This window comes from uncultured Roseobacter sp. (assembly GCF_947495025.1).
In the GTDB taxonomy this organism is placed as follows: domain Bacteria; phylum Pseudomonadota; class Alphaproteobacteria; order Rhodobacterales; family Rhodobacteraceae; genus Roseobacter.
Genome location: NZ_CANLXG010000003.1, coordinates 112498 through 170168 on the forward strand (window position 1 = coordinate 112498; position 57671 = coordinate 170168).

The following is a 57671-nucleotide window of genomic DNA, read 5'->3' on the forward strand; positions in this document are numbered from 1 at the left end:
CGGTCAATGATCAGCATATCCGAAATATCAAGTCCGCGCAGCATCGGCTTTATCCCGTATCCCGGCGCATCCCCGTCAGAGCCAGTCGCCCTTGACAGTCTGGCGATACACCTGGCGCAGCCAGCCGTCTCCGGCCGCCTCAAGTGTCAGCCCCTGACCGGTCAGAAGCGCAAAGCTGTCCTCGTACCAGTCAGTCGAGCGATAGTTAAATCCGAGTATGGCGCCTGCGGTCCGGGCTTCGTCAACAAGCCCGAGTGACAGATAGGCCTCCACAAGACGGTGCAGCGCTTCCGGAGTCTGCGCCGTGGTCTGAAAATCTTCGACAACCACACGGAACCTGTTGATGGCAGCTGTGTAGTGATTCCGGCGCAGGTAGTACCGCCCGATTTCCATTTCCTTGGCCGCAAGGTGGTCAAAGGCGAGGTCAAACTTCAACACCGACGAGCGTGCGTATTCGCTGTCAGGATACCGCTCTATGACCTCGCGCAAGGCCTGAAGCGCCTGGAATGTCAGCCCCTGGTCCCGGCCAACCTCGTCAATCTGGTCATAGTAGCTCAGTGCCAGCAGATACTGTGCATAGGCGGCGTCGTCGTCATCGGGATAGAAATCGATAAACCGCTGCGCGGCCGACCTGCTGTTCGGATAGTCTTCGTCAGAGTGATAGGCAAATGCCTGCATGATCAGTGCGCGGCGCGCCCAGTCCGAATAAGGATAGAGGCGTTCGATCTCGGCAAAGTAAAACGCAGCTTCTTCAGGGTCCGAATTGCTCAGTTCGAACTCGCCGCGTTCAAATATCTGCTCGGCGCTGTAGGTCTCCAGCGGAATTTCCTGAGGGTTGAAAAAGCTTCCGGTCGTACGCCCGCCATCACTGCCGCCGCATCCCGCCAGAAACACGCTCAGAAACACCGCGCCGCATTTTTGCCTATGTGCGCTGAACATACCCATGCCAGACACCCTTTTCGTTACCCCGTGCACCGGTTCTTCCCCGCTACCCGATGGTCCTAGCACAGAAAATTGCCATGCAAAACGCCCTTTGCACAACATCCTTCGTTTGTGATGGAGAGTTGCAGGAGCCGCTCAGGCAACTGCGGGAATCTCATCCCAGACAAGGCCGTAACCTGGCAGTCGGGAGACCTGATCCTTATCGCAGACAAGCATCCGGAAGGCACCCGGGGTGACAAACAGTTCACGCAGCAGTGTGTTGGTCAGCGAATGACCCGCGCGGACACCGGTGTAATGCCCCAGAAGCGGCGCTCCGGCCAGCGCCAGATCGCCCAGAGCATCCAGCATTTTGTGGCGGACGGGCTCATCGCTGTGGCGCAGGCCACCTGGGCTCAGCACCCGGTCGCCGTCGAAGACAACCGCGTTCTCACCGGCGTTGCCACCCAGCGCCAGACCGTTGGCACGCATGACGTCTACATCCGCCTGACGGCAGAACGTGCGGCTGTCGCACAGTTCGCGCGCAAAGCTGCCGTTATTCATCACCAAAGATTTATGCTGGCGACCGATCGCCCTGTCAGCAAAATCAATTTCGAAGTCGATGCGCAGCGTCCCGGAAGGTGCAAGTGTTGCTGATGCGTCGCCATCACGCACTGTCACCTCTTTGAGAACCTCGAACGCCCGGACGGGTGCTGGCAGCGTCCGCAGACCACGCTGCATGATGCCACGCACGAAAGGAGCGGCCGAGCCGTCGAGGATGGGAACTTCGGGACCGTCGATCTCAACCAGCGCATTGTGCACGCCGCAACCCGCCAGAGCGGCCATGACGTGCTCGATCGTAGAAACCTGAAGCCCCGAGCTGTTTTCGATCCGGGTGCACAGCGGTGACCGCAGCACAGCATCCCAGCGGGCCGGGATCAGCCGGTCGCCTGTCGCGATGTCAGTGCGTGAGAACCAGATGCCATGTTCTGCACCTGCAGGACGGATCGTCAGAACAGCCTTCTTGCCCGAGTGTAACCCGGTGCCGGAAAAGCTCACTGGTGTTTTGATCGTTGTCTGCACGTCGCCCTCAATTAATACGGATTAACTCCGGTTGACCGGTAACTATGCGCACTGCCCACGGGTCTCAACTCAATCTTTGCAACGGACTGAAACACTCCTGTTACAATTCGGCAAGAACACGCCGCGACACGTCTAATTTACTGTAAACAAAAGAAAACGGGCCGCCAAACAGCAGCCCGTTTCTGTAGTATTGTGATGAGATCAGTTCGCCTGACGACGCAGGAAAGCCGGAATTTCTATCCGCTCCTGGTCCGGATCGGCCTGCTCCTGCGGCATTGGCGCCGGTGTCGCGCTGCGCTGCTGGACCTGCGGCTGTTGCCGCGGTGCGGCGGGCGCAGCGCCCTCGCCCTGCCCTGTCATACGGTTGATCAGCGAATTGATGCCGAACCGCGGACGTTCGCCCTGTGCATCTGCCTCGGGTGCAGTTGCCTGCCGGCGCTCCGGATAAGGTGCCGCCTTCTCAGCAGCCGCGCGCAGACGCGCCATCGCTTCGGGTGACGGCGTACCGGGTGCAGGCGCGCGCGGTGCCACAAAGCTTTCAGCGGCCGGCTCTTCGTCACGCGCCGGCTCGAAAGCAGCAACCTGTGGCTGATAGGCCGGTGCCGGAAGATCATCGTCAGCGGCAACCGTTTGTGCCTGCGCAAATACATCTTCGCCTGTGTCCGCAACCGCCTGAACTTCTGCGTCCAGTTCGCGGAAGAGAGATGGTTCTTCTGCGGCTTCGGCAACCTGCGCTTCACCGGCTTCGGCATATTCCGGTGCCACAACCGCTGCAGAGGCAGCAACGGGGGCAACCTCTTCAACCGCCTCAGCAGCGGGGCGCAGGGGCTGGGACATGGAGCGGCGCGGAACCGGCATGTCGGTATTGACCTCCGTTGCATCAATACCTGTTGCGACCACACTGACCCGCATCAGACCGCCCATGTCCGTATCCAGAGTGGAGCCTACAATGATATTTGCTTCCGGGTCCACTTCCTCGCGGATACGGTTCGCAGCTTCGTCGAGTTCAAACAGTGTCAGGTCATGGCCACCGGTGATGTTTATGAGAACACCTTTGGCACCGCGCAGGCTGATTTCGTCGAGCAGCGGGTTGGCGATTGCCTTCTCCGCGGCCTGGATCGCGCGATCCTCGCCATCGGACTCGCCCGTGCCCATCATTGCCTTGCCCATTTCATCCATCACGGCGCGCACATCCGCAAAATCAAGGTTGATCAGACCAGGACGGACCATCAGATCAGTCACACCCTTGACCCCCTGATACAGAACGTCATCTGCCATCGAGAACGCTTCGGTAAATGTTGTTTTTTCGTTCGCCAGCCGGAACAGGTTCTGGTTCGGAATAATGATCAGCGTATCAACGACTTTCTGCAGGGCTTCGACACCGTCCTCAGCCTGACGCATCCGCTTGGCGCCCTCGAACTGAAACGGCTTGGTCACAACACCGACGGTCAGAACACCCAGTTCCCGGGCTGCCTGCGCGATGATCGGCGCAGCACCTGTGCCTGTGCCGCCGCCCATTCCCGCGGTGATAAAGCACATATGCGCCCCGGCCAGGTGATCGACGATTTCCTCGATGCTCTCTTCGGCGGCTGCCGCACCGACGCTGGCGCGTGCACCGGCGCCAAGACCCTCGGTGACTTTCACGCCCAGCTGAACCCGGTTTTCAGATTTCGCCTGCTGCAGCGCCTGCGCATCAGTATTGGCCACAACGAATTCGACACCGTCGAGCTCTTTCTCGATCATGTTGTTGACGGCGTTGCCGCCGGCACCCCCGACACCGAAAACGGTGATCCTGGGTTTCAGATCGCCCTGACCGGGCATCGTGAGAGTAAGAGCCATTGTGTAATCCGCCTGTGCTGAAAGCCCGCATTCGCGGGTGGTTTTTTTCATGCTGTTCCGCGCCAACAATACCCGGACGTAAAGAAAGCGTCACGCAAAAAACGCAAATTTGCCACAAAATGTGGGGTTTCAGCGCTCTCCGGCCGCTTCAGACAGGTGGTTCAGGCAAGATGTTGCGTAGACGGCATCCGATACGCCTGGGATTGCACAAACGGGAGTTGTGCGCGCCGCAATGGTTGCGCGCGTGCCGCTAGTGATTCACCGATGTGTGACGCCTGCTCGATCGCCATCGGGCCTCTGTCGGGCCTTGCCCGAACGGTACCACACTGTGCCTTCGGGGTCACCCGATTCTTTGTGTGCAGGCATGTTCCGGCGCATCAGCTAACCGGCACATCACCGCAGTAAAACGGTTCATCCGAGATGTCTGAGACAACCTGTATCTCACCATCGCTCAGACGCGCGACACGCACCATCAGGCGGCCTTCGTGGCGAAACGGCCACCAGCACACAGGTTCACGGTCTTGCTGGTGATCATAGAGAAAGCAGATCCTGTCGTCGGGGGTGGTTATTCTGCCGCGCACGCAGATCCCGTCCGCCTGCTCCCAGACGGATTCCGTGCGCGAGATGAAAAACTCCGTTCCGACAATTTGGTTTGTCGTGAGATCACTGAACGTCAGGGTTTTGCCAACAGCCTCATCCAGAAATGCCTGCGGTGAAATCAGCGTTTGCGCCGGCGCAGCAGCAGCCCAAGTCAGCGCTGCCAGCGCAGAAAGCCACGCCCGCACTTTACCAGTTATCCCGGAACCACTTGACCGCACGACGCAACGAACGATTGGGGTAGCTTTCTGCCGGAATGTCGAAATCCCACCATTCATCCTGCGGATGCGCAGCAAACAGCGACAGCCCGACCACCGACGAAAAGGCCGGCCCGGTGGCGGCCTGCGGCAGGCCATGCACGCGCAGCGGCCTGCCAAGTCTGACCTGCTGGCCGAGTATCTTGCTTGCCAGCCCGTCAAGCCCCGGTATCTGACTGCCACCGCCTGTCAGTACGATCTGCTGGCTGGGAAGATGGTCAAAACCGGCGGCATCAAGCCGCGCGCGCACCTCTTCGAGGATCTCTTCGACGCGCGGGCGCATGATGCCGATCACCTCAGCCCGGCTGGCGGTCCGGCGGTCATGTTCAAAGTCTCCGGTGTCGCCGCCGATTTCAATCATCTCACGATCATCCACGCCCGTTGCGTGCACGCCGCCATAGAATGTTTTGATCCGCTCCGCGTTCGACGTTGGAATCTGCAAACCCATCGAGATGTCGGACGTCACGTGATCACCACCCATGCGCACCGTATCGGCAAAGATCATGTGCTTTTTGATGAAGATGGAAACCCCTGTGCTGCCACCGCCGAGGTCAATACAGGCGGCCCCCAGCTCCTGTTCATCCTCAACGAGCGATGAATACCCGCTGACATAGGCAGAGGAGGCAATCCCGGCGAGCTCAAGGTCACACCGCTTGATGCAATGCGCGAGGTGCTGAACCGCCTGCCCGTCGACGGTGAGCATGTGCATATCCACTGAAAGTGCATTGCCCATCTGCCCCCGCGGATCAACCAGCCCGGACCGGTGATCAATGGCAAAGTTCACCGGTTGCGCATGCAGCACTTCGCGGCCTGCGCCATAATCCGGCACATCACAGGCCGCCATGACACGTGCTACGTCCTCTTCTGTGACTTCCCGCCCATCAAGCGGGACCTGTGCATCAAGGCCATAGGACCGGGGCCCTGCTCCGGCAAAACAGGCAATCACATGATCCACGCGGATCCCGGCCATCTTCTGAGCGCCCTGTAAAGCAGTCCGAATAGCCCGCTCCGTCTCCTGCATCGCGCAGATTTCACCAAATTTCACGCCCCGCGACCGGGTTGTGGCCGCCCCGATCACCCGGAATGCAGACTGACCAGCCAGTGATCCTATTTCGCCTTCTTCGCCGACCGGACCAGCGCCATCAAACCGCAGTACGAGACAGGAAATCTTTGAGCTGCCCACATCCAGAATGGCCACCACACCGCGCTGCATCGCAGCTTTGCGCATCTGGCGCATCTGGCGCTGGTTTTCATACAAATCGTTCATCGTCTACTGCCCTGATACCTGTCGAATTTCCCACCATTCACCGGTGGCGTAATCTGTCATCTGGACGGTTGGTCGTGTGCCCAGGCGCAGATCGATCCGCCGGATGTCCCGTGCCAGCACATCCTGTGCACTGTCCATTGCAATCACCCGGTCCAGCGCTTCGACCGCTCCCTCCTCGGGAAGCAGAATGCGCTGGTCTCTGTCCAGCACGACGTCCCAGCGGCGGTCTCCCATGCGCACAATCCCGCGCAAACGTCCCCCCAGAGGGGCCGCGGCCCGGTAGAGCGACAGTGCCTCCTTCACGTTCTGGTCCGCGCCTTCGCCGGCGATCAGCGGCAGGTCGGGGCGCGCCATACGTTTCGGGATATGCGCCACATGCGCGCCGGTCACATCGATCAGCGCCAGACCGTCAGGTGTGCGCCAGATCACCACAGGCCGGCGCGGCTCTACGTCGACCTGCAGAACACCGCCGGGACGGATCCGAACGGTGGCAGATTTCACCGGACTGAGACCGGAAATCGCAGCACGGATCGCCGGAAGATCAAGATCAAAGGAACTGACCGGAAAATCCTGCGGCACAACTTCACGGATTTCCTCGACCAGAGTGTCCGCGGCACCATCCACGGCCATGAGGTGGACCATAAACTCCGGCCTGGCCTCAAAGCTGGCCCGCGCCTCAAAGACAGTATCGCGCACCATCTGTCGGTTCGTCTCATCTGCAAGCCAGGCGGTCCCCGCCCCGAAAGCCAGCGCCATCGGCAGGCCTGCACGCAGGGTCAGACGAAACGCCGGGGTCAGCATCAGGCGCTGCATCCGCCAGGACCAGCGCGATGGCGCAGGGTCGGAGGCCTGATTGCGGGGACGTCGGATCAGCGATCGCATGAGGCATCCTCCACCATCCAGGCACAGAGCTGACCGAAACTGATCCCCACCGCCTGCGCGTGCTCGGGCGACAGGGACGTCGCCGTCATTCCGGGCTGGGTGTTGGTCTCCAGCAGGATCAGCCCATCTGCTCCCTGCGCCTCATCCCAGCGGAAATCCGTGCGGCTGACACCGCGGCACCCCAGAACCTGATGCGCCCGCAGGGCATACCCGAGGCACAGCTCTGTTATTTCTTCGGGCAGGTCCGCCGGCACAACATGGCGGGACCCACCGGGTTTGTATTTTGCGTCGTAATCATACCAGCCGTCGGTCAGGATATCTGTCACAGCCAGCGGCCGGTCCCCCATTACGGTGACTGTCAGCTCCCGGCCCGGGACGAATTTTTCGACCATGACATGGGCCGGCATGTCATCGCTCAGCTGTGGCGGCCCGTTGGCTTCTTCGTGCACCAGATAGATGCCCACAGACGAACCTTCGTTGTTTGGCTTGACCACATAGGGCGGCTCCATCACATGCGCCGCGCGCACATCATCCGCAGGAGCGATAACGCTGTGTACCGTTGGCAGGCCGGCCGCCTCGAATACCGACTTGCTGCGCTGTTTGTCCATTGCCAGTGCCGAGGCAAGTACACCGGAGTGAGAATACGGGATCCGCATCCACTCCAGCAGCCCCTGTACACAGCCATCCTCGCCCCAGCGGCCGTGCAGACAGTTGAGCACAGCGTCCGGTGCGATACCGGTCAGTACCGCACACAGATCCGCGCCGGCATCGACTTCGATGACGTTATACCCTTCATCCCGCAAAGCGTCAGCGCAGGCTTTCCCGCTGGACAGAGACACTTCGCGCTCTGCCGAAGGTCCGCCCATTAATACTGCCACTCTGGAGGGTGTCCTGCCCGACTGACCCACCTTGGTGCCTCTGCTGGGGCCAACTGACCCCTTTTGTTTGTGTTATGTCCGGCTTTTGCGCCGGTTCACCGTCTTTTGTTCTGCATCCGAGCGTGGCGATTTATGGTTAACCGGGGGTTAATTCCCCTCACTTTTCGCCAACCCGCATGATTTCCCATTCTAGCGTGATACCACTTTGGGCGTAAACCTTTTTTCGCACCTCCTCGCCCAGGCCTTCAAGGTCTGCGGCAGTGGCATTGCCTGTATTGATCAGAAAATTCGGATGTTTTTCGCTCATCTGAGCGCCACCCAGCCGCGCACCGCGCAACCCGGCGTCATCAATTACCTTCCAGGCTTTCAGATCATGCACATCATCTGTCCGGCCCGTCGATGAAAAACCCGCCGGATTGCGGAAGGTCGATCCGGCGCTGCGGTCCTTCGTCGGCTGGGTCGCGTCGCGCTTTGCCAGTTGCTCCTGCATGCGGGCATGCAGTTCCGCCGGCTCTCCCGGCGGCGCTTCGAATACTGCGGCGGTCAGGACAGTGCCCCGGGGAAGATCACTGCTGCGATAGGCAAGCTGCAGATCAGACGCCGGTACCGTTATGATTTCACCGGACCGCGTGACTGCCTGCACCTCGACCAGAACATCCGCCGTATAGCTGCCGTAGCACCCCGCGTTCATCCGCACGGCACCACCGATACTGCCCGGGATCGTGCGCAGAAATGTCAGATCGAGGCCAGCGTCAGCTGCCTTGCGCGCGACATGAGCATCGAGTGCTGCCGCTCCGGCGGTTACGCGCGTGCCTTCACAGGATATCGCGTTAAACCCCCGCCCCAGGCGGATCACTACAGCGTGCAACCCGCCATCCCGAACGATGAGGTTCGACCCTACGCCCATCGGGAAGACGCTGACGTCATCCGGCAGCGTGGAAAGAAACGCGCAAAGGTCTTCGGTATCCGCCGGCTGGAACAACCAGTCAGCCGGTCCGCCCACGCGCAGCCAGGTCAGGTCGCTCAGCGCACGGCCGGCAGTCAGCCGGCCCCGGACGTAGGGCATATCAGTCATGGGCCCCTCTTAGCGCAGAGTAATGCGTCTGATCCAGCGGCCAAGATAAATCACCGGCCAGCGCAGGACAGACATGCCTGCGGCCAGGACCAGCATGCCGATCCACGGGCCGTGCGTCCAGGTGACCAGTCCGACGATCGGTATCCCGGCGGCGATGAGCACATAGGCATTCCGCCAGTGATGATCACGGCTGGGCGTCATGGCCAGAACATTCGCGACCAGCGCCCAGACGGCGGCAAGAACAAGTGAGGTACTCATCGGGGAATCTCCGGTCGCTGGCCCCGGGCGCGGGCCAGAAAATACCGCAGCGGGTTGCGGAACATTGAAACAAACGCAAAAAGCGCCAGCGCCGACACCCACCATCCCCAGGTCAGACCAGCGAGCACGATCAGAACGGGTGCTGCGAGCAGCAGCGCGACGCCAGGTACATACTGAAGCCGCATCGGCAGCATTGCCACCGCCGCAGAGGCAAGCACCCAGAAAATACAGGCCCAGAGCAGCATTACGCCGCCCCCTTCTGCAATCGTTGCGGCAGGCCGTTTGCCCAGGCGCTGATCGTGCCTGCCCCAAGGCAGACCACCATATCACCGGGGCGCGCCTGTTCGCGCACGAGGCGCTCAAGGTCATCCTCACCCACCACAGCGCGGGCATGCCGGTGCCCGTGACGGATCAGGCCGGCCACCAGATCATCGCGCGATGCGCCTTCGACCGGGTCCTCGCCCGCAGCAAAAACCTCGGCAATACCAACCACGTCTGCGTCATTGAAGCAGGCACAGAAATCTTCAAAATGATGGCTCAGACGGCTGTAACGGTGTGGCTGGTGAACGGCAATAACCCGCCCTTCGGTCGCCTGCCGCGCCGCTTTGAGCACCGCGGCGATCTCTACCGGGTGATGTCCGTAATCATCAATAATCGTCACACCATTAACCTCCCCCACACGGGTAAAGCGGCGGTTAACGCCACCGAACGCGGCTAATGCTTTCTTAATCTCTTCGCCTTTCATGCCGAGGTGGCGTGCAACAGCCACAGCAGAGAGTGCATTGGAGACGTTATGATCTCCGGGCATCGGCAGGCTGCAGCCCTCAATCACGATACCTTCGGCCTGCAGCGCGACATCGAAATGCGCGACCCCGCCCCGGTAGGTCAGATTGACCGCACGCACATCCGCCTGAGCGTTGAACCCATAGGTCATGATCCGCCGGTCGCTGATGCGCCCGACCAGAGCCTGCACATCCGGATCATCCGTGCAGCACACCGCCAGACCATAAAACGGGATATTGGACACAAAGTCATAGAACCCCTGGTGAAGCGCTTCTTCGGTGCCCCAGTGCTCCATGTGTTCCGGATCGATATTGGTTACAATGGCAATCGTTGCCGGCAGGCGGTTGAACGTGCCGTCGCTCTCGTCGGCCTCCACCACCATCCATTCGCCCTCCCCAGCGCGTGCGTTCGAGCCGTAAGCGTGGATAATACCGCCATTCACGACTGTCGGATCGAAATCACCCGCATCAAGCAGGGTGGCAACCATCGTGGTGGTCGTGGTTTTGCCGTGCGTTCCCGCGACAGCAATGTTGGATTTGAGGCGCATGAGCTCGGCCAGCATCTCGGCCCGGCGCACAATAGGCAGGCCCTGAAGACGGGCGGCATCCAGTTCAGCATTGCCGGCTTTGATTGCACTGGAAATCACGACCACATCCGCGTTTTCAACATTCGCAGCCTGCTGTCCCTCGAAAACCGTCGCACCCAGCTCCTGCAGGCGCCGGGTAATCGGCGTGGATTTCAGATCAGATCCCTGAACCGTGTAGCCATGGTTCAGCAGCACCTCGGCAATGCCTGACATGCCGATCCCGCCGATGCCCACAAAATGAATCGGGCCCACGTCTCCCGGCAGCTTGGTTGCAGCACTCATGTCTCATATCCCCTCGCGGCGAGCCTTTCGACCATACCGGCCAGCAGCTCTGTCGCCTCCGGCTTGCCAAATCTGGCCGCCGAGCGCGCCATTTGCATTGCCCCATCCGGATTGTCCAGCACCGATGTGATCATGTCTGAAAGGGCGTCAACGCTGGCCATGGATTCCGGCACCATGATCGCGCCACCCGCCTCTACGAGACCGCGGGCATTCGCGGTCTGATGGTCCCCGGTGGCAGCGGCATAGGGGATCAGGATCGACGGCCGCCCGATCACCGAAATATCCGCAACCGACGACGCGCCAGAGCGGCTGATCACCAGCTGGGCTTCGGACATGCGACGGGGGACGTCATCAAAGAATGGCAGCACCTCGGCCCGGATGTTGTTATCCCGGTAGAACCCTTCGACACGTTCCAGATCTTCTTCGCGGGCCTGGTGGCTGACCCGGATGTTTGAAAGAATGTGCATCGGCAGTGCCGCGATCGCGGGCGGCACGACATCGCTGAGAATACGCGCACCCTGGCTGCCACCGATCACCAGAAGCTCCATGGGGTAATCACCGGGCGAGATATATCCGGCTTCGACCCGCTCCAGCACCGCGCCGCGCACCGGATTGCCCGTGTGTTCGCCGGTGACACCCTGCGGCAGGTCCGTGGGCCATGTGCCGCAGGCAATCGCCTCGACGCGGGAGGCAAAAAACGTGTTCACCCGCCCGAGCACCCCGTTCTGCTCATGTATCATACGCGGCAGTTTCATCACAAAGGCCGCCGCCATTGCGGGGATGGTCGGATAGCCGCCAAAGCCCACAACAACCGCCGGCCGGTCGCGGCGCATCTTGAGCAGCGCACCCAGAACGCCTGTACCAATCCGGAAGGGTGCTGCCGCCTTGGCAACAAAACCGCCCCGCGCAAAGGTCGCGCTGCTGATTTCCTCGATCTCTGTGCCGTCCGGAAAACCACCGGTATAGCGAGCGCCGCGCGGATCTGTCGACAGCTTGACCCGCCATCCCCGCGCCAGCATGGCCTCGGCCAGTGCCTGGGCAGGAAACATGTGCCCCCCTGTGCCGCCCGCGGCGATCAGCAACAAAGGTTTGCCCGTCATCGTCCCCGTCCGCGTGTCAGAAGGTCACTGATTTCGCCCTGAGGCCGGGTCCGGGTAAAGGCAAGCAGCATACCAACAGCGATGCCAGAGGCGATTACCGAAGAGCCGCCGTAGCTGACAAAGGGCAGTGTCATGCCCTTGGCTGGCAGCAGACGCACCGCAACGCCCATGTTGATCATGGCCTGAACGCCCAGCGTACAGGCGAGTCCGGTTCCCGCAAGCCGGATGAAAGTGTCGCGTTCCCGCACCAGCCGCATCAGCGAACGGATCACCACTGTGGCATAGAGCGCGATGATGATCAGGACGAGGATCAGCCCGTATTCCTCTGCCGCAACGGCAATAATAAAGTCGGTGTGCGCATCCGGCAAAGACCATTTCACCTGGCCTTCCCCGACGCCAACACCGAAGAGCCCGCCTTCACGAATGGCGTTGGCCGCATATCCGAGCTGGGTTGTCGGATCGATATCTGTACTGAGGAAGCCGTCTATGCGCCGCGCGAAATGCTCAGAGCTGGCATAGGCAAAAGTGCCCCCCGCAACGACCATAAGCGCCATGCCAACCAGCAGGACCATCGGTGCGCCGGCCACAAAGTACATCACGCCCCAGGCGAAGAGAACCAGACACGCCTGTCCGAAGTCCGGCTGCAGCGCCAGCATCAGAACGATGGAGATACACAGCGCAAACGACCAGGTCTTGCCCGGGGGTCCGTTCAGATCAGAAGACGCCGCCATCATCCAGGCCGCGACAACCACAAAACCCGGCTTGAGAAACTCCGAAGGCTGCAGCGACGCAAAGCCGAGCCTGTACCAGCGCACGGCGCCCTTGCCGAAATCTGTTCCGAAAAAGGGCAAAAGCGCCAGCGCCACAAAGGCCACCAGGAATCCCAGCACTGCAAGGCGACGCACCAGCACCGGCGACATCATCGACGTGATCAGCATCGCGATCAGGGCCAGCGTGCCAAACAATGCCTGGCGCTGGACATAGTGAAAGGCCTCAAACCCGTTTTTCTCCGCAAGCGGCGGCGAGGCCGCGAGCCCCAGCAGCAGGCCGATCGCAAAAAGAATGAGAACACAGGACATCGCCCATTTGTCGACTGTCCGCCACCATTTAGGGAGGATCGGTTCGCCATCGCGAACCGGGACCGCACCATAGACCATTTCCGTCATGGAAGCCTGCCTTGATAATTACACTGCCGATACGCCCCTTTTCGGGGTCTGATTTGCCTAGTGTAACCTGAAACCTGCGTTCAGACCAGCCTGAACCCTTGCCTTTATAGGTATTTCACGCCAGTTCGCGGGCATGGACTATGATATTGCGATCATCGGGGCCGGCGCTGCAGGCATGATGTGTGCGGCTCACGCACCAGGTCGGGTGCTCATCGTCGATCACGCGAAAGCGCCGGGTGAGAAAATCCGCATCTCGGGTGGTGGTCGGTGCAACTTTACCAACCTTTATTGCGAACCTGGCGCGTTTCTGTCCGGCAACCCGCATTTCGCCAAATCGGCACTGGCACGCTATACCCAGTGGGATTTTATCGATCTGGTGGATCAGCACGGTATTGCCTGGCACGAAAAAACACTGGGCCAGCTCTTTTGCGACAATTCCGCAAAAGACATCATTTCGATGCTGAGGCGTATGATACAGCAGAATGGCGCTGAACTGCTGTTGCAAACATCCGTCCTGGACTTTGCAAAGACACCTGACGGATTTTCCATGACCCTGGATCAAGACGGAAGCCAACGCGCCGTCTCAGCCCGGAATGTCGTTATCGCGACAGGTGGTAAATCCATCCCCAAAATGGGCGCTACCGGTTTTGCTTATTCGGTCGCGGAAAAATTTGGACTTGCGGTCACGGAAACACGGCCTGCGCTGGTGCCGTTCACGTTCTCTGACAGGCGTTTCGCCGATATCTCGGGTGTTGCGACCCCTGCGCGCGTCAGCGCGGGAGGCACAACATTTGAAGAAGCCGTGCTTTTCACGCACCGTGGCTTGTCCGGACCGGCGGTGCTGCAGGCCTCGAGTTACTGGCGTGAGGGAGAGCCCGTGACGGTCAACCTGACCCCGGACGGGCCCGTCACAGAAGAATTGCGCGCCAGGCGTCAGATTTCCGGCCGCCGCAACCTCACCACAGAGCTGGCGGCCCATCTGCCGGCACGGCTGGTCGACCATCTGGCCGGTGAGATGGATCTGAGCGGCAATCTGGCTGATCAGTCCGATCAGCGCCTTTGCGACATATCCGACACTCTGCAGAACTGGGCGCTGCATCCGTCGGGCACCGAGGGCTATCGCACCGCCGAAGTGACCCTGGGCGGCGTCGATACGGGCGCGCTGTCCTCGCGCACGATGCAGGCCGACGCTGTGCCCGGGCTTTACTTTATCGGCGAGGCTGTGGACGTCACCGGGTGGCTGGGCGGTTACAACTTCCAATGGGCCTGGGCCTCGGGAATGGCGGCGGCCCGCGCTCTGGGCGCGCCCGCGTAAACCTCGGCTCAGAGGTGTTTGCCCACCTCTGCAACAAAGTCATCGCCCCGCTGCTCGAAGTTATCGTACTGATCAAAACTGGCTGCAGCAGGTGCGAGAAGAACCACGTCGCCGTCTTCTGCCTCGGCAACTGCACGCGCGACCGCCTCAGCCATTGTAGTACAGACCTCGGCCTCGACAGGCAGCTGCATCGCAAAACCGGCGGCCTCGCGCCCGATCACATAGGCCTTGCGCACCGTTTTTGCTGCGGCATCCAGCCCGGGAAGACCGCCCTCTTTCGCCAGCCCCCCACAGATCCAGCGGATATTCTGAAAGGCGGACAGCGCCTTGATCGCCGCATCGGCGTTGGTTGCTTTACTGTCATTGACGAAACGCACGCCATTCTTTTCGGCCACCAGCTGACTGCGGTGCGGAAGGCCTGCAAAGGTGTGGAAAGCCGTCTCAATTGCTTTTGGCGCGAGGCCCAGCGCACGGCAGACCGCCCAGGCGGCACAGGCATTCTGGTGGTTGTGAGCCCCCGGCAGGCCAGGCACACCGCGCAGATCGGCAGAAGCCACCTGGCGCTCCTTGCGGTATTCGGACAGAAATCCTTTGCGCACGAATACATGCCAGCCCGGGCCGGTCAGTTTCTGTTCGACCGACATCCGGATCACCCGATCATCGCCTCGCCCCTCTGACAGCTGACCGGCCAGAAAAAGACCCTCATCCTCGTCAATGCCGACCACTGCGCGATCCGGCCCACCCTCGGCGAAAAGGCGACGCTTGGCGGCAAAATATCCGCCCATGCCGCCATGCCGGTCCAGGTGGTCGGGCGACAGGTTGGTGAAAACGGCAATGTCGGGGGTCAGGCTGCGGGCCAGTTCGGTCTGATAGCTGGACAACTCCAGCACAACGACCTCGCCGTCATGGGGCGCGTCGATGTCCAGCACCCCGCGCCCGATGTTTCCGGCCAGCTGACAGGGGCGCCCCGCTTCGGTCAGCACATGGTGGATCAGCGCGGAAGTGGTTGATTTCCCATTCGACCCGGTGACGGCGACGACCCGCGGGGCAGTCTCAAAGCGGTGCCAGTCACCGGTGGCGAAGGACTGGAAAAAGAGGCCGATGTCGTTATCGACGGGCACCCCTGCGGCAAGAGACGCGGCGACAACCGGGTTGGGCGCCGGATAAAGATGTGGGATGCCGGGGCTGACGATCAGCCGGTCAACGCGATCGAAATGCTGGGGTGTTTTCAGCTGCTTGCAGGTGAAGCCTTCGGCCTCTGCACGGGCACGGGCATCGGCATTGTCATCCCAGCAGAGCGGGGTCGCCCCGCCCGCTGCGAGGGCGCGCGCGGCACTGAGCCCGCTGCGGCCCAGCCCCAGCACGGCGATGGTTTGTCCTGTTACCCCTGCGACCGGAATCACGCCTGGCCCCCCCTGTTGATTGCTGGGCGGACAGTGCCGTGCCGGGCGGGCGGGGGCAAGGTGGTTAATGGGCCGTGCGGGCGCGCAGGATGCCTGTGCGGGCGACTCACCCGGTTCGTCATAGTTGACAGGGGGCCGGGGGCGAATTTCCAACGTCGGTATTTTGTCGGTATTCCGTCGGTGCAGGGGTCGGTGCGGGGGTGGGTTAACAGCGCGCGCGGTGGGGTCTGTTAAGGGTTTTGGGGTGGCATGGGATTGATGAGGCCTTGCGTTCGACAGGCAGGCGTTTTTGGTTCTTTCTCAGAGCGCGGAGCCCGGCCGGCATTGTTCGACAGGGCTCCTGCCTGAAGCCCCAGCAGATGAAGGGCAAGTCATCGATGAGCAGGAAGCGGGCGTTGCAAAGTCTGCGCGACTTCCCGACAACAGACCTTCATGCTGATTGCGGGGAAAGACGGCTAAGAGCCAGTTCTACAGATGCTGCTGTTCGCACCAATGTCTGCCGCCGGATCGAAGGTCGTCAAAAAGTATTATCTGGACGCGGTGCAAACAGGTATAATTGTTCCGTCTGAAGCGGTCCGGACCATGTTCAGAACGCAGTGCGTCAAATTGAGCTCTACCAACAGCCAGGCTGCGCACATCGTTGTAGCGAAGGAGCCGAGAAAGAAGACTGCATTTCGGCAAAGCGCCTTTCCAGCATCTCTGTTTCCGGTATGGCTCAGAACACGGAAAAACGAAAAGAAGCCACCCGTTGCATCGTCCCAAGCACTGCGCGCTGTAGCTTGTGACGTAAAGATCAAGTTTGAAAGCGATGCAAAGAGCTTAACGAACCAAAAGACCGCAACCAGAAAACTAAAGACCACAACCATCAATAGAACGTATATGAAAGTGGCCACGTCTGTAGGCTCCTGCAGAACCGCTTGTAAAATCAGCTGAGTCTTTCTGAGACAGGATCGCCCACCTTAGCCAAGTTGGCAACACCGACGCTGAATTTGCGAAGCAGGCGTTGGCGCAATCGCAGCGAAATCTCACTTCGTCCCGCACAGCCGACACTGAGAGGTGCAACTGTTAGGAGCCAGAGATCAAAGAATTCAATCTGTAAAAATCTTTGCTTATCTTTACCCGGTTGGTATCCAGCAGAAGTCACAAAGGATAAAATCAGTGCATGATTGGTTAATAGAAACCATTAAAGTCGATTGGGAAAGCGGAGATGTACGAATCCTTTTGTAGGCGTTTGGTCAGCCGAAAGAAATCCGGGTAAAGGGCTTGTGCTCTCTCGTTGTTCCGCGGCGGTTTGATTGGGGTCCGAGTGAGTACGTGAACGGCACATTTGGACCGGAAGTACTTGAAAACGGACACTCTGTTTTAAAGATTGAAATCTAATCCGGGGATCAGATTCTCGTTGAAGGCAAAAAATATTTCTTCCGAACTGCGACTGAGGTCAGAATACACAAGCCGCTGCATCTCGATAGTGTTCTTTGCACCAAGGGCATCCCCCGGCCCTGGGTGGGGGTAAAGCCCCCTCCCGGGGGGAGGGTCGGGGGCTGCCCGGCGTAGCCGCCGGGTGAGAGGCGGATGTGGGTTTACCGCACTTTGAGCGTCGCCAGCCCGATCATCGCGAGGATCAGCGCAATGATCCAGAAACGGATCACGATGGTGCTCTCGGACCAGCCCTTTTTCTCATAGTGGTGGTGGATCGGTGCCATCAGAAACACGCGCTTGCCGGTGGCTTTGAAATAGGCGACCTGGATGATCACACTGAGCGCCTCGACCACAAAGAGCCCGCCGACGATGGCCAGCACGATCTCGTGTTTGGTGGAGACGGCAATCGCCCCCAGAGCCCCCCCCAGCGCCAGCGATCCGGTGTCGCCCATAAAGACGGCGGCGGGGGGCGCGTTGTACCACAAAAAGCCCAGACCCCCGCCGAAAAGCCCGGCGGTAAAGATCAGGATCTCGCCGGTGCCGGGCACGTAATGCACATCCAGATATTCCGTAAAGTCGACGCGGCCCACCGCATAGGCGATGACACCGAGGGTGCCTGCGGCGATCATCACCGGCATGATGGCCAGCCCGTCGAGCCCGTCTGTCAGGTTGACGGCATTGGCCGCCCCCACGATCACGATCATGCCGAAGGGGATGAAAAACAGGCCCAGATTGAGCAGAACATCCTTGAAAACCGGAAGGGCGAGCCGCGCTGAGAGCGCGTCATAATTGTCAAGTCGGGCCGCAAGCTCGGCGTCGTTGAGGCCATGCACATACATGGCCGCCGCCGTCGCAACGCCCGCAATCACAAAGCCCGCCAGCAGGCGCACACGACCAGGCACGCCCTTGTGGTTGCCTTTGGAAACCTTGGCAAAATCATCCGCAAAACCAATGGCGGCAAATGCCAGCGTGACGCCCAGCACGATCCAGACAAAGGGGTTGTCGAGCCGCGCCCACAGGAGCGTGGAGGTCAGCAGCGCGCCGACGATCAGAAGCCCGCCCATAGTCGGCGTACCAGCCTTGGCAAAATGCCCCTCGGGGCCGTCATCGCGGATCGGCTGACCTTTGCCCTGGCGCCGGCGCAGCACGGCAATGAGCGGTTTGCCAAAGAGAAAACCAAAGACCAGCGCCGTGAGAAAGGCCCCGCCTGCGCGAAAAGTGATGTAGCGAAAGAGGTTGAAAATGTCCCCCCCGTCCGACAGCAGCGTAAGCCAGTAAAGCATGGTTAATCCCTATTCCACGTCCAGCGGGGCATGTCCCATTTTGCGGATGGCGTCAACGATCAGCGCCAGTTTCATGCTCAGTGAGCCTTTGGCGAGTACGACGTCACCACTGTCGAGGTGATGTTTGAGGCGTGGTACGGCCTCGGCTGACGTTTCAAACCAGCCACCGCGCTGCGCCTCGGGCAGCAGGTCGTGCAGGGATTTCATCAGCGGTCCGATGCAATGGACCACGTCGATCTGTTCCATTGAGGTCAGGTGCGCAAGACCGGCGTGCAGCGCAATCTCGTCGCTGCCGAGTTCTTTCATGTCGCCCAGATAGGCAATGCGCCGTCCGCGTGAAACGCGGCCGATATCGTTCGTGACCTCCGCGGATGCAAGCACCTCGAGCGCGGCGGCCATGGATGTCGGATTGGCGTTGTAGCTGTCGTCGATCAGATCAAGTGTCAGGCGGGTGTCGACCGGATCGAGCCAGATGCGTTCGCGCACGCCCCGGCCCCTGTAGGGTGTCCAGCGGCCCAGGGAGCCCACTGCAAGCGCCATATCAAGGCGCAGCGCGGCCATGACGGCCAGCGCTCCCAGCGCATTGACCGCAAAGTGCCGGCCCGGTGTGCTGAGCTTGTAAAGCAGCGGGTCCTGACCCATGGTCGCCTGGACTACCGTGCTGTCGCCCTGAACCGTGGCGCGCAGCAGTCTGAAGTCGAACCCCTGTTCGCCAAAACCGATGTCCCGCAACCTGCAGTCCTGCGCTTTGGCCAAAAGGACCGCAGCCGTTTCGATGTCACTGTTGAGCACGGCAATGCCATTGGGCACGACACCTTCGAGGATTGAGGCTTTTTCAACAGCGATGCCGGTGATGTCTTCAAAGGCTTCCAGGTGTGCGGCAGCGACCGTCGTGATCAGCGCAACATGCGGCCGCGCCATTTTTGACAATGGTGCAATCTCGCCCGGATGGTTCATGCCGATCTCAATCACAGCGAATTCTGTATCCGCTGGCATCCGCGCCAGGGTCAGCGGCACGCCCCAGTGGTTGTTGTAGCTGGCAACAGACGCATGCGCGCGCCCCTGATCCGACAACATGGCCAGCAGCATTTCCTTGGTGGACGTCTTGCCAACACTGCCCGTGATACCGACGACCTTGCCCCGCATGCGGGCGCGCCCTGCCCGCCCAAGGTCTTCAAGCGCGCTCAGAACGTCCCCGACAACCAGAAGTGGCGCATTTTCAGGCAGGCCGTCCGGAATATGAGAAACCATAGCCGCGGCGGCACCCTTCTGCAGCGCCTGTGCCACAAACTCATGGCCGTCGCGCACATCTTTCAGGGCAACAAAAAGATCACCTGCCTCAAGCGTTCGCGTGTCAATCGACACGCCACGCGCCTCCCAGTCAGTCGTCGCACGACCAGCGGTTGCACGGGCAGCCTCTGCCGCTGTCCAGAGTGTCATGCAAACCTCCCGTCAAGAGCGGCGACGGCCACGCTGGCCTGTTCGGCGTCATCAAAAGGCAGGACATCGTCTCCGACGATCTGGCCGGTCTCGTGCCCCTTGCCCGCAATCAGCAGGGCATCGCCCGGCCCAAGCGCGTCAACACCGCGCAGTATTGCTTCGGCACGGTCACCGACCTCCATCGCATCGGACGCGCCCAGAAGAACCTCGGAACGGATCATAGCCGGGTCCTCGCTGCGCGGATTGTCATCGGTCACGATCACCAGATCCGCATTTTCAGCCGCCGCTTGCCCCATAAGCGGACGTTTGGTCGCGTCCCGGTCACCGCCTGCGCCCACGATGGCAATAAGACGCCCCAGCACATGCGGGCGTAAGGCGCGCAGCGCCGTGGCCACTGCATCGGGTGTGTGGGCGTAATCAACAAAGACGGTTGCACCGTTTTCGCGGGTTGCAGCGAGCTGCATCCGACCCCGGACGGTCGACAGATCTCCGAGCGTTTCAAAAACGGCACCCGCATCCTCGCCGCAGGCGATCACCAGAGCCGCCGCCATCATCACGTTTTCCGCCTGGAAATCTCCGATAAGGTTCAGGCGGCGGACATATGTCTTGTCGATATGACGGAAGGCAACCGTCTGGCCTGTCGCATCAACCTGGATATTGCCCAGATGAAAATCGCCGATACGGCGTCCGACGCTGACCACCGGACAGTTTCGCGCCGACGCAATTGCGACCATATCCGTGCCCCTGTCGGCTTCTATGTTGATAACTGCCTTCGCGTCCTCGGGCAGTACACGGGCGAAAAGACCCGCCTTGGCGGCAAAATAATCCTCGAAAGTCTCGTGGTAGTCGAGGTGATCCTGGGTAAAGTTGGTGAACCCCGCAGCCCGGAGCGTAACCCCGTCCAGCCGGCGCTGATCCAGCCCATGGCTGGAGGCTTCCATCGCGCCATGTGTCACGCCGTTTGCCACCGCATCTGCAAGTGCGCGGTGCAGTGTGATCGGATCGGGGGTGGTATGGGCCAGTGGCGCAGCCCAGGCACCTTCCACACCGGTCGTACCGAGGTTGACGGCGCTGTGGCCCAGCAGTGTCCAGATCTGACGCACAAAGCTGGTGACAGAGGTTTTTCCGTTGGTGCCGGTTACAGCGACCAGCGTTTCGGGCTGAGCCCCGAACCAGAGCGCTGCCGTGCGGGCAAGTGTCTCGCGCGGCGCCTGCGTGACGATCAGCGCAGCATCGCTGGCCTGCAGAACCTCAGCGGCCATTTGTGCGCCTTCGGCATCTGTCAGAACTGCCGCCGCGCCGGCGTCGAGGGCGACAGGGATAAACCGTGCCCCATGTACGGCGCTGCCGGGCAAGGCGGCGAAAAGGGTGCCCTCTTCCACCTCACGGCTGTCGGACGCCAGTCCGGAAATGCCGGGATTGCGGCCACGGGCTGCGGTCAGTCCGAGTGCGGAAAGCAGTTTCTGATCGTCGCGCATGGCCCCCACCTCTGCGGTCAGTTTGAGGTGAGCTTTATATCTGTCACAGCACCGGGTTCAACGCCTGGTCTGAGGCCAAGGAGCGGCGCGACGCGGCGGATCATCTCGGCCGCGACCGGAACAGCTGTCCAGCCGGCGGTGCGGCGCGGCTCGTCACCGGTTGTATCGACCGGCTCGTCCAGTGTGACGATAAGCACATATTTCGGATCATGCGCGGGAAAAACCGAAGCAAAGGTCGCCAGCACCTTGTCGTCGTAATACCCACCCTGCGGGCGCGGTTTATCGGCAGTGCCGGTTTTGCCGCCCACCGCATAGCCCTGCACCTCGCCAAAACTTGCGGTGCCTTCGGTGACCACCCGGCGCAGCATCTTCAGTGACTGGCGCGACGCCTCTTCGCTGAAAACACGGTCCCCCAGGCGCGGGCCGTTCTGCTTCAGGATCGTCGGCTCGACCCGGAAGCCGCCATTGGCCAGAGCCGCATAGCCCGCCGCAAGGTGCATCGGTGAGGTGGACAGACCATGGCCGTAAGAAATTGTCATGGCGCTGAGTTCTGACCAGTTTTTCGGCAACAGCGGACGGCCACCGGCGGCCTCGACAATCTCGAAACCTGTGGCCTCGAGCATGCCCAGCTTTTTCATCAGGGCGCGCTGGCGCTCCACACCGATTTCCTGCGCCATACGGGCAGTGCCGATGTTCGAGCTTTTGACGATTACCTTGGAAACCGACATCTCATTGCCGTAGTTGCGGAAATCGCGGATGCGGAATTTGCCCCAGCGCAGCGGACCTTTGGTGTCGATGATCGTGTCTGGGTTTACCAGACCAAGGTCCATCGCCTGAGCGGCGGTGAAAATCTTGAAAACCGATCCCAGCTCATAGACGCCCTGCACAGACCGGTTAAAAAGCGGGCTGTCAGAGGCATCTCCCGACGCCTGCGGACGGGGTCGCCGGTTGGGATCAAACGTTGGCAACGAAACCACACTGATCACCTCGCCGGTGTGCACATCCATCAGCACCGAAGTGGCCCCTTTGGCATTCATCAGCTTCATTCCGCCGTAAAGCACCCGTTCAGCCGCTGCCTGAACGGTCAGATCGAGCGACAGCCGCAGCTCGTCGTTGGCCGGGTCGCGCAGATAGTCGTCAAAGTACTTCTCGACCCCCGCAACACCGATTACTTCGGCCGCGTTTACCCCCTCTTTGCCGTAGCTTGCGCCGCCCAGCACATGTGCGCCAAGTGACCCGTTGGGATACAGACGCATGTCGCGGGCCCCGAAAAGCAGCCCCGGATCACCGATCTCATGCACGGCCTGCAACTGTTCGGGACTGATGCGCCGCTTGATCCAGAGAAACTTGCGCGTGCCAGTGAAATCCGCCAGCAGTTCCTTTTCTTCAAGATCCGGGAAAATCTGCGCCAGCTTCATTGCAGCATGTGCCGGGTCCACCATCTGCGGTGGCTGGGCATAAAGCGCATGCGTCTCGAAATTGGTGGCCAGCAGGTTACCGTGACGGTCCACGATATCCGCGCGCGCAGCATGGATCACCGAACCCGGCGCCTCGGCCCGGGGCTCGCGCGGCTCAGACGTTGCCATCATGCCCATGCGCCCGCCAACGACGAGAAATGCACACAGAAAAAAGACGCCCAGAATGAGCAGGCGGCCCTCGGCCCGCTGACGGGCGGCATCGCGCATCTGTTCGTGGCGAATGCGGATGTTCTCGCGTTCGATCGCATCCGGGTTTTCACCTTTTTCACGGGCGTCGAGGATGCGGGCGAGTGGGCGGAGTGGTGTTCGGATCATTGCACTACCTCACCGGATTGTCCGCCAAGACTTGAGACATCAACCGCATTGTCAAATTCAATAATCGGATCAGGGGGATAGGCGACCTGGTCCACATTTCCGAACTGATCCGGGCGGAGGGGCAACAGACCCAGCCTGTCAAAATTGATGTCTGCCAGATCACGCAGCCGGTCAGGACGGTTCAGATAGGCCCATTCAGCGCGCAGCACCGCCAGACGTTCATGTGCCTGCAGGATATCGTCGCGCAGATCACGGGTTTCAGCAAGGGCGCCCTGGGTGGCGTAGTTTTCACGGTATGCCCAGAAGGCGAGACCAATCACACTGAGCGTGGTGAGAATATAGAGGAACGTACGCATCAGATTACCTCACTGACCATCGGCATACCGATGGATTTTGCATCAATATCACCTGCAGGCGCGTCCGTACGCACCGCGATCCGCAGCCGGGCGGACCGGGCGCGCGGGTTTGCAGCAATCTCGGCTGCATCTGCAGAAATGGCTTTGCGCGACGGCTGCGTGAACTGCGGTTCGGCGCGCTGCACTTCCGGTGCAAAGCGGTTGGCATTTCCACCGCCGCCCGAGCGGGCCGTCAGAAAGCGTTTCACCATTCGGTCCTCGACAGAATGGAACGTCACCACAGCCAGCCAGCCGCCCGGCTTCAGGGCCCGCTCAGCCGCCATAAGGCCATGGAAAAGCTCGCTATATTCGTCGTTCACGGCAATCCGCAGCGCCTGAAAACTGCGCGTGGCCGGGTGGGATTGTCCGGGTTTCGCGCGTGGCAGGCAGCCTTCGATGATGCCAGCAAGACGCAGGGTTGTGGTGATCGGTTCCAGCGCACGCTCGCACACAATGGCTTTGGCAATGCGACGACTGGCCCGCTCTTCGCCGTACTGGAACAGAATGTTCGCAATGGCGTCCCCGGAGGCTTCGTTGACAATATCAGCAGCGGAAAGACCGTCCTGACTCATGCGCATGTCGAGCGGTCCGTCACGCATGAACGAAAAACCGCGCTCTGCCTGATCAAGCTGCATCGACGACACACCCAGATCGAGCACAACACCATCCAGGGCAGTGGCATAGGTGTCCATGGCAGAGAATACGCCGCGTTGCTGAACCAGCCGGTCGCCCCAGGCATCTGCCCACGTGGCGGCCATCTCGAAAGCAAGCGGGTCGCGATCCACGGCAATCACCCGGTCTGCACCCGCTTCGAGCAGACCGCGCGTATAGCCGCCAGCCCCGAAGGTGCCATCCAGCCATGTCCCCCGGAGCGGTGAAACAGCATCCAGAATTGCAGGCAGCAGTACAGGAATGTGCGGAGCAGACGTGTCAGTGGTGGCCGCAGCAGCCATGACCTACTCCCCCTGTTTACCGTCCAGGAACGCCAGCGGATCGAAATCATCCGGCAGGTCGTCCAGCCATGCGTCGGTTTTGGCGGCCTCTTCGGCCTCGTAGGTCTCGGGCTGCCAGATCTGGAAAGTATCACCCGCTGCGATAAAGAAGGCCTCTTTGTCGAGGCCGATCTTCTGGCGCAGCTTTGCAGGCAGCACCAGGCGGCCGGTTTCGTCAACCGACGTGGGAAACGACTGACCATGGAAAAGACGTTGCAGCATTTTACGCTCGATTGAGCCACGCGGGAGGGCGTCGATTTTGTCGTCGACCTCGTTGATGGCCTCCATCGTGTAGCATTCAAGATAGCTGCGGCGGTGATCACCATAGACAATGACCAGTTCGGGCGCGCCGCCGGATGTCCAGTTAGGATCTGCGGCTTCGATCACACGGCGGAAAGAGGCCGGTATCGAGACCCGCCCCTTTGCATCTACCTTGTGATGGCTTTCGCCTCTGAACCTGCGGCTCACTGCCTTATCCCAATCTTTTGCGCGCCCTCGCCTGCGCTTCCCCCGTCCCTGAAATGGAAACGGCGGGTTGATCTGCTGCCACTGATCAACCCGCCGCCCTCGTCCCGACTTTGCGGGGAAGTCCAGTCGCGCGCGCCACCTGGGGGGATGTCTGCTCGCTCGCGCGCCGGATCTCTTGGTCTGATGAAAGCGAGGTGCCTGTATGAAACCTGCTAGAGTTTTTGTTTGCGTGGGGTCGTTTGGTGCCCCGGGCTCGTTCTCATCTGATGTAGAAAGGTATAGCGTGGGAAATCATGGTACAGCAAGGAATTTTTAGTTACCAAATTGCTAAATCTTGCTTTTGGAGATTAAGGAAAGCAAGATTTGGTGCCTGCTGTAGGCAAAAATATCAACAAATTGCCAATGGAAAAAATACCAACACAATATGTAGTATCATTTTAAATCGGTGGTAACTTCCCATATTTTCCCCGATTTTTTGCGAATACTCCGCCTTGAGCGCTGACAGATACAGCTCAGAGGTCAAAAACCGCCGGAAATCCGCCTCGCACATCGCTTCTGGCAACTTTGATTCGCCTCAACTGCACGACAGGAGGAAACGCGTCCCATGATATCCCGTGCGCCTGCCAGGTTTGCAGCTGTTTGCGAAATCCTGCATATTCCGGAACATTCCGGACGCAGGAGCCAGACATGCACCACGCCGACACTATCTCAACAATCGCTGATCACCTTGATAAGGACGCCCGCGTCCGTGCGCTGTTCCTGAGCGGCAGTCACGGCAACGGCATGGCGGATGCCTTCAGCGATATCGACTTTGTGCTGGTCACCGGGGATGGCGCAACTGACGAGATCGCGGAACTCTGGCGGGCGGCCGTCGCCCGGACGGGTGATATTGTTCTGTGGTGGGATCGCCTGACCGTTCCGGTGCTGATCAACGCCATAACGGCCGACTGGACGCGTACCGATGTGATCATTCTCAAACCCGATCAGCTAAGCGGGCATACGAAAGCCGGCCTGAAACCGGTCATTGATCACGACACTATATACAACACTCTGAAAGACGCGCCGCCTGCGCCTGCACCAAACACCAGAAAGCTGGCCTGGCAGTTCGAAGAATTCATCCGCATCCTCGGCCTTTTGCACCTGGTGGACGGGCGCGGTGAATATCTGAATGGCGTGCTGGGCGTGTACCACCTGCGCAACCTGCTGGTCGATCTGATGATCGAGGAGACCGCAGCGCCCGGTCGTGGCGGAGCACTGCACCTGAATCGTCTGATCACAGATGAACAGAAGGCGGCACTCTCAGCCCTGCCCACGCCCGAGCCGACCCGGGATGCGATCATCGCAGCACATATGGCGTATGCCCGGTCCTATCTGCCAGGTGCGCGCGCCCTTGCAGAGCGGCTGGGGCTGAACTGGCCCGAAGCATTCGAGGCCGCGACCTGGGCGAAACTGCAGGACAGCATGAAGCTGAGGCGACCCTATTAGGCCATGCCGCCCTTGATAAGCCCGTCTGCGATGCGCGCATAGGCCTCGGCCATCGGCCCGTCACCGGCGGCAATCGGCGTGCCACCATCGCCGGCAAGCCGGGTATCGAGGTCGATGGGCAGTGCGCCCAGTAACGGCACACCCAGTTTCTCGGCCTCGGCGGCCACACCGCCCTGCCCGAAAATCTGATGCTCGGACCCACAATCGGGGCAGACAAACATGGACATGTTCTCAATCAGCCCCAGCACGGGCGTTTTCAGCGTGTCGAACATGTCGAGCGCCTTGCGGGCATCAATGAGGGCCACGTCCTGCGGAGTGGAGACAACAATCGCGCCTGTCAGCTCTGATTTGGTACAAAGCGTGAGCTGCACGTCGCCGGTGCCGGGCGGCAGATCCACGAGCAGCACGTCCAGCTCGCCCCATTCCACCTGCCCCAGCATCTGCTGCAGCGCGCCCATCAGCATCGGACCACGCCAGACCACTGCCTTGCCGTCCTCGAGCATAAAGCCGATGGACATCAGCGTGACGCCGTGCGCGTGCAGCGGAATGATGGTTTTGCCATCCGGACTGGCCGGGCGTCTGTTGATCCCCATCATACGCGGCTGGCTGGGACCATAGATATCGGCGTCCAGCAGGCCGACCCTGCGCCCCGCCCGTGCTAGGGCCACCGCCAGATTTGATGAGACCGTGGATTTGCCCACCCCGCCCTTGCCAGAGCCGATCGCAAGGATGCGTTTCACACCCGAAGGTTTTGTGGGCCCAGCCTGCGGTTTCGGGTGACCGCCGATCTTCAGACTGGGCGGTTCCGGCTTTTTCTCTGCCGGTCCGTGCGCTGTGAGAGCAACGGTTGCCTGCGACACCCCCGGCAGCTCGGATACAACCTTTTCGGCGGCGTCACGCAGTGGCCCCATCTGGCGCGCAACTTCGGGCGTTGGTGCCTCTATCACAAAGCGCACCACACCGTTATCGACCGTCAGCGCTCGAATCAGATCGTGCTCAATAAGGCTCCTGCCATCCGGCAGAGCGACCCGGCTCAAAGCGGCTTCAATATCGGCCCGTGTTACAGACATGCTCAAAAACTCCTCGTTCCCGCCCGTTCAGATAGCACATGTGCGGCGGAACACCAGCAGCCCCGTAAAAATGCCTAAACCATTAGCACTATGCGAAAATTTACCCTGCGTCGCCCATGCATATGCTGCATAGCAGCATTGAATATCTGACCATTGTGCACCCGCAGCATTTGCCTAAGTATGGGTTACAACAAACAAACACGAAAGACGACAACATGGCCTTTATGGATCAGACATTCGCAAAATCCGACAATCTCGGCGTGCGTGCACTGGCCGCCGCCACAGGTTTTTTCGCAACCGCAACAGCGCGTTACGCGCGCTACAGCCTGTATCGCAATACACTGGCTGAACTGAATACGCTCAGCGACCGGGAAGCAGCCGACCTTGGCATGCACCGCTCCGGTTTCCGCCACCTCGCGTGGGAAACCGCCTGCGAAAAGATCGCTGTATGAGCAACGGAATCGGGTTCTCCACCTCCTCCCGGGGAACCTGAACAAAGGCGGCGGCATCTATCCTCCTCCCGGATGCCGCCGTTTGTGAACACCGCCCGGACATCCGGGCACCGGGGACAGTTCCCGGAACGATCTTCAGCCGCGCCCACCTCCTCCCGGGCAACGCTGGACTAAGGCGGCGGCATTCATCCTCCTCCCGGATGCCGCCGTCCCTTTTACAGGGGCCAGAATGGCCACAGACGACCGGCGGGCATATTTCCTCCCTGAAAAACGTCGCCGGAAAAAGAAAGCGGTCCCCAATCCTCCCGGGGGCCGCTTTTTTGTGCGCGCGAAAGGAAATTCGTCGCGACGGCGGAACTGTGCCACGCATCGCTTGCTGCTTTTTATTTTATAAAGTAACAAACTTCGGAGGTCAGGAGGTCAGCAGATGAGAAAACCCGCGACGGCACGACAGGACGACGTCCTCAGCGTTCTCCGGTCCTGCGACAGGCCCATGACGGCCTATCAGATCCTCGAACAGCTGCAGGCCAGCGAACCGGACATCGCGCCGCCGACGGTGTATCGCACGCTTTCCTCGCTGACTGATCAGGGCCGCGCGCACCGGCTGGAATCGATCAGAGCCTTTGTGCCCTGCACCTGCAGTCACGCGGGCCAGGTGCCGGTTCTGGCGATCTGTGGCGATTGCGGAACAGTAGAAGAACACGACGGTGGCGACCTGCTGCCCCTGCTCAACAGAATGACCAGAACCGGAAACTTTCAGTCAGAACGGCATATCGTTGAAATTCATGGTCGTTGCGGCGGGTGTGCCGCATGATCTTTACAACACCTAAACAGACAGGAAACCTGATGAAACAGACAGTATCGCTGATTGCCTTTTTCGCCGCCCTGCCCGCTCTGGCAGAGGAAACCCGCCAGATGGACGCGCATGAACATGGTGTCGGCGCGCTGAACATCGCAGTGGACGGCACAACGGTGCTGATGGAGCTGACAGCGCCGGGCGCAGACATCGTCGGATTTGAATATGCAGCCTCCAGCGCAGAGGACCGCAGGGCGGTGGATGCGGCGGTTGCCGCACTGGCGACACCGATGGATCTTTTCGTTGTTCCTGCAGCCGCGGGATGTTCCGTGACCGCGGCACGCGCAGCGCTGGAGCTGGAAGAGGCGCATGAGGATCACGATGGCGATGCGCACGGGCATGACGACCATGCACACGACGACGCGCACGGCCATGACGATCATGACGACCATGACGATCATGCGGCGCATAAAGATGAGCATAATCACGATGATCATGCGGCGCATGCGGACGAACACGACCAAGAAGAGCATGCCGATGGCGGGTCTCATTCTGAGTTTCACGCGACCTATCAGCTGACCTGCGCCGACCCGCAGGCGCTGGATCAGATCGAATTTGCCTATTTCGACCGCTTTGAAAACGCGCTTGAGCTTGAAGTGCAGATCGTGACCGGGTCTGGCGCCCAGGCCTTTGAGGTGCTGCGCACAGCACCTGTGCTTGATCTGCGCAACCTGTTCTGAAATGACCACGGGATGACGCAGCCCGTTCTGACCCTTTCCGGCGTCGTGTTTGGCTGGCCCGGGCGGGCCGGTTTTTCACTGTCGGTGCCGGAATTTTCGGTCACCCGCGGCGAGCGTGTACTGTTGCTGGGCGAGAGCGGATCGGGGAAATCGACCCTGCTGTCACTGATCTGCGGCACGGTTCTGCCCCGCGAGGGGACGGTGGAGATTGCCGGCACTGAGATCACAGCACTCTCGGGCGGTGCGCGCGACCGGTTCCGGGCCGAACAGATCGGCGTAATTTTTCAGCAGTTCAACCTGCTTCCCTTTGGTACCGTGGCGGACAACATTCTGCTGCCGTTGCGTTTTGCCCCTGCGCGGCGCGGGCGCGCCGGAAATGCGCGGCAGGCGGCGACGGCTCTTTGCCATGCACTCGGATTGCCGGAAACTGTCCTGCAGACCCGCGCCGGGACATTGAGCGTTGGTCAGCAACAGCGTGTCGCCGTGGCCCGCGCCCTGATCGGCCAGCCACCGCTGATCATCGCGGACGAGCCGACATCCGCGCTTGATGCAGACAGTCAGGCGGCCTTTCTTGACCTGCTTTTTGATCAGGCAGAGGCACAGGGCACGTCGCTCCTGATGGTCAGCCATGATGCACGGCTGGGCGCGCGCTTTGACCGTGTGGTGCAGATCGGGGATATTGCCCGTACGGAAAGACCAGACCCATGATCCTGCGTCTTGCCATGGCCTCCCTTTTTGCACGCGCGCTGACCGTCGGTATGACCATCCTTGCCATTGCTCTTTCTGTCGCTCTGTTTCTGGGCGTTGAGAAGGTGCGCACGGGTGCCAAGGCCAGTTTTGCTGATACGATTTCCGGGACAGACCTGATCGTGGGGGCGCGATCCGGTTCGGTGCAGCTGCTGCTCTATTCGGTATTCCGGATCGGGAACGCGACAAACAATGTCACCTGGCAGAGCTATCAGGATATCGCGGCCAGACCGGAAGTGGACTGGATCGTGCCGATATCGCTGGGCGACAGTCACCGCCAGTTTCGCGTCATGGGCACCACCACGTCCTTTTTCGAGCACTATCGCTATCGTCAGGGAAGGACGCTTGAAATGGCGTCGGGCGTTGTGATGGACGACCTTTTTGATGCCGTGATCGGCGCTGATGTGGCGGAAACACTCGGATATGTGGTGGGCGACCCGATCGTAGTGGCACATGGTCTCGCCTCCTTCACCGAGCACCGCGACCAGCCTTTCCGCATCTCCGGCGTTCTGGAACGAACGGGTACGCCGGTGGACCGCACGGTGATCGTCAGTATGCAAGCCATCGAGGCCATTCACGTAGACTGGAGAAGCGGTGCACAGATCCCCGGTCAATCCACACCGGTCGACGTGATCCGGGGCATGGATCTGCAGCCGCAGGCGGTGACAGCGGCCCTGGTGGGTGTCAAAAGCCCGCTGCAGACTTTTGCGCTGCAGCGCGCCATCAACGAATACCCCTCTGAACCCCTGCTGGCGATCCTGCCCGGGGTGGCGCTGCAGGAACTCTGGGCGATTGTGGGCATCGCTGAAACGGCGCTGCTGGCGGTTTCGGCAATGGTCGTGGTCACAGCCCTGATCGGGATGATGGCCACGGTGTTTTCAAGCCTGAGCGAGCGTCGCCGCGAAATGGCGATTTTCCGGGCGATGGGCGCGCGACCCGTCACGGTTTTTGCCCTGCTGGTGCTCGAGGCGGCCCTGATGGCCGCTGCCGGTGCGCTGCTGGGGCTCGCTGTCCTTTATGCCGGGCTTTTCGTGGCTCAGCCCATGATCGACGAAGCCTTTGGCCTGTGGTTGCCCATTACTGCACCCGGGTCGGGCGAGTTATGGGTCCTGGCAGGCGTCACCCTTGCTGGCGCAATTGTGAGCGTGTTGCCCGCTCTTCGTGCCTACAAACTCTCGCTTGCAGATGGTATGATGGTCAGAACATGATAACAGGAACGATAACACCATGATCACCAGACGGTCCGCGCTCCTGCTGGTCTCAGCAGCAGGCGTTTACGCCCCGCAGAATGCACTGGCCAGCGCTTCTGCGCGGGAGATCATGTGGGATGACCTGATCCCACCCGGCGTGCCCTACTCTGAGATTATCGGAGAGGGTGACATCGACGAGGTCAACGATTTCTGGAACCCGATCTATGACGAGAACGGGGTCAAGCTGAACGAAGCGCTGGACGGTGCCCTTATCCGCATGCCGGGCTTTATCATTCCCTTTGACGTCACTGCCGAAGGTGTCACCGAGTTTATGCTGGTACCCTATGTCGGCGCCTGTATCCACGTGCCGCCCCCACCGGCCAACCAGTTGGTGATGGTCCGCGCCAGAGATCCCTGGCCCGATGATGCGCTGTGGGATCCGGTCTGGGTCACGGGCATCATGCGCACCGAACTGCAGTCAACTGAACTGGGCCAGACCGGCTATTCGCTGGTCGCGGATGAAATGGAAACTTACGAATGGTAACGCGACGCCACCTGCTGACGGGTCTTTCTGCTGCGGCGCTGATGCCGCGCGCGGGCCTCGCCGAAGAGGTCACAGACCTCGAATGGCGCGACCTGCTGCCCGAGGGTACCTCGTGGGTACCGCAGGTTATCCAGGAGTTCATCGACCACCAGAGCCCGCCTACGTCGAGCCGGCAGCCTGCATCCAGCGGCGTGCGCACAGACTGGAACGGTCAGATCGTGCGGCTGCCCGGGTTTATCCTGCCCATCGAACACCGCGGTACGGGCGTCACGGCCTTTATCCTGGTGCCCTATGTCGGGGCCTGCGTGCATGTGCCGCCGCCGCCCGCCAACCAGCTGGTGTTTGTCACCACGAACGAGCCCTATGAGAGCACCGGTCTTTTTGAGCCGGTGCGTGTCACGGGAATGTTTGGTGTCTCATCAATGTCAACGCAGCTAGCGGACATCGGCTATGCGCTGTCGGCTGACCGGATAGACCCTTTCGAGCTCTGAAGTTTTCGCCGGATCAGAACGGTATGTCATCGGCGGCATTGACGAACTTTGCCACGACTTTCTTGGTGCCTGCCTTTTCAAAGGCGATCTCAAGCTTGTCACCTTCGATCCCCTGAACCGCGCCATAGCCAAACTTCTGATGGAACACCCGCTCGCCCACGGTGAAACTGGAGACAGCGTTCATGTCGATCACTGTATTGCGGGTCTCGCGCGGCTGGCTCATGGGCCGTTCCTGCGAGCGGGCCTGAAGGCGCCGCCAGCCCGGCGAATTATAGACATTCGCCTCGGCCGCCGCCTCGTGCAGCGTTGAAGTCGGCGCCGCAGCGCCATAGCCGCCGCCGTAAAGCCCCGGCGGGGTCAGCACATCCACATGTTCCTCGGGCAGCTCGTCGATGAAGCGCGACGGCATGGAGTTCTGCCACTGGCCAAACACCCGCCGGTTGGCAGCAAAGGAGATTGTACAGACCTCTTCGGCGCGGGTGATGCCCACATAGGCAAGCCGCCGTTCTTCCTCGAGGCCCTTCACACCGCTTTCGTCCATAGACCGCTGCGACGGAAACAACCCGTCTTCCCAGCCCGGCAGGAAAACGACGGGAAACTCCAGCCCCTTGGCCGCGTGCAGGGTCATGATGGACACCTTTTCCCCGGCGTGCTCGCTTTCGTTGTCCATGATCAGACTGACGTGTTCCAGAAAACCCTGCAGGTTCTCAAACCCTTCGAGCGCTTTGACCAGTTCTTTGAGGTTTTCCAGCCGCCCCGGCGCCTCAGGCGTTTTGTCGTTCTGCCAGTGCTCGGTATAGCCGCTCTCGTCCAGGATCATCTCAGCCAGTTCCACATGACTGATCTCAGGTCGGCCCTCTCCGCCTGCATCCAGCACCGCGTCATCGTCCAGCAGAATGCGCGCCTGCACCTGGTCCCGCCAGCGGTCGATCCCTTCGACCAGCTGCGCCAGTGCATTACCACCCTTGCCGCCGATGGCTTTGGTCTGCACAACGATGCGCGCGCCTTCAAACAGGCTCACGCCATTCTCGCGTGCGGTGCGCTGGATCGTCTGCTGCGCCTTGTCACCCAGCCCCCGTTTGGGTGTGTTCACGATCCGCTCAAAGGCGAGGTCATCATCCGGGCTGACGACAACCCGGAAATAGGCCATGGCGTCGCGGATCTCCATCCGCTCGTAAAAGCGCGGGCCGCCGATGACGCGGTACGGCAGACCGATGGTCAGAAACCGGTCCTCAAAGGCGCGCATCTGGTGTGAAGCGCGCACGAGGATCGCGATTTCGTCCAGTGCAAATCCGTGGGGTAACGGGCTGTTATCTAAGCCGGCTGATGACAGGGCAGATTGTCTCTGTAAATTTACCTCATGGATGTCACCCATCGGATGCTTAGAAAGCTGGCCTCCTTTTGCTCGCCGGTCCATCTCTTGTTGATTTGTTTGCGACCGAACATTGAGGCGGTCTCGAAAACGCCCTCTCCCTGCTTTCGCATCATCTATCTGTTCGCCTACCCATCGAGCTTCTTCTTCTCCGTCCCAAAGCCCCATGAGACCTACAAGTTTCCCTTGCTTGGCATTCGTCCACAGCTCTTTACCCAGACGCCCCTGATTGCCCCGGATCACGCCCGAGGCTGCCTTGAGAATGTGCGGTGTCGAGCGATAGTTCTGCTCCAGCCGCACCACATGCGCGCCCGGAAAATCCTTTTCAAACCGCAGGATATTGCCCACCTCAGCCCCGCGCCAGCCATAGATCGACTGGTCATCATCGCCTACACAGCAGATGTTTTTATGCCCGCCCGCCAGCAGGCGCAGCCACAAATACTGGGCCACGTTGGTATCCTGATATTCGTCCACGAGGATATAGCGGAACCAGCGCTGGTACTGTTCCAGCACATCCGGATGGTTCTGGAAAATCGTGACCATATGCAGCAGCAGATCGCCAAAATCTGTCGCGTTCAGCTCAATCAGGCGTTTCTGATACTGGGCATACAGGGCCACACCACGGTGATTATAGGCACCCGCATCCGCCGATGGCACCTTGTCCGGCGTCAGTGCGCGGTTTTTCCAGCCGTCGATAATGCTGGCCAGTTGCCGCGCAGGCCAGCGTTTGTCGTCAATACCATCCGCCGCCACCAGCTGTTTGAGCAGCCGCAGCTGGTCGTCTGTATCCAGAATGGTAAAATTCGATTTCAGCCCGGCGAGCTCGGCATGCCGGCGCAGCAGTTTGACACAGATCGCATGGAACGTACCCAGCCAGGGCATCCCCTCGACAGGCTGGCCAAGCATTTTCGACACGCGGATTTTCATCTCGCGGGCGGCTTTGTTCGTAAATGTTACAGCCAGGATTTCATTCGGACGTGCGACGCCCCGGTTCAGCAGATGTACTATCCGCGCGGTCAGCGCGCGGGTTTTTCCCGTACCGGCCCCTGCCAGCATCAGCACCGGACCTTCCAGTTGCTCGACCGCCGCGCGCTGCGCAGGGTTCAGCCCGTCAAGATAGGGTTGCGGCCGCGCCGCTATGGCCCGCGCGCTCAGTGAGGCACCTTCAAAGGCGTCCATTTCATCGAAACTGCTCATAGAGCAACTTTACTCCGGCACGCCGGAAAGTGAAAGAGACGTTCACACAATGTTCCGCTCTGGTGTCCGGGCTGGACAATTGCCTGATCTGACGCACAAATACGCGGATGGACCTGCACAGCACCTACCCGGCGATCAGCGACCTGCGCGCCAGAGCGCGCCGGCGCATCCCGAAATTCGTCTGGGAATATCTCGACTCGGCCACCGGATCCGAGGCCACAAAACACCGCAACCGCGCAGGCCTGGATCGTGTGGGTCTGATGCCTTCAGTCCTGCACGGTGAATTCACACCCGATCTCAGCTGTAGCCTGCTGGGCCGCGACCTGCCGCTGCCCTTTGGTGTGGCGCCGGTCGGCATGTCCGGTCTGATGTGGCCGGACGCCGAAGGCCACCTCGCACGTTCTGCGGCCCGGGCGGGCATCCCCTATACGCTCTCGACAGTTGCCAGCCAGTCGCCCGAGGATATCGCCCCGCACCTGGGACCAGAGGCATGGTTTCAGATGTACCCACCCCGCGATGAGGATATCCGCCGCGACATGTTGGCGCGCGCCAAAACCGCCGGGTTTTCGACCCTGGTGCTGACCGTTGATGTGCCCGTGGCATCACGCCGCGAACGCCAGACACGGTCCGGCCTGACCCAGCCGCCCCACCTGACACCGCGCCTGCTGGCCCAGATCGCAACCTGCCCGGCTTGGACCATCGGGATGGCGCAGCGCGGCATGCCTCGGATGCGCGGCCTCGAGAAATACACACCCAAAACGACCACTGCGCTGTCCTCGACGCAGCACGCAGGCTATCTGCTGCGCACCTCACCGGACCGGGATTATGTCAGCTGGTTGCGCGACGCCTGGGACGGACCGCTGGTGATCAAAGGGGTGCTGCGGCCGGAAGACGCCGGGCTGCTGGAAAAACAGGGGGTTGATGCGCTCTGGGTTTCGAACCACGCGGGCCGCCAGTTCGACGCCGCCCCGGCCAGCATCGACGCTCTGCCGCTGATACGCGCGGCAACCGGTTTGCCGCTGATTTTTGATTCCGGCATCGAAAGCGGCCTTGATATTCTGCGCGCTCTTGCGCTGGGGGCAGACTTTGTGATGCTCGGACGCGCTTTTCACTATGCGCTTGCGGCACTGGGGCCTGAGGGCATTGATCATCTTGTCGATATTCTGCGCAAAGACCTCGAGGCAAACATGGGCCAGCTCGGCGCGGGGGGCATTGGCACCCTGCCCGCCCCGTTTCAACTGACCTGACCCGTCAGAACCCCTTGTCCGGGCTGTCAGAGTGCGAAGAAATTGCCTTTCTCGCCGCAGCGCGGCATAGTGCGTTTGTCTACCCAGTACTACGCGTTTACGCGCAGCACTAAAGCGCCTAAACAAACGCCACTGCCAGAACGCAAGGGGCCCCAATGCCAGACTTCAAGAAAATCCTGATCGCCAACCGCGGTGAAATCGCCATCCGCATCATGCGGGCCGCCAACGAGATGGGAAAGAAAACGGTCGCCGTCTATGCCGAAGAGGACAAACTCGGCCTTCACCGTTTCAAGGCAGACGAAGCTTATCGCATCGGAGAGGGTCTGGGGCCTGTGGCGGCCTATCTCAGTATTGATGAAATGATACGCGTGGCCAAAGCCTGTGGCGCGGATGCGATCCACCCGGGCTATGGTCTGCTGTCAGAGAACCCTGCCTTTGTTGACGCCTGCGACCAGAATGGCATCACCTTTATCGGCCCGCGAGCGGATACGATGCGCGCTCTTGGTGACAAAGCATCGGCCCGACGGGTCGCTGTGGAGGCCGGCGTGCCGGTCATTCCGGCCACAGAAGTGCTCGGCGATGACATGAAAGCCATCAGGACAGAAGCCAGCGAGATCGGTTACCCGTTGATGCTCAAAGCCTCCTGGGGCGGCGGCGGCCGGGGCATGCGGCCGATCCTTGAGGAAAGCGAACTCGAGGAAAAAGTCCGCGAAGGCCGGCGGGAAGCAGAAGCCGCGTTCGGCAACGGCGAGGGTTATCTGGAAAAGATGATCATGAAAGCCCGCCACGTCGAGGTACAGATCCTGGGCGACAAACACGGAGGCATGTACCACCTCTATGAACGCGACTGTTCGGTCCAGCGCCGCAACCAGAAAGTCGTCGAACGCGCCCCTGCCCCCTACCTGACGGAAGCCCAGCGCGCCGAGGTCTGCGAGCTGGGGTATAAAATCTGCAAACACGTGAATTATGAATGTGCCGGCACCGTCGAATTCCTGATGGATATGGCGGATGGCAAATTCTACTTCATCGAGGTGAACCCGCGCGTTCAGGTCGAGCACACCGTCACCGAGGAAGTCACCGGTATCGACATCGTTCAGGCCCAGATCCTGATCGCCGAGGGCAAGACCATCGCCGAAGCCACAAACAAGCCCACGCAGGACGACGTGCGCCTGAATGGCCACGCGCTGCAGACCCGGATCACCACAGAAGACCCGCAGAATAATTTCATTCCCGACTATGGCCGCATCACCGCGTTCCGCGAGGCAACCGGCATGGGCATCCGGCTGGACGGTGGCACCGCTTATTCGGGCGGCGTGATCACCCGTTATTACGACAGCCTGCTGGTCAAGGTGACAGCCAAGGCCCAGACACCCGAAGCCGCAATTGCCCGCATGGACCGGGCACTGAGGGAATTCCGTATTCGCGGGGTCAGCACCAACATCGCCTTTGTCGAGAACCTGCTGAAGCACCCCACCTTTCTGGACAACACCTACCACACCAAATTCATCGACGAGACACCGGATCTTTTCCAGTTTTCCAAGCGCCGCGACCGCGGCACCAAGGTCCTGACCTATATCGCGGATATTACGGTGAACGGGCATCCGGAAACCAAGGACCACCCGCGCCCGGCGGCCCACGTCAAAGACCCCAGGCCACCCGCCCTGCGCGCCGAGCCGACGATGGGCACGCGCAACCTGCTGGAGCAGAAAGGCCCGCAGGCGGTTGCCGACTGGATGAAGCAGCAGCGGCAGTTGCTGATCACTGATACCACCATGCGCGACGGGCATCAGTCACTGCTGGCCACGCGGATGCGCAGCCACGACATGATAAAGGTCGCACCGGCCTATTCCGCTAATCTGCCGCAGCTTTTCAGCGTTGAATGCTGGGGTGGTGCCACCTTCGATGTGGCGTACCGGTTCCTGCAGGAATGCCCGTGGCAACGCCTGCGCGATCTGCGCGCGGCGATGCCCAACCTGATGACACAGATGCTGCTGCGCGCCTCCAACGGCGTGGGCTACACCAATTACCCGGACAACGTCGTGCAGGAATTTGTGCGGGTCGCCGCCAACACCGGCGTTGATGTCTTCCGCGTGTTTGACAGCCTGAACTGGGTCGAGAACATGCGCGTCGCGATGGACGCAGTGATCGAGGCCGACAAGGTCTGCGAAGGCACGATCTGTTATACCGGCGACATCAACGACCCGGACCGCGCCAAGTACAACCTGAAATACTATGTCGATATGGGCAAAGAGCTGCGCGATGCCGGGGCCCACGTACTGGGCCTCAAGGATATGGCCGGTCTGCTGAAACCCGCCGCTGCGCGCCAGCTGATCAAAGCGCTGAAAACCGAGGTCGGTCTTCCGATCCACTTCCACACACATGACACAGCGGGCGTGGCCTGTGCCACCATCCTCGCCGCCTCAGAGGCCGGTGTGGACGCCGTGGATTGCGCCATGGACGCGCTGTCCGGCAATACAAGCCAGGCGACCCTGGGGTCTGTCGTCTCTGCGCTGCACCATACCGACCGGGACACCGGGCTGGACATGTCGGCCGTGCGCGAGATCTCGGACTACTGGGAAGAAGTACGCGGGCATTACGCCGCATTCGAGACCGGCATGCAGGCCCCCTCGTCCGAGGTTTACTTGCACGAAATGCCCGGCGGGCAGTTCACCAACCTCAAAGCCCAGGCGGCCTCTCTGGGGCTGGACGACCGCTGGCCCGAGGTCGCCCGCACCTATGCGGATGTGAACAAGATGTTCGGCGATATCGTCAAGGTCACGCCCTCCTCCAAGGTTGTGGGTGATATGGCGCTGATGATGGTGGCCCAGGGCCTGAGCCGCGCCGAGGTCGAGGACCCCGGCACCGACGTGTCCTTTCCCGACAGCGTGGTCGACATGATGCGCGGAAATCTTGGTCAGCCCCCAGGTGGTTTCCCCGACGCCATCATGAAAAAGGTGCTCAAGGACGAAAAGCCCAATCTGGAGCGCCCTGGCAAACACCTGCCTGCAACAGATCTTGAGAAGGTCCGTCAGGAAGTAACAGAAGCCCTTGAAGGTAAAGAGATCGATGACGAGGACCTGAGCGGGTATCTGATGTATCCCAAAGTATTCCTCGATTACATGGGGCGCCACCGGACCTATGGGCCCGTCCGTACGCTGCCGACCCGCACCTTCTTTTACGGGATGGAGCCGGGCGAGGAAATCACAGCAGAGATCGACCCGGGCAAGACCCTGGAAATCCGGCTGCAGGCGGTTGGCGAAACAAACGAGGACGGCGAGGTCAAAGTCTTCTTTGAACTCAACGGCCAGCCGCGCGTCATCCGCGTACCGAACCGCCTTGTAAAAGCCAGTACGTCGCAACGGCCAAAAGCCGAGACAGGCAATGCCAACCACATCGGCGCGCCGATGCCGGGCGTTGTAGCCTCCGTCGCGGCGACGACCGGCGCAAAGGTCAATGCGGGCGATCTCTTACTGACCATCGAGGCGATGAAAATGGAAACCGGCATTCATGCCGAACGTGCGGCTGTGGTCAAAGCGGTACATGTCCAGCCCGGTGGCCAGATCGATGCCAAGGATCTGCTGATCGAACTGGAATAACCCGTCTGATCGCACCGACAGCCCCCAAAGAACCTGCGGAAGCCTCCGCGGGTTTTTTTCACAGGTGCCACGAAAAACGGCCCTCCCGGAGAAGAGCCGCTCTGTCAGTTCTGAAAGGAAGCCTCAGGCTTTGCGGAAACGGCGCATTGCGCCCAGTCCACCCAGACCCGCGACAAGCATCCAGCCCGCAGCGGGAAGCGGTACCATCGGCGGATCTTCCGGGTCCATGGGTCGCTCGCCGGTCTTGTACCACAGATCGAGATGCGAATAATTGTTGGACAGGTTGCCGTTGTCAAAGATACTCCACGTGCCGGACCACATGTAGTCATCGTCAGGCGCGACCATGAAAGCGGCATAGTTTGAGCCCTGTTTGAAGCCCAGTACAATCGCAACAACGTCGACGGTGTCCTTCAGATCAATGGCCCAGGTCGTGTCCGAAGGTGTCGCGTCGGTCAGACCATCGGTGTAGCCGATATAATCATTACCTTCCGCGCCATCTGACTTGTCGGCGAGCTTGAATGTCATGCCTCCGAATGCCGTCCATGAGACGTCTCCATCCGAGTCCGTGTTGCTGTAGTTCGGCTGCGTTCCGCTGCACTGGACATCGGAAACCCCGGTCACCGCTGACGCCAGTATCTCTTTCCCGTCTCTGCCCTGCGGGAAAAAGCAACTGCCTTCTCCGAGACCATCCATATCCGGATCATCGAAACCGGCAACGGCGGCATATGCGCCGCTGCCGAGTGCTGCAGCCATTGAAAAGGCGAGCGCTCCTGCCAGAAAAACTTTCATTTTAAACTCCATACCCTGTCGGACCACATCAGAAGTCCGGGCTTTCAAAACATTTCAGGGCACCCCACCCTGTCTTCAATAATCCGAGTATCTCCTGACCGGTTCACCGAAACAATAGCAGTGCCCAACTCTTGCCACATTTCCCGCAAATCTTCCCGTGGAGCGGGAAAAAACCGCTTTTTCAGGGCGATAAGGGGCCTTTCTCAGCCTGCTCATCCGGAATTTTATGGTTTCCGCACCAGCGTTCCGGGCGATTCGCCGCGTCCCTTGCGCTGATCGGCAGCACCCTTTTGACCGCTTTCGCCGGCGAGAACCTTACATTTACCTTGCGCCCGGCATGGTGCCGACGTCATCTGCGGGAATGAAACTTTCGGCGTTTTCTATCCTTGTTCCTGACTACGGTTCCGGTCTGGCATTCTTCCGCGACACACTCGGTTTTGACCTGTGCGAGGATGTGGATCAGGGACGCAAACGCTGGATCACACTCCGCGCCCCCGGCTCGGACACGCGTATCGTTCTGGCGCGTGCGGATACACCGGCACAACAGGCAGCCATCGGCAACCAGGCGGGTGAACGCGTCTGGCTGTTTCTGCAGACCGACGATTTTGAGCGCGACCACACACGGCTGACGCGTGCGGGTATCATTTTTGAAGAAGAGCCGCGCGACGAGCCTTATGGTCGGGTAGCGGTTTTCAGGGACCCTTTCGGGAACCGCTGGGATCTGATCTGCCCCGGGCCAACACCCCTCTGAACCGCACGGGTCACGTGTGGCCGGGATACTTCAAATTAATTACGTCAGTGCCTATTTTTCACTTGCAGAGCCGACCCAGCAAAGCTATTCCACGCGCACCCAAGGATGCGGGCGTAGCTCAGGGGTAGAGCATAACCTTGCCAAGGTTAGGGTCGGGCGTTCGAATCGCCTCGCCCGCTCCAATGGGAACCTTCGGAAAACAGAGCGTTACGGACGGTGATATCCGGTCACCCGGACCACCGGTAAGAGCCAGCCGCCAGGTTCAGGCTGAACACTCATACATCCGGATGTTTACCGCGTTAAATTTACTGCGTCCGCAGGCCGGGCGCGGGCACGCAGTACTTATGCACCAAGCATCGCAGCCGCTTTTACGAAGAAGTCTTCGGCGCCAAAGTTGCCGGATTTCAGAGCGACCACAAGATCAGGCCCGGCCCGCAGTGCAGGTACGCCGGGGTCAATCTCCGGGCCGATACGGAGTTCGTTCAGGTCCAGAGCTTCGATCACGGCACCTGATGTCTCCCCTCCCGCGGTTATGATCCGAGTGACGCCCCCGGCCACCGCCAGGCGGGCCACCCCGGCAAAGAACTCTTCGATGGCCTCCGCCGCGACCGCGCGGCCAAAGCGGTCCTGCACGGCCTTCACCACATCCGGATCAGCCGAGCTGTAAACCAGCGGGATACCGGCTTGTGCCAGCGCCCAGTCACGCACGGCGGCAGGCGTCACGCGGCCTTCGATAATGTCTTCGGCCAGAACCTCACGTGCCGGATTTTCAGCGGCATGCAGGGCCACCTGAGCCCGCGTCGCGGAAGAGCACGAGCCGGAGAGCGCAAGTACAGGACCGGACTGGCCCTCCCACTCGGGTGTCCCGGGCGTACAGCCAAAATTTGCGGGCAGGCCAAGAGCCACACCCGAACCGCCGGTCACCAGTTTCAGAGGGGCGGCCGCGCGGCCGATCTGCATCAGATCCTCGTCGCGGATCGCATCAACGACAACGTGCCGCCTGCCCGCCTGACGTTCCGCCTCAAGACCACTGGCAATCGCGTCCGCGCCGGCAAAAACCGTCTGCGCCGGAACATGGCCGACCGGGTATCTGCTCTGCAGTGCCATCCAGCGGCGCAGATCGGGATCGGTCATGGGTGTCAGCGGGTGATTTTCCATGCCGCTTTCACTCAGCAGAGTATCTTTCACAAAAAGATGCCCCTGATAGACAGAGCGTCCCGTGCCGGGAAAGGCCGGGCAAACGATGACCGGATCTGCGCCGAGTGCGTCAGCCAGAGCATCCGCAACGGGGCCGATGTTACCCTGAGGTGTCGAATCGAACGTCGAGCAGTATTTGAAAAAGAACTGCGTGCATCCCTGTGCCTGAAGCCAGTCAAGCGCGGCCAGCGACTGTGCCACGGCCTCGTCGGGGTCAATCGAACGTGACTTGAGCGCAATCACGCCTGCTTCGACATCTGCCGCTGCAGGATCGGTCGGGATACCGGAATACTGGACAACCCGCATTCCCTGTCTGGACAAAGTATTTCCAAGATCGCTGGACCCGGTGAAATCGTCCCCTATGCACCCGAGTTTCATGATTTACCTTTCGGCAAAGACAGTCCTGCCCGGTCCGCATAGACCTTGGCCACGGCGGCGTCGTCCTCTGCTCCAAGTCCCATATCCACAGCCCGCGCATACTGAGCCAGCGCCGTTTCCGTGATCGGCGCATCAAAGCCGACTGACTTTGCCGCTTCCAGCACGATCCCAAGATCTTTTGGCCAGATGTTGATCTGACTGTGCGGTGTATAGTCACCTTCGACCACATGGGGCGCGCGGTTCTCCAGCATCCAGGAGTTGCCTGCACATCTGGTGATCACCTCAACAAAAGTGCCGGGATCAATCCCCTGGGTCATCCCGAATGTGAGTGCTTCGCCCATGGCCGCAATATGCACTCCCGCCAGCAACTGGTTTACCGCCTTCATCGCAGATCCGGCGCCTGCGGCATCACCGAGGCGGAACACCGTTTCTGCGGTGGCTTCAAGGATCGGATCAGCCGCTGAAAAGGCCGCGGCTGAACCTGACGCCATAATGCTGAGCCGTCCCGCAGCTGCCTTGACGGAGCCGCCCGAGATCGGTGCGTCAAGATAAAGAACATCCCGCTCAGCGCAGCGTGCTTCCATGTCCCGCGCAAAGTCAGGCGGCACTGTGGCGCAGGCCATGACGAGTGCCCCCGGCTTCAGGTGAGGCACCAGACCGTCGTCTCCGAAGAGCACGTTTTCGACCTGTGCCGCATTGAGCACCACCACGACCAAGGCATCCAGCTCGGGCAGCCTGTCCGCAAGGGGCGTATCCGCCCCGCCCTCTGCCACAAAGCGCGCAACGTTTTCGGGCACAACGTCGACCCCGTGCACAGTGCACCCGGCCCGCAGGCATGACACTGCCATGCCGTAGCCCATCGAACCCAGTCCAACGACAGCGATGTTGAGGCTCATAATTGTTTTCCTTTCCGTCCGGCCAGAACATGAGCCGCATCCCGCCGTGTGGTATGGACGCGGTAGACCCTGTCCGACGAGGTAATGAACATGGTCTGACCGTCCGTTCCGCCAAAGCACAGGTTTGAGGTTTGTTGCGGCAGCCGGATTTTCCCGATGAGTGCGCCCTCAGGTGACAGACAATGCACCCCGTCAAGCGCTGACGTCCAGACGAAACCTTCGTGGTCGACCCGGAAACCGTCGGGCACACCGGGGGCGATCACCGCAAAGACCCGCCCGTTTGAAAGGGTCAGGCCGTCCACATCGAACACACGGATATGGTGCGGGAGATCGTAGTCTATTCCGGGAAAACTTGCGCCCTTTATCGCGCCGGAATCCGCCACATAAAGACGGCTCTCATCGGGGGAAAACGCAAGACCGTTGGGCTTGTCGAAATCCGTGGCAACGGCGTGCAGCGTGCCGTCCGGTGCTGCGCAATACACATAGCAGCCGCCGATCTCGCTTTGAGCCGGGTAGCCTTCGATATCAGAGTTGATGCCATAGGGCGGATCTGTAAACCACACGGAGCCATCCGAGCACACCACCACGTCATTGGGCGAATTCAGCCGCCTGCCCTCAAAATGCCCGGCAATAACGTCGACCGCGCCCGGGTCGGTCGGATCATGACGACGGATCACCCGCCGCCCGCCGTGTTCGCAGGATACCATCCGCCCGGAGAGATCCAGTGTATTGCCATTGGCGAACTCGCTGTTCTCCAGCGCCACCTGCGCACCAGTGGCCTCGCTCCAGCGCATCATGCGCTTGTTCGGGATATCGTTGAAAAACAGCTGGCCATCCAGCCAGACAGGCCCCTCAGTCCAGACGTACCCGTCGGCGATCTGCTCGGGCGCGCCCGTGGTGTCGACAAAGGTCCCGAACAGAGGATCGACCGAGATGAAACGGGGTGAAGTCATGCAACGGCTCCTTTCCGCAGTGTCTGAAACAGCAGCATAATCAGAATGATGGTGCCGAAGATGATGTTACGCCATGCGTCGTCGATCTGCATCACCGACAGGATTGACGTCAGCAGTGTGATGAACAGCGCTCCCCCGACAGTACCAAAGAGCCCGCCGCGGCCGCCCAGAATAGACGTGCCCCCGATCACGACCGCCGCGATGGTGGGCAGCAGGAAGGGATCGCCCATGCTCTGGTAGGCCTGATTGGCGTAGCCGGCCAGCATCACACCGCCCAGTGCAGAACACATGCCCGCGATCGCGAAGGCCGCAAACACCACGGAAGGTGTGGAAACACCGGACAGAAACGTGGCCTTTTCGTTGAATCCGATGGATCGCAGATAGCGCCCGAACGGGGTGCGCGTCAGAAACCAGGCCAGTGCGGCGGAAAGAGCGATCCAGATCAGGAAACTGACCGGCAGGCCAAGGAGATCCCCCGAAGCCATAGCGATCATCAGGGGGCTCGACTCGCCCTTTGGATTGAAGCCGCCGGTATTCAGCACCGCAAGGCCCAGCAGCATTGAGTTTACTGCCAGTGTCCAGACCATCGAAGGAATGCGCAGGATCGCGACACCCAGACCGTTGATCACACCAATAAGCGCACCGAAAGCAAGAGCCGCAGGCACCGCAAGCGCACTTAAAACCGGGTTGCCTGACCCCACCAGTGCTGTCGACAGAATGGCTGCACCCGTCAGAACCCACGGCACCGACAGATCAATGTGGCCCAGCAGGATGACGATGGTCGCACCTGTGGCCAGAAGGCCGAGGAAGGCCGCGATCTGCAGTTGCTGTGACAGGTAATCCGCGCTCAGCACCTGCGGGAAGAAGAAGCTGCCACCAAGGATCAGGAGTACCACCCCTGCGTAAGGCATCAGGCTGTCAACAGAGAGGCTGCGCAGCATTATGAAAACACCTCCAGCTTGTTGCGGGCGCGCAGTACATCTGCTCCGCCGATGGCGATGGCCGCGGCAAGGATCAAGCCCTCGAAAAGCGGCTGCGCGAGCGAGGGGATGCCGGAAAAGAACATCAGCGAGGCGATTGTTTTGAGGATGAACGCACCCGCCAGAGCACCGATCAGCGAACCGACACCGCCGCGCAGCAGAACACCTCCGAGCACAACGGCGGCTATGGAATTCAGCGTAAAGCCTGCCGCTATTCCCGCATCACCCGTGGTTGTCACGAAGCTGTAAAACAGCCCGGCCAGACCACCGAACAACCCCGCGAGTGTGAAGGCCGCCAGACGGATGAACCTGGTATTGATCCCCGACTGAAATGCCGCCTGCTCGGAAGAGCCGAGCGCGTACAGACCCAGACCCAGCCCGGTACGCCGGAACGGCAACCAGAAGCCGGCCACGATGACGAGTGTGATGACCAGGGCGGTCGGTATGCCAAGAACGTCCAGCGTCACCGCATCGGCCAGATCATAATTTACCGCGCCGCCCGGTGTAGGCCGCAGCAGAAGCGCCAGCCCGACAAATACAGACGCTGTGGCAAGGGTAACGACAATTGGCTGAATACGTCCAAAGACGATGATCAACCCGTTGAGCAGACCACAGAGGGCACCGACAATGACAACGGCAACCATGCCCGACGCGATCCCCGCAGCGGAGCCATCCAGCAGATAGGACGCCACGCAGTTGGTCAGCGCCATCACCGCCCCGACCGACAGATCAATCCCGCGAACAACAACCGCAAAAAACTGGGCGCAGGCCGCGAGGCCGAGGATCAGACACTGATTGGCCCAGATCGTCATTACATAGGTGGATGCGCCGCGCGGGTGCGTGCCGAGATAAGTGGCCAGAAGCGCGACAAGAACGACACCCGCAATCACCTCGCGTCTGTTCGATTTCATATAATCAGCCATGGGCCGCTCGCGATTCAGGCGCCACATTGAGCGCAGCGGCAATGATATTCTCTGGTGTCAGGTCATCGCCATTCAGCGAGGCGATAATCTCGCCGTCAAAGAACACGTGGGTCTCGTCGCAGAGCTGGATCAGTTCTTCATAGTCCGTGCTCAGCAGGACAATTGCCGTGCCCTGATCAGCCAGCTGGCGCAGCATCGCGTAAATCTGGGTCTTGGTTTTAACATCGATGCCGCGTGTCGGATCGGCCAGCAGCAGACAGCGTGGCTTGAGCGCCAGCCATTTAGCCAGCACAACTTTCTGCTGATTTCCGCCAGAAAGGGACGACACCGGCAGATCGAGCCCGCCATGCCTGAGAGCAAGCTGCTCAAGCGAGCTGGCGTAAAGCGCTCCGTCCCCGGCATCCAGATCCGGGCGTCCCAGTGCCGCGAGCGCAAGGTTCTCGCGTATACTCTGATCCAGGATCAGGCCTTCGGTCTTGCGGTCCTCCGGAATATAGGCGAGGCCAACCTCCTGCTGTTTTGCCTGCTTCGGGCTGTTGATGTCCGTCGATGCGCCGCCAATGGCAGTGGTGCCCTCAGCTTTGCGCAGCAGACCAAAGAGCCCCATCAGAAACGCGCCCTGTCCCTGCCCGTCCAGCCCGCCCAGTCCAACGATCTGTCCGCGGCGCACGGTCAGATCAATATCGCGCACCCGTCCGTCCCAGGAAAAATTGCGAACATCCAGAACGACCTCCGCATCACTCCCGACAGGGATTTTTGCAGGGAACAGTTCCTCAATCTTCTGACCGACCATCATGTTGATGATCTCTTTGTAATCATACGCACCCTTCATGAAGGTTTCCACGCGCCGACCATTGCGGAAGACCGACACCCGGTCCGCCAGTGCCTCAATTTCGTGGAAGCGATGAGAGATAAACAGGATGGCGATGCCATTGTCGCGTTCTTCCCGCACAAGCCCGAACACCCGTTCCACCACCGATGCGCTGAGTGCCGAGGTTGCCTCGTCAAGTATCAGAAGCCGTGGTCGCTTCATGATCGCCTTGGCAATCTCAACCTGCTGGCGCTGCGGCAGCGTCAGGTCCGACACCCGTGCGCCCATGCGTATCTGTGCGCCGTCTATCCGGGCAAGTACATCCTGCGCCCTGGCCAGACTGTCACCGCTGAGCCATCCGATCCCCGCACCCGGGGACCCCAGAAGCAAATTCTCCCGGACGGTCAGATCCGGCACCAGCGACAGTTCCTGGAACATGCATACGAGCCCGTGATTCAGGGCCGCCCGGGGGCTGTTCAGTAAAACGTCCCGCCCGTCCACACGCAGTTGTCCGTGCGTTGGCTGCAGCACACCGGCGATCAGTTTCATCAGCGTTGATTTTCCGGCGCCGTTCTCGCCAAGAACCGCGTGAACCTCGCCTGCGTTGCACTGGAAATCAACACCGTCGAGCGCCCGTGTCGCTCCGAAATGCATGGAGATCCCCCGCATCTCAAGCAAGGGTGCCGTATTGTCTGACATGATGACCACTTTCGAGAAGATGCAGCGGCACGACACCTGCCGTGCCGCTGCGGGTCAGGTAGAAGGTTCCCGTTGCTCAGGTGTTGTCGGGCGACTGGCCCAACAGCTCTTCAGGTGTGAAGGGCGCAAAGCACTCGGCATAACCTGTTCCGGTGTTGAAAGACTTCGGAAGGTCCGGAAAATAGTTCACACCAGCCTCCAGCTCGTCAGATTTTACCTGCGGGATTGGCAGATAGACGGTTTGTGGCAGTTCGTTTCCTTCCAGCAGAGCCACAGCCGCTTCGAGCGCGATGGCCGACATAGCAGGCGCCTGGCTGGCCGAAATGCCCGGAATGTCCAGCTCGCTCATCAGCATACGCACGCCGTTCTCGCCGTCGACACCCATCGGAACAATGGGGTGGCCTGCAGATTGCATTGCGTTGATCGAACCCGCCGATCCGTGCTGTGACACAACAGCATCGAATTCACCATGCGTCGCAAGAGCGTCCGCAACCACCTTCTGGCTCGTCCCGGTATCCCAGTTGCCGACAACCTCTACGATCTCAAGGCCATCGACCTGTTCCAGGACACTCATCATACCAAGACGACGATCACGGTCCGTCGCATTGCCGGGCAAACCGTTGACCATCAGAATCTTGTCGGCCTCGCCGCCGAGGATGTCCATGACCGTGCGGGCCTTGAGCGCGCCCAGGTCCTTCTGGCTTTCATTGATCTGAACCACTTTGTCAGTATCGAGCACGTTGTCGAAAGGTACCAGAACGGTGCCGGCGCGTTCGGCACGACGGATGACCGGCTCAAACGCTGTCGGGTTCACCGCAATAAACGTGATCGCGTCGTAACCCGCAGCTATGAAGTTATCGATGGCCGCGATCTGCGCTGCGCTGTCATTGCCAACCGACACTACGGTAAATTCGTCAATCTTGCCCGCATTCTCCGGTCTGGCGGCCCACGCCTTGGCCGACTGGATCGCCTGAATGCGCCAGTCGTTTCCGGCAAATCCATTGACGAAGGCAAGTTTGTACGGGCCTTCCTTTGCGTCATAGGAAACGGACGATGTTCCAGGCGCCGGAGCAAAACATTCCGGACGATAGGTATCTGCAAATGCGACGCCTGCAGACGCCACGAAGATGGCCGAGCTGAGTAGCAGTTTCTTCATTTTTCCTCCCAGGCGGTCACACCGCCACCCTGTAAATTCATTTGATGCGCGACGTATGTTTACGTAAACACATTGCACTGAACGTAAATGTTTACGTAAACATACGTCAAGCAATGAATCGGAAGACACACCCGAAATGGCAAGACGGCGATCACCGGACGCGAACAGGGCACTGCCCACGATGCATGATGTGGCCCGTGAAGCGGGCGTCAGCCAGATGACGGTTTCGCGCGTGATGCGCAGTGCGGGTTACATTTCAAAAGATGTGAGAAAAGAAGTGGTTACCGCGGCCAGAAAGATCGGATACGTGCACAACCGACTGGCCGGAGGAAACGCATCCTATGACAACCCGATAGTCGGTGTCGTAGTACCGACGATGCAGAACCGCGTGTTCACAGAAGTATTGTCCGGAATCAATGACGCACTCGATGAAAGCGGCCTCAGACCGGTTTTCGGGGTATCCGAATATTCACCGGAGACGGAAGAGGATCTTGTTTTTGACCTCTTGTCCTGGCGCCCGCGTGGTCTGATTCTGCCAGGTCTGGAGCACACAGACTCACTGCGGAAGATCATCGCCCAGACCGGTGTACGCGTCGCGGAAATCATGGACACCGATGGTGATCCTATCTCTGCCTGTTTCGGGTTTTCCCAGATCAGGGCCGGTCAGGAAATGGCCCGGCACCTTATTGAACGCGGGCACCGGACGTTTGGCTATGTGGGCAGTCAGGGCGGGCTGGATCTGCGCGCAACCAAACGCTTTGAGGCTTTCGCAAAAGTCATCAGAGAAGCCGGTGCGCAGATAGTTGCAACTGAAACGTCCGAGGACGCCTCCTCCATGGAAGTCGGGCGCACGATCACCAACCGTATTCTGCAACGGGACGGGCGGCCAGATGCGATCTACTTTGCAAACGATGATATGGCCGCTGGCGGACTGATGCACTGTCTTGCCGAAGGGATTTCCACGCCGGACGAGATAGCTCTGGCGGGTTTCAATGGTCTCGCGTTTTTGTCCGCGTTGCCCAGACTGGTGACAACGACGGTGACACCGCGCTACGACATCGGTCTTGCTGCCGCGCGCTGGCTCATGGAGCCGGAGGATCATCCGGGCGTGAACAGAGTAGAAATTCCAGCCCGGTTGCGGATCGGACAAACAACGTGAACACGACATCTTTGCAATATCTGAAATGACCCCTGTTTCGCGCACCCTTTTGCCAGCGCATTAACCCTTCTTCGCAAGCTCTGAAGAACGATATTCGGCAAAGCTCCCTGACTTCAGCTTTCATCAACGTGGAAGCCATCAATGGTCTGGTGCATTGATGTCAGAAGGCTCCACACAGGATGTGAAGCCAGTGTGCAGCAAAGGCCATTGCCGCCTCACACAACTGCTGACGTCACGCGCGGGTTCAGCATGCCAACCAACGCGACCTGCCGGCTCCGGCCGGGTTCGTCACTGCGGAATCGGTCACCGCGCTGTGGCCGGTTTCAGTGATCAGATTTTATCGCGCCGCACCTTTTTCCGCGAAACCGATTGCAGAGCCATTGGCAGGTGTGAGGTTTCTACTGACCCGTCGCAAGTTGCCTGCTGACAGTGACACTGCACAGCGCCGCCACCAGACACAGGAGGCACACCACCACACCTGCGGCGGCGAGCTGCGTGTCCGCCAGAACAGCGACCGTCACGATGCCCCCAAGCCGTGCAAACGTAATGTCCAGGCTCGTGGATACCGCGCTCATGCCTTCCGGCGCGAACCTGAGGATCAGCTGAGTAGACGGAGCATTGCTGCAGGCCAGACCAGAGCCAACCAGCACCGCAGACATTACTAGGAGAAACAGGTTGTCGGTATAGAACAGGAGCGGCAGAGCAGTCGCAATAAGCAGCGGCGCGGCGAGCATCACAGTCCGGATATGAGGCTTGTCGACGAGATTTCGCAACAGAGTACTTGAGCCCGAGAATGTCAGCCACATGACCGACAGCAGAAAGCCTACGCTCGCCGCCTCCACCTCATTTCCCGACAGCCAGACTGGCAGACGAAAAAGAAAGTAGGTGATCGATCCGTATGTACAGAAAACATAGATGAACGTTAACCACAGATTCCGGGCCCGAAACAGCCTGGCATAGTCCATTTTGGCACGGGTTTGCCGTGCCGGCCCGTCAGCCATCGCATAACCGATGAGAATTGCCACGGCGAGAACTGCAATCACAGCATTCAGAATGAATGCCAGACGCCAGTTACTGCCATCAAGGAATGTAGCATAAATCAAAGGCGCAAATGCGGCGACATACCCGGCGATGCTGCCCCAGACAATCAGCATACGCCCGGGTCTGTGCGGGGACGCACGCGTCAGCAACAGTGGGATCAGCGGAGAGAATATGCCGCCCCCCAGGCCCTGCAACACCCGGCCGGCGATGAGCGCCTCGAAACTGTCTGACGCAGCAACAAGCAGCGACCCGGCAGCAAACAGCGCCACACCGCAGCCAAACACCTTTCGCGTACCGAGAGTATCGCCGCACCATCCGCCCAGCAGGACGCCGAGGGCAACAGCGATACCATAGGAATTAAACACCCATGCCAGATCAGCAACCGACAGGCCGAACTGATCCCGGATAGCAGGCAGCAGAAGCGGCACAAGCGTAAGCTCCATCACAAAAGCAATGTTTGCCGCGATCGGGCCAACGATCGCGGTTGGCGATGAAACGGCGACTGCCGGGCTTCTGCCTATTTCCGGTGTGTGTGAACCCATCGCCCCCTGCCGTCCGTCAGATTATTGCTCTGGCATCAAGAACACCGCTGACGTCCGTCCCGCCATTGGTTCTGACGGCGGAAACACCGGCTGGTCGCTGCAGGTTGAGCGGCTCCCGGCCGACCAGATTGGCCATGTCGTTGGCCCCCATCCAGATCAGGTAGTCTTCCTCGGTGACCTGCATATCAGGGCCCAGCCACCGGCCAGGTTCACAGTGATTATAGCCGTATCTGAGATGTGCACCTTTGGCCCCCAGCTGCTTTGGAACGAAGGCAAAAACAAAAGAGGGGGTCCAGGCACCGACCATGACTTCAAGCAGAACACGCGACAAGAGCGCTGTAGCACCCTGGCTGCGCGGGCCGCCAAGGCCGCGTGCTCGCAGCCAGAAGTCGCCCTGATAACAGACTTTGCCTGTGATAATCCGCAAAGCTTCCGGCCCGGAGTAAAATGTCTGGTCAGGATCGGGTGTGGTGTCGGGGGTAATATACTTGTGCCGGTGATCATGCAGGTGTGTTGCAAGCGTCGTACCGGTCAGATCCAGGAGGCGTACCGCCTGCGTGTGGATCAACTCACCGTTCGGGTTGAACCCGCAGATCCAGAACCCGTTTCCGCGATCAATATAGGAACTGGCGACATCAAACATCGGATAGATCGCGCCCCGGTCTTTCTGCTGGCTGCGAAGCGCACGGTAACGTGCAAAATCGTCACCGATCTCGATTGTGATACCTGAGGCTTCAAGGTCCTGCATAATGCCGGACAGTTGTTTCGTCAGCTCAAACAGCCTGCTCGGTAAAATACCCATCAAGCTTACCCTCTCTACTCGGAAAAATACTTATCCAGTCTACCCGCTCGACCCGCCGGAGAGTGCAGGCTCCCATCATTTGGTTAATGATGTGTTAGCCACCTTTCCGTTCTGGCAAGATTCCGCGTCGGTTGCTGCCTTGTGTGGCCGTCATGCCATAAATGTGGAAGTAACAGAGAACAGCCCTGAATCCTCTCTGGCGGAGATAGCGCTTGGCGCCGGTTCAGAAGCAGCGCCTCCACGGAATCTGACCGGATACGACCCGGGTAGCCGAGGACATCCCGCCATGTGCTTCCAGCAGCTTTGTGAGCCAGTGTGTTCAGAGCCCTATCGGGTCCGGGTCTCACAGCGCGGTATGTTCCGACCTTCCGTCTTGCCGGTACACCTGCGGGTACCGCGTGTGGTTCAATAAGTTTGACGTTGCGGCGAACTGCCCGAAAAGGCGGCCGGATTATGAAATACTGTTAAAAGTGAAGCGATCTCGGACAGAGTGACGCATTTCACCTAGTGCACTGTTTTCATTTAGCTATATTGAATTCCAGGTCTTGAGGCGATCACATGGCTCAGGGCGTTTCTGCCCTCGTACCCGCCTGAGCGCAGCAAAATAAGGCAACACAGAGGCAGCGGGCCGAGCGTTGCCACAGAACCGCCCGACCAGCCACGGATAGTGTCCTGCGAAAGGGAGTATCATGAGTATTCACACGTTGTTTGACGATTCGGTGCTGGTGTCCTGTCCGCCTGCGGGTGCGGTTAACGTGCTTATAGGTGAGGCAATTGAGGGACCCGGGGGACGATGGATACCCTGCGCGTCCGCGATTGCTGATGGTGCCTTTGTGTCGTGCGTCTATGAGATCGGCCCAGGGCGGCGACAGGTCTGCTCTGCCGCACCGCCGACATATTGCGCTGACGAGGCTCTCGACCGCGCCGTGCACCTCGCCGAGACAGCTGCCGCCTGATCCGGTAAACAGATTGTGAACTGCCCCGGCAGTTCATGTTGACGCCAGGTTTCGTGTTCGTTTCGCTGGTAGGTGATTCATTCACTTTTTTCTGGCGCAGTTTTTTCGATCAGTCTGACCGCCATAAGGTATTACACCCTTTCAGATGATCAGACTGTTCAGCCAGCTTGCTGAACAGATTTGGAACTGTTTTCAACAGATCGACGCGGCCAGAAATTACCCTCATTCTCAAGCAGTTTATCCCGCAGATCGTCCTCACTCATTGGTTTGCCGAAATAAAATCCCTGCAGATAGTCGCTGCCCATGTCGCTCACAATCCGTGCGTGCTCTTCCGTTTCGACCCCTTCGGCGACCACCCGCATGCCAAGACTCTTCCCGATGCCAATGATAGACGCGACAAGGGGTCTTGCGCTGGCGTCGTCGACAACAAGCTGTATGAAGTGCCGATCGATTTTCAGGATCGCCGGCCTGATCTCCAGAAGGCCACGCACGGAAGCGTGCCCTGTGCCGAAGTCATCAAGCGCAATCGTCACACCCAGTTCGTCCAGTTCATCAATCGTCCAGCGCACCACGTCCCCCATCCGGTCAAGATATACTGACTCCAGAATTTCGACGGTCAGCCTGTCCGGGCTGATGCCCGAACTTTTGATGTCGTGGATGAAGGTCGGATCCGCCAGACGCGCAGCCGATACGTTGACAGCAACCCGCGGGAGGTCAACCCCGGCATCATCGAGACGCGACAACGCGCCGTGCAGGCTGGAAAAAATGTTTTCGTCGACCCGCTTTAGAATTCCCATGTTTGCCGCAGTATCCAGAAAGTGTACCGGGGCCAGGACGCCGCGCGTGGGATGGTTCCAGCGCACCAGCATTTCAGCACAGGCAATCCTGCCGGTCTGTGCATCAATCAACGGCTGAAAATATGGGATAAACTCCTGGCGTTCGCAGGCTACCAGAAGGTCAGAGGCCAGTTGTTTGGTCGCGATCGACTGCGCATGCATCTCTTCTGTAAAGAATGACCAGCGCCCCTTGCCCTGAGATTTCGCGTGATAAAGTGCTGCATCTGAATCTGCGACCACCTGCTCAGGGTCTTCCATATTCGTCTTGGCGATCGCCACCCCGACGCTGGCACTGCAGGCCGTCGATTTACCTTCACACGAAAAAGGGGCCTGCATCCGCTGAACGATCTCATCGGCGAGGCTGCTGATATTCAAAGCACTCTTTGCCAGCGGTTTCAGGATCACAAATTCGTCGCCACCGAGGCGCGCCACCAGATCTGAGTCGGTGGTCAGTTCCTTTAGCATGCTGGCCACAGAAACAAGCAACCTGTCCCCTGCGTCATGACCCAGCGTGTCGTTTACAAATTTGAAGCGGTCCAGATCAATATAGAGGACAGCAAACTCGGTCCCGTTTTTCTTCAGGTTCTCAATCCAGGTTTTCAGTTCAACTTCAAAATGCCGTCGGTTTGATAAACCCGTCAGCGCGTCTTCGTTTGCGTCCCTTGCCACCGACTTTGCGAGTTTGTGAAGCCGCGTATTTTCCTTTTCAAGTCTGTGAACTTTCGCCACAAGGCGTTCGTAACTTTCCTGATCGGTGACTGCAGGTCGCTCCGAACCCGATTGCCCCGATATTACGACCTGATCCTCCAGTTCAACGATGGAACAAAGCCACCAGTGATCACCGGTTTCCGCGTCAGACAGATGTGTCCATCTCATGCGCTGCCAGTAAACCTCTCCGTTCTTTCGGGTATTCAGGGTTCTTGTCGAGAAATTCTCCCAGTTCATCAGTTTTTCGATGATGAAGAGGTGAACTCCCTGCTCCACGTCCGGTCCGACAAGGATCGTGCCACGCTGGCCAACGGCTTCTGCTTCTGAATACCCCGTTATTCTGGAAAAGGCCCTGTTACACCACTGAACTTCCATGACTGCGCCGTCGTCGCCCGACGCCAGGGCGAGTACAAGGCCTTCCGCGGACTTGTCATTGATCTGATTGAATATCTGAGCAGGTATCACGGCCACGTTCTGCTTTGTTCTCGGGAAACATCGCATCCAAACAATTAAGAACGCTTAAGTCTGCACGACGCAAACTCGGCCTTTTATTGAAAAGTCGAATGATCTGTTCCGGGCCCCGACACAGGGTTGCGGTGGCAGTGGCGCACAAACCACAAACGCTCTGCGACCCGCCGCTAAAAGGGAACCTGCTGTACAGCCGCAGGCACTGAAAACACTTCGGAAACAACTGCGTAAGACCATTCAGGCGCATGGTTCGGCGGGTCAGAGAGCATTTTTGCCTATTGTCCGCCAGAGAGGTCATCGATACGCGCGCGACGTCAGGATGAAGGCTGCTGCTTCGGATGCGGTCGAGATATGTCGTTGAGAAAAGCGGCCAGAACCTGCGGAAAACTGCAGGTGGTTCAGCTCCGCCCTGTCCCGCGCATCGCCATGGATGACGATACCAGTCCGGAGCTTTCATCCAAACGCATGCGGACGAATTCTTCGAGTTTCTCAAAAGGCATCGGCCGGGCAAAGTAAAAACCCTGAAGCGTGTCGCAGCCAAGATTGCGCATGATCGCCGCATGACGGGCTGTTTCGACACCTTCTGCCGTCACCGAGATACCAAGGGCCTTGCCCATTTCTATCATATTCCGTGCAAGAGAGCGTGCTGTAGTGTCCGAATCCACCGGTTGCACAAGCATCCGGTCAAGCTTCATCACATGAGGCTTCAGATGTTTCAGACCGATGACCGACGCGTGGCCTGACCCGAAATCATCGACTTCAATCTGGAACCCCTCGCTGCGAAGATGATTGATACGACCAACGAAGTTCTGGTCCTGCTCCTCGACAAGAACACTCTCCAGAATTTCAAGGGCAACGATGGTGTCACCGGTTTCGTGTCGTTTGACGATATCCTCGATCCTGGTGTTAACTATCTGATGTACATCCATATTAAAGGATATCTTCGGTACGAAGTAACCAGCTGCGTTCAGGCGTGCGATCCGGGACAGACCGAATTCAAACACCTGGCGGTCAATGTCGGGCGTGAACCGCAACTGTTCTGCAACCCGCAGAAACTGTGCAGGCGGCAGCAGACCGCGCGTCGGATGAATCCAGCGCACCAGCGCCTCAACGCCCACCAGAACATCGGTGCGCGCATCGAACTGAGGTTGGAAGAACGCCTCAAACTCGCCATTGCGAATCCCGAGTTCTATTTCGGCAGACAACATCCGCTTTTCATTTACGACACTATGGAGCTGCGGCGTATAAAGCGTCGCGGTGTTCCGCCCGTGCTCTTTTGCCGAATAAAGCGCTGAATCAGCGCCTTTCAGCAGATCTGAGTTCCCCAGCAGACCGTCCATTGCAGATGCAATCCCAAAGCTCGCTCCAACCCGGCAGGTCTTGCCTTCAAAGTTCATCTCCTGCCGGATTTTTACCAGCAGGCTGTCCGTCATCCGCCGGGCGGTGTCCGAACCACCACCTACCTCAAGCAGGATGACAAACTCGTCTCCCCCGATGCGCGCGGCTACATCGCCGGGCCGGATACCCTGCCTCAGGATTTCACCAACATTCTGCAATACGTAATCCCCGGCTGCATGACCGAGAGTGTCATTCACGTTCTTGAAGTGGTCGAGATCCACCCTGATCAGAGTACGGGGGGGATGAGCGTCGGTCACCTCCGCTTCCAGAATGCCATCAAGACACCGACGGTTAGGCAACCCCGTCAGCGCATCATGCAAAGACTGTTTCTCGGTCGCGGCCTT

General features: G+C 59.8%; 50 protein-coding genes and 1 tRNA gene (2 of these 51 only partly in view). 15 read left to right on the plus strand and 36 right to left on the minus strand.

The genetic code is table 11. The features are described from left to right. From recN to ftsW, 14 genes are all read right to left on the minus strand, one after another. Positions 1 to 44, minus strand: the beginning of a protein-coding gene (gene recN, locus Q0792_RS14730; protein ID WP_298842306.1) for a DNA repair protein RecN. Its footprint begins 1606 nt before the window's first position; 44 of the gene's 1650 nt are visible here — the first part of the coding sequence; the start codon lies at positions 42 to 44; its stop codon lies beyond the left edge, outside the window. A gap of 31 nt (positions 45 to 75) precedes the next feature. Further along, the gene (locus Q0792_RS14735; protein WP_298843811.1) at positions 76 to 939 is read right to left on the minus strand and encodes an outer membrane protein assembly factor BamD; all 864 of its coding nucleotides are present in this window, start codon (positions 937 to 939) and stop codon (positions 76 to 78) included. 138 nt (positions 940 to 1077) lie between these two features. Next, positions 1078 to 2001, minus strand: a complete 924-nt coding sequence (gene lpxC / locus Q0792_RS14740) for a UDP-3-O-acyl-N-acetylglucosamine deacetylase (RefSeq protein WP_298842308.1) — start codon at positions 1999 to 2001, stop codon at positions 1078 to 1080. A gap of 201 nt (positions 2002 to 2202) precedes the next feature. Beyond that, on the minus strand, positions 2203 to 3840 hold the full coding sequence (gene ftsZ, locus Q0792_RS14745) for a cell division protein FtsZ (protein WP_298843814.1): 1638 nt from the start codon (positions 3838 to 3840) through the stop codon (positions 2203 to 2205). Between the two features lie 377 nt (positions 3841 to 4217). Beyond that, positions 4218 to 4625: a hypothetical protein gene (locus Q0792_RS14750; RefSeq protein WP_298842311.1), complete on the minus strand. Its 408-nt coding sequence runs from the start codon at positions 4623 to 4625 to the stop codon at positions 4218 to 4220. Between the two features lies 1 nt (position 4626). Next, positions 4627 to 5961 (minus strand): cell division protein FtsA, encoded by a 1335-nt coding sequence (ftsA, locus tag Q0792_RS14755; protein WP_298842314.1) that lies wholly within the window; start codon positions 5959 to 5961, stop codon positions 4627 to 4629. A 3-nt stretch (positions 5962 to 5964) separates the two neighbouring features. Further along, a complete protein-coding gene (locus tag Q0792_RS14760) occupies positions 5965 to 6843 on the minus strand; it encodes a cell division protein FtsQ/DivIB (RefSeq protein WP_298842316.1) in 879 nt (292 codons plus the stop codon). Beyond that, positions 6831 to 7751, minus strand: a complete 921-nt coding sequence (locus Q0792_RS14765; protein WP_298842319.1) for a D-alanine--D-alanine ligase — start codon at positions 7749 to 7751, stop codon at positions 6831 to 6833. Before Q0792_RS14765 ends, Q0792_RS14760 begins: the two co-directional genes overlap by 13 nt. A 127-nt stretch (positions 7752 to 7878) precedes the next feature. Next, positions 7879 to 8796, minus strand: a complete 918-nt coding sequence (gene murB, locus Q0792_RS14770; protein WP_298842322.1) for a UDP-N-acetylmuramate dehydrogenase — start codon at positions 8794 to 8796, stop codon at positions 7879 to 7881. Between the two features lie 9 nt (positions 8797 to 8805). After that, the gene (locus Q0792_RS14775) at positions 8806 to 9054 is read right to left on the minus strand and encodes a DUF2484 family protein (protein WP_298842325.1); all 249 of its coding nucleotides are present in this window, start codon (positions 9052 to 9054) and stop codon (positions 8806 to 8808) included. Beyond that, on the minus strand, positions 9051 to 9299 hold the full coding sequence (locus tag Q0792_RS14780; protein WP_298842328.1) for a DUF2484 family protein: 249 nt from the start codon (positions 9297 to 9299) through the stop codon (positions 9051 to 9053). The genes Q0792_RS14775 and Q0792_RS14780 overlap by 4 nt, the downstream gene beginning before the upstream one ends. Continuing rightward, positions 9299 to 10705, minus strand: a complete 1407-nt coding sequence (gene murC / locus Q0792_RS14785) for a UDP-N-acetylmuramate--L-alanine ligase (protein ID WP_298842331.1) — start codon at positions 10703 to 10705, stop codon at positions 9299 to 9301. Before murC ends, Q0792_RS14780 begins: the two co-directional genes overlap by 1 nt. Next, the gene (locus tag Q0792_RS14790; protein ID WP_298842334.1) at positions 10702 to 11805 is read right to left on the minus strand and encodes a UDP-N-acetylglucosamine--N-acetylmuramyl-(pentapeptide) pyrophosphoryl-undecaprenol N-acetylglucosamine transferase; all 1104 of its coding nucleotides are present in this window, start codon (positions 11803 to 11805) and stop codon (positions 10702 to 10704) included. Before Q0792_RS14790 ends, murC begins: the two co-directional genes overlap by 4 nt. After that, complete coding sequence (gene ftsW / locus Q0792_RS14795; RefSeq protein WP_298842336.1) at positions 11802 to 12971, minus strand: putative lipid II flippase FtsW; 1170 nt, start codon at positions 12969 to 12971, stop codon at positions 11802 to 11804. Before ftsW ends, Q0792_RS14790 begins: the two co-directional genes overlap by 4 nt. Positions 12972 to 13104: 133 nt before the next feature. Here ftsW and Q0792_RS14800 point away from each other — a divergent pair, with 133 nt between their 5' ends. Further along, entirely contained in the window at positions 13105 to 14286 is a 1182-nt protein-coding gene (locus Q0792_RS14800; RefSeq protein WP_298842339.1) for an NAD(P)/FAD-dependent oxidoreductase, read from the plus strand. Positions 14287 to 14294: 8 nt separating this feature from the next. On the opposite strand, the gene murD is transcribed toward Q0792_RS14800, so the two are convergent. The 8 genes from murD to mraZ form a co-directional block, all read right to left on the minus strand. After that, positions 14295 to 15689, minus strand: a complete 1395-nt coding sequence (murD, locus tag Q0792_RS14805; protein WP_298842342.1) for a UDP-N-acetylmuramoyl-L-alanine--D-glutamate ligase — start codon at positions 15687 to 15689, stop codon at positions 14295 to 14297. A gap of 1580 nt (positions 15690 to 17269) precedes the next feature. After that, entirely contained in the window at positions 17270 to 18391 is a 1122-nt protein-coding gene (mraY, locus tag Q0792_RS14810) for a phospho-N-acetylmuramoyl-pentapeptide-transferase (RefSeq protein WP_298842345.1), read from the minus strand. Positions 18392 to 18400: 9 nt separating this feature from the next. Further along, on the minus strand, positions 18401 to 19831 hold the full coding sequence (murF, locus tag Q0792_RS14815) for a UDP-N-acetylmuramoyl-tripeptide--D-alanyl-D-alanine ligase (protein WP_298842348.1): 1431 nt from the start codon (positions 19829 to 19831) through the stop codon (positions 18401 to 18403). Continuing rightward, entirely contained in the window at positions 19828 to 21309 is a 1482-nt protein-coding gene (locus tag Q0792_RS14820; protein WP_298842350.1) for a UDP-N-acetylmuramoyl-L-alanyl-D-glutamate--2,6-diaminopimelate ligase, read from the minus strand. The genes murF and Q0792_RS14820 overlap by 4 nt, the downstream gene beginning before the upstream one ends. 17 nt (positions 21310 to 21326) lie before the next feature. Then, entirely contained in the window at positions 21327 to 23102 is a 1776-nt protein-coding gene (locus tag Q0792_RS14825; protein WP_298842353.1) for a penicillin-binding protein 2, read from the minus strand. Then, complete coding sequence (locus Q0792_RS14830) at positions 23099 to 23458, minus strand: cell division protein FtsL (protein ID WP_298842356.1); 360 nt, start codon at positions 23456 to 23458, stop codon at positions 23099 to 23101. Before Q0792_RS14830 ends, Q0792_RS14825 begins: the two co-directional genes overlap by 4 nt. Next, entirely contained in the window at positions 23458 to 24450 is a 993-nt protein-coding gene (gene rsmH, locus Q0792_RS14835; RefSeq protein ID WP_298842359.1) for a 16S rRNA (cytosine(1402)-N(4))-methyltransferase RsmH, read from the minus strand. The genes Q0792_RS14830 and rsmH overlap by 1 nt, the downstream gene beginning before the upstream one ends. A 3-nt stretch (positions 24451 to 24453) precedes the next feature. Beyond that, positions 24454 to 24957: a division/cell wall cluster transcriptional repressor MraZ gene (mraZ, locus tag Q0792_RS14840; protein WP_298842362.1), complete on the minus strand. Its 504-nt coding sequence runs from the start codon at positions 24955 to 24957 to the stop codon at positions 24454 to 24456. 687 nt (positions 24958 to 25644) lie between these two features. On the opposite strand from mraZ, the gene Q0792_RS14845 reads away from it, so the two are divergent. Beyond that, positions 25645 to 26442 (plus strand): nucleotidyltransferase domain-containing protein, encoded by a 798-nt coding sequence (locus Q0792_RS14845; RefSeq protein WP_298842365.1) that lies wholly within the window; start codon positions 25645 to 25647, stop codon positions 26440 to 26442. Here the strand turns inward: Q0792_RS14845 and Q0792_RS14850 are convergent. Continuing rightward, complete coding sequence (locus Q0792_RS14850) at positions 26439 to 27512, minus strand: Mrp/NBP35 family ATP-binding protein (protein ID WP_298842368.1); 1074 nt, start codon at positions 27510 to 27512, stop codon at positions 26439 to 26441. The two genes, Q0792_RS14845 and Q0792_RS14850, sit on opposite strands and share 4 nt — an antisense overlap. A gap of 215 nt (positions 27513 to 27727) precedes the next feature. Between Q0792_RS14850 and Q0792_RS14855 the strand changes: the two genes are divergently transcribed. The 7 genes from Q0792_RS14855 (at position 27728) to Q0792_RS14885 (ending at position 32472) form a co-directional block, all read left to right on the plus strand. Then, a complete protein-coding gene (locus Q0792_RS14855; protein ID WP_298842371.1) occupies positions 27728 to 27964 on the plus strand; it encodes a DUF1127 domain-containing protein in 237 nt (78 codons plus the stop codon). A 427-nt stretch (positions 27965 to 28391) separates the two neighbouring features. Further along, a complete protein-coding gene (locus Q0792_RS14860) occupies positions 28392 to 28778 on the plus strand; it encodes a Fur family transcriptional regulator (protein WP_298842375.1) in 387 nt (128 codons plus the stop codon). Positions 28779 to 28810: 32 nt separating this feature from the next. Beyond that, the gene (locus Q0792_RS14865; protein WP_298842378.1) at positions 28811 to 29500 is read left to right on the plus strand and encodes a DUF2796 domain-containing protein; all 690 of its coding nucleotides are present in this window, start codon (positions 28811 to 28813) and stop codon (positions 29498 to 29500) included. 12 nt (positions 29501 to 29512) lie between these two features. Further along, complete coding sequence (locus tag Q0792_RS14870; RefSeq protein WP_298842381.1) at positions 29513 to 30208, plus strand: ABC transporter ATP-binding protein; 696 nt, start codon at positions 29513 to 29515, stop codon at positions 30206 to 30208. Further along, a complete protein-coding gene (locus tag Q0792_RS14875; RefSeq protein ID WP_298842384.1) occupies positions 30205 to 31455 on the plus strand; it encodes an ABC transporter permease in 1251 nt (416 codons plus the stop codon). The genes Q0792_RS14870 and Q0792_RS14875 overlap by 4 nt, the downstream gene beginning before the upstream one ends. A gap of 19 nt (positions 31456 to 31474) precedes the next feature. After that, positions 31475 to 31981: a DUF3299 domain-containing protein gene (locus tag Q0792_RS14880; RefSeq protein ID WP_298842387.1), complete on the plus strand. Its 507-nt coding sequence runs from the start codon at positions 31475 to 31477 to the stop codon at positions 31979 to 31981. Beyond that, entirely contained in the window at positions 31975 to 32472 is a 498-nt protein-coding gene (locus tag Q0792_RS14885; protein ID WP_298842390.1) for a DUF3299 domain-containing protein, read from the plus strand. Before Q0792_RS14880 ends, Q0792_RS14885 begins: the two co-directional genes overlap by 7 nt. A gap of 13 nt (positions 32473 to 32485) precedes the next feature. Here the strand turns inward: Q0792_RS14885 and Q0792_RS14890 are convergent, their stop codons facing one another. Further along, positions 32486 to 35041, minus strand: a complete 2556-nt coding sequence (locus tag Q0792_RS14890) for an ATP-dependent helicase (RefSeq protein ID WP_298842393.1) — start codon at positions 35039 to 35041, stop codon at positions 32486 to 32488. Between the two features lie 107 nt (positions 35042 to 35148). Here Q0792_RS14890 and Q0792_RS14895 point away from each other — a divergent pair, with 107 nt between their 5' ends. Together Q0792_RS14895 and Q0792_RS14900 are read left to right on the plus strand one after the other, a co-directional pair. After that, on the plus strand, positions 35149 to 36288 hold the full coding sequence (locus Q0792_RS14895; protein ID WP_298842395.1) for an alpha-hydroxy acid oxidase: 1140 nt from the start codon (positions 35149 to 35151) through the stop codon (positions 36286 to 36288). 155 nt (positions 36289 to 36443) lie between these two features. Continuing rightward, positions 36444 to 39884, plus strand: coding sequence for a pyruvate carboxylase (locus Q0792_RS14900; RefSeq protein WP_298842397.1), 3441 nt, complete (start codon positions 36444 to 36446; stop codon positions 39882 to 39884). 123 nt (positions 39885 to 40007) lie between these two features. On the opposite strand, the gene Q0792_RS14905 is transcribed toward Q0792_RS14900, so the two are convergent. Continuing rightward, positions 40008 to 40673 carry a VPLPA-CTERM sorting domain-containing protein gene (locus Q0792_RS14905; RefSeq protein ID WP_298842400.1) on the minus strand — a complete coding sequence of 222 codons (666 nt, stop codon included), beginning with the start codon at positions 40671 to 40673 and terminating at the stop codon, positions 40008 to 40010. Positions 40674 to 41034: 361 nt separating this feature from the next. Here Q0792_RS14905 and Q0792_RS14910 point away from each other — a divergent pair, with 361 nt between their 5' ends. Then, the gene (locus Q0792_RS14910; RefSeq protein WP_298842403.1) at positions 41035 to 41424 is read left to right on the plus strand and encodes a VOC family protein; all 390 of its coding nucleotides are present in this window, start codon (positions 41035 to 41037) and stop codon (positions 41422 to 41424) included. Positions 41425 to 41531: 107 nt separating this feature from the next. After that, positions 41532 to 41606, plus strand: a tRNA-Gly gene (locus Q0792_RS14915). A 160-nt stretch (positions 41607 to 41766) separates the two neighbouring features. On the opposite strand, the gene otnK is transcribed toward Q0792_RS14915, so the two are convergent. The 7 genes from otnK to Q0792_RS14950 all read right to left on the minus strand — a co-directional run bounded on the left by otnK (position 41767) and on the right by Q0792_RS14950 (position 49417). Then, a complete protein-coding gene (gene otnK / locus Q0792_RS14920; protein ID WP_298842406.1) occupies positions 41767 to 42999 on the minus strand; it encodes a 3-oxo-tetronate kinase in 1233 nt (410 codons plus the stop codon). Further along, entirely contained in the window at positions 42996 to 43895 is a 900-nt protein-coding gene (ltnD, locus tag Q0792_RS14925; protein WP_298842409.1) for an L-threonate dehydrogenase, read from the minus strand. Before ltnD ends, otnK begins: the two co-directional genes overlap by 4 nt. Beyond that, positions 43892 to 44848 carry an SMP-30/gluconolactonase/LRE family protein gene (locus tag Q0792_RS14930; RefSeq protein ID WP_298842412.1) on the minus strand — a complete coding sequence of 319 codons (957 nt, stop codon included), beginning with the start codon at positions 44846 to 44848 and terminating at the stop codon, positions 43892 to 43894. The genes ltnD and Q0792_RS14930 overlap by 4 nt, the downstream gene beginning before the upstream one ends. Next, a complete protein-coding gene (locus Q0792_RS14935; RefSeq protein WP_298842415.1) occupies positions 44845 to 45789 on the minus strand; it encodes an ABC transporter permease in 945 nt (314 codons plus the stop codon). Before Q0792_RS14935 ends, Q0792_RS14930 begins: the two co-directional genes overlap by 4 nt. Continuing rightward, entirely contained in the window at positions 45789 to 46751 is a 963-nt protein-coding gene (locus Q0792_RS14940; RefSeq protein ID WP_298842418.1) for an ABC transporter permease, read from the minus strand. The genes Q0792_RS14935 and Q0792_RS14940 overlap by 1 nt, the downstream gene beginning before the upstream one ends. Next, positions 46744 to 48261, minus strand: coding sequence for a sugar ABC transporter ATP-binding protein (locus Q0792_RS14945; RefSeq protein WP_298842421.1), 1518 nt, complete (start codon positions 48259 to 48261; stop codon positions 46744 to 46746). Before Q0792_RS14945 ends, Q0792_RS14940 begins: the two co-directional genes overlap by 8 nt. Before the next feature lie 76 nt (positions 48262 to 48337). Then, positions 48338 to 49417 (minus strand): sugar ABC transporter substrate-binding protein, encoded by a 1080-nt coding sequence (locus tag Q0792_RS14950; RefSeq protein WP_298842424.1) that lies wholly within the window; start codon positions 49415 to 49417, stop codon positions 48338 to 48340. Between the two features lie 136 nt (positions 49418 to 49553). Between Q0792_RS14950 and Q0792_RS14955 the strand changes: the two genes are divergently transcribed. Next, positions 49554 to 50576, plus strand: coding sequence for a LacI family DNA-binding transcriptional regulator (locus Q0792_RS14955; protein WP_298842427.1), 1023 nt, complete (start codon positions 49554 to 49556; stop codon positions 50574 to 50576). A 398-nt stretch (positions 50577 to 50974) separates the two neighbouring features. On the opposite strand, the gene Q0792_RS14960 is transcribed toward Q0792_RS14955, so the two are convergent. Together Q0792_RS14960 and Q0792_RS14965 are read right to left on the minus strand one after the other, a co-directional pair. After that, complete coding sequence (locus tag Q0792_RS14960; RefSeq protein ID WP_298842430.1) at positions 50975 to 52159, minus strand: MFS transporter; 1185 nt, start codon at positions 52157 to 52159, stop codon at positions 50975 to 50977. Positions 52160 to 52175: 16 nt separating this feature from the next. Next, positions 52176 to 52961, minus strand: coding sequence for a hypothetical protein (locus Q0792_RS14965; RefSeq protein WP_298842433.1), 786 nt, complete (start codon positions 52959 to 52961; stop codon positions 52176 to 52178). Positions 52962 to 53650: 689 nt separating this feature from the next. On the opposite strand from Q0792_RS14965, the gene Q0792_RS14970 reads away from it, so the two are divergent. Beyond that, entirely contained in the window at positions 53651 to 53917 is a 267-nt protein-coding gene (locus Q0792_RS14970) for a hypothetical protein (RefSeq protein WP_298842436.1), read from the plus strand. A gap of 158 nt (positions 53918 to 54075) precedes the next feature. Here Q0792_RS14970 and Q0792_RS14975 read toward each other — a convergent pair whose 3' ends face one another. Both Q0792_RS14975 and Q0792_RS14980 read right to left on the minus strand, forming a co-directional pair. Beyond that, positions 54076 to 55932, minus strand: a complete 1857-nt coding sequence (locus tag Q0792_RS14975; protein ID WP_298842441.1) for an EAL domain-containing protein — start codon at positions 55930 to 55932, stop codon at positions 54076 to 54078. A 395-nt stretch (positions 55933 to 56327) separates the two neighbouring features. Continuing rightward, positions 56328 to 57671, minus strand: partial view of an EAL domain-containing protein gene (locus Q0792_RS14980; RefSeq protein WP_298842445.1) — the 3' portion only. The gene runs 1263 nt beyond the window's last position; 1344 of the gene's 2607 nt are visible here — the last part of the coding sequence; its start codon lies beyond the right edge, outside the window; it ends in the stop codon at positions 56328 to 56330.

Coding starts and splice junctions, on each gene's coding strand:
- Q0792_RS14735 (WP_298843811.1), bottom strand. CDS start 939: ATGTTCAGCGCACATAGGCAAAAATGCGGCGCGGTGTTTCTGAGCGTG.
- Q0792_RS14880 (WP_298842387.1), top strand. CDS start 31,475: ATGATCACCAGACGGTCCGCGCTCCTGCTGGTCTCAGCAGCAGGCGTT.
- Q0792_RS14870 (WP_298842381.1), top strand. CDS start 29,513: ATGACGCAGCCCGTTCTGACCCTTTCCGGCGTCGTGTTTGGCTGGCCC.
- Q0792_RS14910 (WP_298842403.1), top strand. CDS start 41,035: ATGAAACTTTCGGCGTTTTCTATCCTTGTTCCTGACTACGGTTCCGGT.
- murC (WP_298842331.1), bottom strand. CDS start 10,705: ATGAGTGCTGCAACCAAGCTGCCGGGAGACGTGGGCCCGATTCATTTT.
- Q0792_RS14875 (WP_298842384.1), top strand. CDS start 30,205: ATGATCCTGCGTCTTGCCATGGCCTCCCTTTTTGCACGCGCGCTGACC.
- Q0792_RS14845 (WP_298842365.1), top strand. CDS start 25,645: ATGCACCACGCCGACACTATCTCAACAATCGCTGATCACCTTGATAAG.
- Q0792_RS14860 (WP_298842375.1), top strand. CDS start 28,392: ATGAGAAAACCCGCGACGGCACGACAGGACGACGTCCTCAGCGTTCTC.
- Q0792_RS14900 (WP_298842397.1), top strand. CDS start 36,444: ATGCCAGACTTCAAGAAAATCCTGATCGCCAACCGCGGTGAAATCGCC.
- Q0792_RS14905 (WP_298842400.1), bottom strand. CDS start 40,673: ATGAAAGTTTTTCTGGCAGGAGCGCTCGCCTTTTCAATGGCTGCAGCA.
- Q0792_RS14965 (WP_298842433.1), bottom strand. CDS start 52,961: ATGGGTATTTTACCGAGCAGGCTGTTTGAGCTGACGAAACAACTGTCC.
- ftsZ (WP_298843814.1), bottom strand. CDS start 3,840: ATGGCTCTTACTCTCACGATGCCCGGTCAGGGCGATCTGAAACCCAGG.
- murF (WP_298842348.1), bottom strand. CDS start 19,831: ATGACACTCTGGACAGCGGCAGAGGCTGCCCGTGCAACCGCTGGTCGT.
- rsmH (WP_298842359.1), bottom strand. CDS start 24,450: ATGGCTGCTGCGGCCACCACTGACACGTCTGCTCCGCACATTCCTGTA.
- Q0792_RS14855 (WP_298842371.1), top strand. CDS start 27,728: ATGGCCTTTATGGATCAGACATTCGCAAAATCCGACAATCTCGGCGTG.
- Q0792_RS14800 (WP_298842339.1), top strand. CDS start 13,105: ATGGACTATGATATTGCGATCATCGGGGCCGGCGCTGCAGGCATGATG.
- Q0792_RS14890 (WP_298842393.1), bottom strand. CDS start 35,041: ATGAGCAGTTTCGATGAAATGGACGCCTTTGAAGGTGCCTCACTGAGC.
- Q0792_RS14760 (WP_298842316.1), bottom strand. CDS start 6,843: ATGCGATCGCTGATCCGACGTCCCCGCAATCAGGCCTCCGACCCTGCG.
- Q0792_RS14850 (WP_298842368.1), bottom strand. CDS start 27,512: ATGTCTGTAACACGGGCCGATATTGAAGCCGCTTTGAGCCGGGTCGCT.
- Q0792_RS14895 (WP_298842395.1), top strand. CDS start 35,149: ATGGACCTGCACAGCACCTACCCGGCGATCAGCGACCTGCGCGCCAGA.
- Q0792_RS14940 (WP_298842418.1), bottom strand. CDS start 46,751: ATGGCTGATTATATGAAATCGAACAGACGCGAGGTGATTGCGGGTGTC.
- Q0792_RS14960 (WP_298842430.1), bottom strand. CDS start 52,159: ATGGGTTCACACACACCGGAAATAGGCAGAAGCCCGGCAGTCGCCGTT.
- Q0792_RS14970 (WP_298842436.1), top strand. CDS start 53,651: ATGAGTATTCACACGTTGTTTGACGATTCGGTGCTGGTGTCCTGTCCG.
- otnK (WP_298842406.1), bottom strand. CDS start 42,999: ATGAAACTCGGGTGCATAGGGGACGATTTCACCGGGTCCAGCGATCTT.
- Q0792_RS14945 (WP_298842421.1), bottom strand. CDS start 48,261: ATGTCAGACAATACGGCACCCTTGCTTGAGATGCGGGGGATCTCCATG.
- Q0792_RS14930 (WP_298842412.1), bottom strand. CDS start 44,848: ATGACTTCACCCCGTTTCATCTCGGTCGATCCTCTGTTCGGGACCTTT.
- Q0792_RS14830 (WP_298842356.1), bottom strand. CDS start 23,458: ATGCGTACGTTCCTCTATATTCTCACCACGCTCAGTGTGATTGGTCTC.
- Q0792_RS14885 (WP_298842390.1), top strand. CDS start 31,975: ATGGTAACGCGACGCCACCTGCTGACGGGTCTTTCTGCTGCGGCGCTG.
- mraY (WP_298842345.1), bottom strand. CDS start 18,391: ATGCTTTACTGGCTTACGCTGCTGTCGGACGGGGGGGACATTTTCAAC.
- murB (WP_298842322.1), bottom strand. CDS start 8,796: ATGACTGATATGCCCTACGTCCGGGGCCGGCTGACTGCCGGCCGTGCG.
- Q0792_RS14825 (WP_298842353.1), bottom strand. CDS start 23,102: ATGATCCGAACACCACTCCGCCCACTCGCCCGCATCCTCGACGCCCGT.
- Q0792_RS14950 (WP_298842424.1), bottom strand. CDS start 49,417: ATGAAGAAACTGCTACTCAGCTCGGCCATCTTCGTGGCGTCTGCAGGC.
- Q0792_RS14790 (WP_298842334.1), bottom strand. CDS start 11,805: ATGACGGGCAAACCTTTGTTGCTGATCGCCGCGGGCGGCACAGGGGGG.
- Q0792_RS14955 (WP_298842427.1), top strand. CDS start 49,554: ATGGCAAGACGGCGATCACCGGACGCGAACAGGGCACTGCCCACGATG.
- Q0792_RS14780 (WP_298842328.1), bottom strand. CDS start 9,299: ATGCTGCTCTGGGCCTGTATTTTCTGGGTGCTTGCCTCTGCGGCGGTG.
- Q0792_RS14865 (WP_298842378.1), top strand. CDS start 28,811: ATGAAACAGACAGTATCGCTGATTGCCTTTTTCGCCGCCCTGCCCGCT.
- ftsW (WP_298842336.1), bottom strand. CDS start 12,971: ATGACGGAAATGGTCTATGGTGCGGTCCCGGTTCGCGATGGCGAACCG.
- Q0792_RS14820 (WP_298842350.1), bottom strand. CDS start 21,309: ATGCGCGACGATCAGAAACTGCTTTCCGCACTCGGACTGACCGCAGCC.
- ftsA (WP_298842314.1), bottom strand. CDS start 5,961: ATGAACGATTTGTATGAAAACCAGCGCCAGATGCGCCAGATGCGCAAA.
- Q0792_RS14935 (WP_298842415.1), bottom strand. CDS start 45,789: ATGCTGCGCAGCCTCTCTGTTGACAGCCTGATGCCTTACGCAGGGGTG.
- Q0792_RS14775 (WP_298842325.1), bottom strand. CDS start 9,054: ATGAGTACCTCACTTGTTCTTGCCGCCGTCTGGGCGCTGGTCGCGAAT.
- ltnD (WP_298842409.1), bottom strand. CDS start 43,895: ATGAGCCTCAACATCGCTGTCGTTGGACTGGGTTCGATGGGCTACGGC.